A 57,671-nucleotide genomic window follows, 5' to 3' on the forward strand; every position below is an offset into this window, starting at 1 on the left:
CCGGTCGCGCAGGGATTACTTGTCCGGCGATATCGGCATCTGGATATCGCCCTTGATGTGCTTGATCGGACCTGCCGAGGACGGCATCACGTCGAAGTCGAAGATTTCCGTCGGCAGCCATAATGTGGCACAGGCATTGGGCACGTCGACGACGCCGGAGATGTGCCCCTGAACCGGTGCCGTACCAAGGATCGAATAGGCCTGGGCGCCGGAGTAGCCGAACTTCTTCAGATATTCGATCGCATTCAGGCAGGCCTGGCGGTAGGCGATGGTGACGTCGAGATAGTGCTGCTTGCCGGCCTCGTCGACCGAGATGCCTTCGAAGATCAGATAGTCCTTGTAGTTCGGTGTGATCGGCGACGGCTTGAAGATCGGATTCTTGACGCCGTACTTCGCCATGCCGTCCTTGATCACCTCGACCTTCAGATGCAGCCAGCCGGCCATCTCGATCGCACCGCAGAAGGTGATCTCGCCGTCGCCCTGACTGAAGTGGAGATCGCCCATCGAGAGACCGGCGCCGGGCACGTAGACCGGGAAGTAGATCTTCGAGCCGCGCGAAAGGTCCTTGATGTCGCAATTGCCGCCATGCTCCCGCGGCGGCACGGTGCGCGCGCCTTCGGCTCCGATCTTGTCCTTGACCTCGCCCTTGGCGCGGCCGCCATGAGCGGTCGGCGCGAACGGCGGATTGGCGAGGCCGGGCACACGGGTCGGATTGGTTGCGATCAGCTCGGCCTCGCGCTTGTTCCAGGTGTCCAGCATCTTCGGATCGGGGAGACAGCCGATCAGGCCGGGATGGATCAGGCCGGCGAAGTTGACGCCCGGAATATGCCGCGACGAGGTGTAGAGACCCTTGATGTCCCAGATCGACTTCTGCGCCAGCGGGAAATGATCCGTAAGAAATCCGCCGCCGTTCTGCTTGGAGAAGAAGCCGTTGAAGCCCCACATGCTCTCCTTCATCGGGCCAACGTCGAGCAGGTCGACGACGAGGAGGTCACCGGGCTCGGCGCCCTTGACGCCGATCGGGCCGGAGAGGAAGTGCACGATCGACAGATCGATGTCGCGCACGTCGTCGGCGGAATCGTTGTTCTTGATGAAACCGCCGGTCCAGTCATAAGTCTCGATGATGAAGTCGTCGCCGGGATTGACCCAGGCCACGATCGGAATGTCGGGGTGCCAGCGGTTATGCACCATGTCATTTTCATAGGCCGACTTGGTGAGATCGACCTTGATCAGTGTCTCTGGCATCGAGAGGCTCCCCTTTTACACGGTTGGTTAGACGGACAGATATTTCGAGACCTGTGCGGCATCGACGGCGCCGCGCGGATCATCACGGACGATCTCGCCGTTCTCGATCACCAGCACACGGTCGGCGATATCGAGCGCGAAGCTCAGGACCTGCTCGGACACGACGATTGAAAGCCCCTTCTCGTCGCGGATGTGCTTGAGCGTGCGCGCCATCTCCTTGATGATCGACGGCTGGATACCTTCGGTCGGCTCGTCGAGCAGCAGCACTTTTGGCTTGGTCGCCAGCGCACGAGCGATCGCGAGTTGTTGCTGCTGGCCGCCGGAGAGATTGCCGCCACGGCGGTCCTTCATCTCCAGCAGCACCGGAAACAGTTCGTAGATGTCACCGGGCACTTCGGTTCCGCCGGAGACCACGAGGCCGGTCTCGATGTTCTCCTTCACCGTCATGGTAGAAAAGATCATGCGGCCTTGCGGCACATAGGCGAGCCCCTTGGCCACCCGCTCGTAGCTCGGCAGGCTGCCGAGCTCGGCGCCGTCCATGGTCACCGAGCCACTCTTGGCCGGCAGGATCCCCATCAGCGATTTCATCAGCGTGGTCTTGCCCATGCCGTTGCGACCCATGATCGCCACGATCTCGTTGGGCGCGACTTTGACGTTGAGCCCGTGCAGCACCTCGCTCTGGCCGTAGGCGACGTGAAGATCAGAAATAGCCAGCATCGTCGCGCTCCTTAGTGACCGAGATAAACTTCGACGACCTTGGGATCGTTCTTCACCTTTTCCATGGTGCCTTCCGAGAGGATCTGGCCCTGGTGAAGCACGGTGACCTTGTGCGCGATGTCCTCGACGAACTTCATGTCGTGCTCGATCACGAGCACCGAGCGGTTTTTGATGATGCGGTTGAGCAGCTCGGCGGTCTTGGTGCGTTCGGACACGCTCATGCCGGCGACGGGCTCGTCCAGCATGAGCAGGTCAGGATCCTGAATCAGCAGCATGCCGATCTCGAGCCATTGCTTCTGGCCATGACTGAGCTCGGAGGCATAGGTGTTGAGCTTGTCCTTGAGGAAGATCATCTCGGCAACCTCTCCGACGCGTGACCTCACCAGCTGGTCACGCTGGAACGTGAGTGAGCCGAATACGGTGCGGCCGCGCGGAAACGAGATCTCGAGATTCTCGAACACGGTGAGGTCTTCGAACACCGACGGCGTCTGGAACTTGCGGCCGACGCCGGCCTTGACGATCTCGTTCTCCTTCAGCTTGGTCAGCTCGGTCCCGCGAAACTGGATCGAGCCTTCGGTCGCCTTGGTCTTGCCGCAGATCAGGTCAAGCACCGTGGTCTTGCCGGCCCCATTGGGGCCGATGATGACGCGGATCTCGTTCTCCTCGACGTAAAACGAGAGATCGTTGACGGCCTTGAAGCCGTCGAAGGAAACCGTCAGCCCGGAGACCGCGAGCAGGAATTCCTTGGGCTGATGACCGACGAGCATGATCTATCTCCTCACTGCCAGCGTGGCATCGGCATCGCGATGACCGACGAGCATGACCTATCTCCTCACTGCCAGCATGGCATCGGCATCGTGATGACCGACGAGCATGATGGTCTCCTCACTCTGCTGGTGCGCCGTCGGCAACCGAATTGTCGCTCCAGCCCGGCTTCTTGCGCGAGGCGAAAAGGCGGTCGACGCGCGGCTGCACATAGTCGGCCCAGAGCCCCGACAGGCCGTTCGGGAAAGCGAGCACGACCGCGATGAACAGCGCGCCGAGACCAAACAGCCAGAGTTGCGGAAAGGATTCCGACAGGCTGGTCTTGGCGAAGTTCACCAGAATGGCCCCCCATATCGCGCCAAAGATCGACATCCGTCCGCCGACCGCGGTGTAGATCACCATCTCGATCGACGGCACGATGCCGACAAAGGACGGCGACATGAAACCGACATTGAGCGCGAACATGGCCCCGCCGATCGCGGCGAAAACCGCGGCCATACAGAACGCAAAGATCTTGAAGTTGGCGACGCTGTAGCCGGAGAAGCGGACGCGGTCCTCCTGTTCGCGCATAGCCACCAGGATGCGGCCGAGCTTGGTCAGGCGGATGAACTGCGCGATGCCGATGCAGGCGAACAGCAGCACCACTTCGACGAAGTACAAGATGACCTTGGCGTGGTCGGGCCGGATGTCCCATCCCTTGAGGGTGCGCAGGTCGGTCATGCCGTTGATGCCGCCGGTGTAGCCCTGCTGGCCCACGATCAGGATGGTGAGGATGGCCGCCACCGCCTGGGTGATGATGGCAAAGTAGGTGCCGCCCACGCGCCGCTTGAACATCGCAGTGCCGATGATCAGCGCGAAGATGCCGGGGACCAAGATGATGGCGAGGATGGTGAAGGCGAGACTGTGAAACGGCTGCCAGAACAGTGGCAGTGACGTGATCTGATTCCAGTCCATGAAGTCCGGGATGCCTGGCGTCGACTGGATTTTGGTATTTTCGACGCTGGAGGCCTCCAGCTTGAGGAACATCGCCATGCAATAGCCGCCGAGGCCGAAGAACACGCCCTGCCCCAGACTGAGAATGCCGCCGTAGCCCCAGCACAGCACGAGACCGAGCGCGACGAAGGCGTAGGTCAGATACTTCGCGACGAGGTTGAGACGGAACACATCCAGCGAGAGCGGCAGGATCACGAACAGCACGGCGGCCAGCACGAGGAAGCCCATGAGCTCGGATCGATTGAAGAAGCGTGAGTTGATGACCATGACTTGCCTGCTTCTTGTTATTTGCGGACCTTGAGGGCGAAGAGACCCTGCGGCCGCAGCATCAGGATTCCGACAACGGCAAGCAGCGTCAGCACCTTAGCCATCGAGCCCGACAGGAAGAACTCGAGGGTGGATTGGGTCTGCGAGATTGAGAAGGCCGATGCGATGGTGCCGAGCAGGCTTGCCGCGCCGCCGAACACGACCACCAGGAACGTATCGACGATGTAGAGCTGTCCGGAGGTCGGCCCGGTCGAGCCGATCATGGTGAAGGCGCTCCCAGCGACACCGGCAATGCCGCAGCCGAGGCCGAAAGTGTAGCGATCCACCTTTTCGGTGTTGATGCCGACGGCACCGGCCATGATGCGGTTCTGCACGACGGCGCGCACCTGTCGACCCCAGCGCGATTTGTACATCACGTAGGCGACGCCGACAGTGATCAGGACGGTGAGGCACATCACGAAGACGCCGTTGATCGGCACTTCGATGCTGTCGGTCACGTGCAGCGAGCCGAGCATCCATTGCGGCAGCTCGACGCCGACCTCGCGCGCGCCGAACACGGAGCGATAGGCCTGTTGCAGGATCAGGCTGAGGCCCCAAGTCGCGAGCAGCGTGTCGAGCGGGCGCTTGTAGAGATGCCGTATCAGCACCCATTCCACCAGCATCCCCAACGCACCGGATGCGACAAAGGCCAGGATCATCGCGAGGAAGAAATAGCCGCTGAACAGGCTCGGCAAATAGGATTGGAAGAAGCTCGAGGTCATCCAGGTGACGTAGGCCCCAAGGATCATGAACTCGCCATGGGCCATGTTGATGACGCCCATCTGGCCGAAGATGATCGCAAGACCCAGCGCCATCAGGACGTAGACGGAGAACAGGATCAGTCCTGCAAAGCCCTGCATGACGAAGATGGAGCCAAGGTCACCAAGCGAGTAGTCGCCGAACATCGATGTCCTCCGTCGGGAAAGGGTCCCGCGTCGCGAGCAGGTTCGCGACGCGGGGGTCTTGGGCGTGGATTTGCGGTCCACGCCAGGGAGAGGTTTTGCCTGAGAGGGAAACGGCGACGAACGCCGTGACTAACTGATAGATCTCGTCTTACTGGTAGCCCTTGGGGAACGGATCCGGCTCGACCAGATCGGCGGTCTCGTAGATCAGTTCGAACTGGCCATCGAGCTTGGCGCGTCCCACCCGGGTCTTCGACCAGAGGTGATGATTTTCGTGGATGCGCACATAGCCTTCCGGAGCGCCCTTGAACTCGATGCCCGGCGACGCCGCGGCGATCTTGTCGATGTCGAAGGAGCCCGCCTTCTCCACCGTCAACTTCCACAACCACGGTCCGAGATAGGCAGCCTGGGTGACGTCTCCGATCACGGTCTTCTCGCCCCACATCTTCTTGAACGCAGGAACGAAGGTCTTGTTGTTCGGATTGTCGAGCGACTGGAAGTACTTCATGCAGGCATAGGCGCCCGCGATGTTCTCGCCGCCAATGCCGTCGATCTCGTCTTCGGTCACCGAGATCGTGAGCAGCGCCTGCTTGGAGAGGTCGATGCCGGCCGCCTTGAGCTGCTTGTAGAACGCGACGTTCGAGCCGCCGACGACGTCGGTGAAGATCACGTCGGGCTTGGTCAGCTTGATCTTGTTGATGACCGAATTGAACTGCGTATTGCCGAGCGGATAATACTCTTCGCCGACCACCTTGCCCTTCAGCACGTTCTCGACATGCTTGCGCGCAATCTTGTTCGAGGTGCGCGGCCAGATGTAGTCGGAGCCGATGAAGAAGAACGACTTGGCGCCCTTCTCCTTGGCGATCCAGTTCAGGCCGGCGAGGATCTGCTGAGTGGCTTCCTGACCTGTGTAGATCACGTTCTTGGACTGCTCGAGACCTTCGTAGAAGGTCGGGTAATAGAGCATGCCGTTGTACTGCTCCATGACGGGCAGCACGGCCTTGCGGGACGCCGAGGTCCAGCAGCCCATGATCGCCGCGACCTTGTCGTTGACCAGCAGCTTCTTGGCCTTCTCGGCAAAGGTCGGCCAGTCGCTGGCGCCGTCTTCCTGGATGAACTTGATCTTGCGACCGAGCACGCCGCCCATGGCATTGATCTGCTCGATGGCAAGCTTTTCGGCTTCGATCGAGCCGGTCTCGGAGATGGCCATGGTGCCGGTCGCCGAATGCAGGATGCCGACCGTCACCTCGGTGTCGGTGACCGCGAGACCCGTGGTGTTGACTGCCGAGGTCGCTGGGGCCTGCGCAAAAGATGCTCGCGGTAGCATGGTGATGGCCGGCACGGCCGCCATTCCCATCAATAATTTGCGCCGGAGCGGCGATAACAGGCCCTTGTTCGCTTCGTCTGACATGAGCACCCCACTGTTGTTCGAGGACACGCGATTGGTGCCGTGAGGATGGCTCGAATTTGTGCACTGCAAGCATACGCAAGATCGCGTATACTGCACCGCAAAATGACGACGTAGGCTTTTGGTACGGATTTTGCGAGGGGGTCCGGCGCGTTCGGGAGTAGGAGTGGGGGCTGAAGTGGCAGGGCGGCAGCGAATAGATCGCGTCAGGCGCCAGTACAACCAATGGGTCGCCAACCAGACGCTGGAAGACTACGCGCTGCGCTTCACCGCCAAGAGCGCGCGCCGGTGGTCCGCTGCCCGCGTCGCCAACACTGCCCTGGGCGCCATCTCCTTTCTCGCGCTTGAGGCGATCGGCGGCACCATCACCCTGAATTACGGGGTTACCAACGCCACCGCCGCGATCCTCGTCGTCTCCATCATCATCTTCTGCTGCGGCGTCCCGATTGCCTATTATGCCGCCAAATGCGGCATCGACATTGACCTGCTCACCCGCGGCGCCGGCTTCGGTTATATCGGCTCGACCGTCACGTCGCTGATCTACGCCTCCTTCACCTTCATCTTCTTCGCGATCGAAGCGGTGATCCTGGCCACGGCGCTCGAGATGTGCTTCGGCATTCCGCGCCCGATCGGCTATCTCATCAGCGCGGTCGCGATCATCCCGCTTGTCACCTACGGCATCACGCTGATCAGCCGCTTCCAGCTCTGGACGCAGCCGATCTGGATCATCCTGCACATCCTGCCCTTCGCGGCGATCGCCTGGGCCAACCCTTACTCGTTCACGGAATGGCGCAAATTCGCCGGCGAGCACGGCGACCCCAGCGGACATTTCGATCTACTGCTGTTCGGCGTAGCATCCTCCGTGGTGTTTTCGCTGGTGGCTCAGATCGGCGAGCAGGTCGACTTCCTCAGGTTTCTGCCGCGCGACCGCCGCACCTCGCGAACGTCGTGGTGGGCCGCCCTGCTGATCGCGGGGCCCGGCTGGATCATCTTCGGCGCGCTGAAATTGCTGCTGGGCTCGTTTCTCGCCTTCTTCGCGCTGAGCCACGGCCTCTCCAGCGAGCTGGCGGCCGAGCCTGCGCACATGTATCTCGAGGCGTTTCGCTACGTGTTGTCGCAGCCGGACATGGCTCTGGCACTCACCGGCGCGTTCGTGATCCTGTCGCAGCTCAAGATCAACGTCACCAACGCCTATGCAGGCTCGATCGCCTGGTCGAACTTCTTCTCGCGTCTCACTCATAGCCATCCGGGCCGGGTCGTCTGGCTGGTGTTCAACGTGATGGTGGCCTTGCTGCTGATGGAGATCGGCGTCTACAAGGCGCTGGAGCAGACGCTCGCGCTCTACTCCAATGTCGCGATCGCCTGGGTCGGTGCGCTGGTCTCTGATCTCGTGGTCAACAAGCCCCTCGGCCTGCGCCCGCCGCAGATGGAGTTCAAGCGCGCCCATCTCTACGACATCAACCCGGTCGGCGTCGGCGCGATGACGATCGCGACCATCGTCTCGATCGCGGCATTCTACGGCCTGTTCGGCTCGACCATGAAAGCGCTCGCGGCCTTCGTCGCGCTGACGGTCGCCTTCGTCACCGCGCCCGTCATCGCCTGGCTCACCGACGGAAAATATTACATCGCGCGCAAGCCGAAGAGGAGTTGGGCCAACATCGAATCGATCCAGTGCTGCATCTGCGAGCACCATTTCGAGCCGGAGGACATGACCTCCTGTCCTGCCTATGCCGGCCCGATCTGCTCGCTATGCTGCTCGCTCGATGCGCGCTGCCACGATTTGTGCAAACCGCATGCGCGCGCGCAGGTGCAGTTCGCCGACGCACTCGCCAGGATCTTGCCGCAGGCGATCTATCAGCGGATCAACTCGCAGTTCGGCCACTACATCGGTGTGTTCGTGGTCTCCGCGGGCCTCGTCGCGCTGGTGCTGGGGCTGATTTACCTCCAGAGCTCGGTCAGCGTGCCTGGCGAGAACATGCTCGTCTCCAACGTGCTCTGGAAGGTGTTCTTCTCGCTCAGCATCATCATCGGCGTGGTGGCCTGGCTGTTCGTGCTGGCGCAGCAGAGCCGACGGGCCGCCGAGGCCGAGACCCGACGCCAGACCACGCTGCTGATTCAGGAGATCGACGCCCACAAGCGCACCGATGCCGAGCTCCAGCGCGCCAAGGAAATCGCAGAATCCGCCAACCTCGCCAAGAGCCGCTACGTGGTGGGCCTGAGCCACGAGCTGCGCTCGCCGCTGAATGCGATCAGCGGCTATGCCCAACTCCTGGAGCAGGACACCACGCTCAACACCAAGCCGCGCGACCAGGTCCGCGTCGTCCGCCGCAGCGCCGATCACCTCTCCGGCCTGATCGACGGCATTCTGGACATCTCCAAGATCGAGGCGGGGCGGCTGTACCTGTCGCGCGACGAGGTGCGCCTGACCGAATTCCTCGACCAGCTCGTCGGCATGTTCCGCCTTCAGGCCGCGGCCAAGAGCATCGACTTCGTGTTCAGGCGGCCGGCGCATTTGCCGGTCGTGGTCTATGCCGACGAGAAGCGGCTGCGCCAGGTGCTGATCAATCTGCTGTCCAACGCGATCAAATTCACCCAGGTCGGCAGTGTGCAGTTCGTGGTGCACTATCGCAGCCCGGTCGCGGAGTTCGAGGTGATCGACACCGGCCCCGGCATCCAGGGCGACGATCTCGAACGCATCTTCGCACCTTTCGAACGTGGCGCGCTCGGTGTCTCGCAGCCGCAGACCGGCACGGGGCTGGGCCTCACCATCAGCCGGTTGCTCGCCGGCGTCATGGGCGGCGACATCAAGGTCTTGAGCACGGTCGGCAGCGGCAGCACGTTCAAGGTCAAGATGCTGCTATCCGAAGTCACCAATCCGCAGCGCATTGCGCCGGTGGAGGCCCCGATCTCGGGCTATCACGGCGCGCGCAAGACCATCCTCATCACCGACGACGATCCCGTGCATCGCGACCTCCTGCGCGAGGTGTTGACCCCACTCGGCTTCATCCTGCTCAGCGCGCCCGACGGGCCTGGCTGCCTGGCGCTAGCCCAGCACTGCCGGCCTGATCTGTTCCTGCTCGATATCTCCATGCCTGGCATGGACGGCTGGACGGTGGCGGAGACGCTGCGCGCCAGCGGCCACCATCAGGCGCGCATCCTGATGGTGTCTGCCAGCGCGCTCGAGGCGCACGGCACACCGCTGGCACAGCCTTTCCACGACGGCTACCTGATGAAGCCGATCGATATTCCCAGGCTTTTGGAAAGTATCCGCCAGCTTCTCAAGGTCGAATGGCAATACGGCTCGGAGGAGATCGCGGTGCCGCTGTGGCGGCCGGAGAGCGGCTCGCGGCCGCCTGTACGACACATCGAGGCTCTGATCGGGCTCGGTCAGATCGGCTACGTCAAGGCTATCCAGTTGAAGCTGGACGAGATCGGCAGTGAGCACCCTGAACATGCCGACTTCGTCGCGGAAATGCGGTCGCTGATCGACCGCTTCGATCTCGGCCAGTACATGGCCACATTGAAGACGTTGCATGCGTATGAGCACTGAGTCGAAAAAGCGCGACGTCGCGCTCGTTGTTGACGACTCCCCGGAGACGCTGCGGCTGCTCACCGACGCGCTCGACAGCGCCGGGATGACGGTGATGGTGGCGCTCGATGGCGCGGCCGCGATGCGTATCGTCGACCAAATCACGCCTGACATCGTGCTGCTCGACGCTGTGATGCCGGGCATGGACGGGTTCGAGACCTGCCGCCGCCTCAAGCGCGATGCGGGCCTTGCCAATGTCCCGGTGATATTCATGACGGGGCTCGCCGAGACCGAGCACATCGTGCGCGGGCTGGAGGCCGGCGGCGTCGACTACGTGACCAAGCCGATCGTGATCGAGGAGATGCTGGCGCGGATCCGCGTTCATCTCGGCAATGCGCGGCTGACGCAAAGCGCACGCGCCGCGCTCGATGTCTCCGGCCGATTCCTGTTCGCGGTCAACCGCCAGGGCAAATTGTTGTGGGCGACCCCGCAGGCGCAGAAGCTGCTGGCGGACCACCACGGCGCGCAGGCCGACGACGATTTCGTCCTGCCGGTATCATTGCTGCAATGGCTGGAGCAGGCGAAGGGCAAGGGCAGCTCGAAGTCTCAGGCGGCTTCCTTGCCCGACAATCCTCAGCTCCGGCTGTACTACATGGGCGAGACCGCACCGAACGAGTTCCTGCTGCGGCTCTCCAGGGAATCCGGCACCGCGCCGCCACCCGAGTTCACCAGCGAGCTCGGCCTCACTACCCGCGAAGGCGAGGTGCTGGCCTGGCTCAGCAAGGGCAAAACCAACCGCGACATCGCGCAGATTTTGGGCTTGAGCCCGCGCACGGTCGACAAGCATCTCGAGCAGATCTACTCCAAGCTTGGAGTCGAGAACCGGACCGCGGCTGCGGCGATTGCAACGAATGCGACAAGAAGGAATTCGTAGTCTTGCTCCGAGTGAGTTGGGATGTGACTCAGCACACCGTGTCGTCCCGGCGAAGGCCGGGACCCATAACCCCAGGGAGTGATTTGGCGAAGACTAGTCGTTCGGACTAGCACCGTCCGCAATCGATAGGCCTCGCTGTATGGGTCCCGGCCCCCGTGCGCAATTGCGCACTAGGCCGGGACGACGTTGCAATGCTTGGTTAGCGCCTAGTCCTCACCCGTACACAAACTCCCCGCCATCCAGATTCGTCTTCGGGATCTCGTCCTTTTCGGTCCAGTAATCCTGGCTGTGCTGCCATTCCGGCTTGTCGCCGCGCTTGGGCAGCAGGTCCATGTTGCGCATCATGTAGCCGGGATTGAAGTTTTCCGGATCGATCCAGGGCAGGATCGGCATGTTGTGGTCTTCGGCGCGTAACTTGACCTCGACCTTCTTCTTGCCTTTGGCCTTCATGTGACCGAGCAGGCGGCAGACGAAGTCAGCGACGAGATCGACGCGCAGCGTCCAGCTGGCGCGGAAATAGCCGAAGACCCAGACCATGTTCGGCACGCCCGTGAACATCATGCCGCGATAGGTGACGGTGTCGCCGAAAGCGAGCGGCTTGCCGTCGACCTCGAAGGCGATGTCGCCGAGCGCCGCGAGATTGAAGCCGGTTGCGGTGACGATGACGTCGGCCTCAAGCAGCTTGCCGGATTTGAGCTGGATGCCGTTCTCAACGAAGAACTCGATCTCGTCGGTGACGACGGACGCCTTGCCGCTGGCGATGCCCTTGAACAGATCGGCATCGGGCACGAAGGCGATGCGCTGCCGCCACGGCCGGTAGCTCGGCGTGAAATGCGTGTCGACATCGTACTCCGGACCGAGCACTGCGCTGATCTGCCCGATCAGCTCCTTTTTCACCTGCTCGGGTTTTGACAAGCAAAGCTTGGTGAACGCGTCCTGCTCGAACAGGATCTTGCGGCGAACGATCTCGTGGATCCAGGCCTCGTCGACCTGCAGCCGGCGCAGCTCCTCCGCGATCTCGATGGCGTTGCGGCCGAGACGGAAATAGGTCGGCGAACGCTGCAGCATCGTGACATGCGCGCATTTGTCGGCAATGTTCGGCACCAGCGTCGCCGCCGTCGCGCCGGAGCCGATCACGACGACTTTCTTGTTCGCGAGGTCGATATCATCAGGCCAGGTCTGCGGATGAACGATGCGGCCCTTGAAGCGATCGGTACCTTTCCATTCCGGCGTATAGCCTTCCGAATGGCGGTAATAGCCCTGGCACATCCAGAGGAAGTTCGCAGTGAATGTTTTCGCTTCGCCGGTGTCGGTCGTCACCGCCTCGATAGTCCAGAGGTTTTGCTCGCTCGACCAGCTCGCCGAATTGATCTTGTGCTTGTAGCGGATATGCCGCGCGATATCGTTTTCGTCGATCACCTCGTTCATGTAGGCGAGGATTTCCTCCGCGGTCGCGATCGGCGGCCCGACCCAGGGCTTGAAGCTATAACCGAAGGTGTGGAGATCGCTGTCGGAGCGGATGCCGGGATAGCGATGCGTGGTCCACGTGCCGCCGAACGTCGCCTGCGTTTCCAGGATGACGAAGCTCGCACCCGGAAGCTGCTTGGTCATGTGATAGGCGCTGCCGATGCCCGAGATGCCGGCGCCGACGATCAGCACGTCGAAATGTTCAGAAGCCTGTTTGGCCGTGGCGTGACTGCGAACAGCGACATTCATTGTTGCTTCTATGCCTTGCTTGTTTTTGTGGCCGCCCTTGGTTGGGCGGCGCGTTTCCTCCGCGACGGACATGGTCGCCCATCGCGCTTCCGCTTCAAGATGACATAGATCGGGTCGCGGTCAAATCACAGCGCCGCACCCCAGCTCCGCGCGGTCTGCAAGATCCAGTCGCGATAGAGCGTGAGCGGCGTAACACCGGTCAGCCCGCCGCAGCCGGCGGCTCCGTTCGGCCCCGTGGACCAGCTGATGACGCCGACGAGCACGGATCCGGTCGGCTTGTCCTCGAACACGGGACCGCCGGAATCGCCGGTGCAGGCGCCAATTCCGTCGCGAACACCGTTGGTTACGGGGTCGACCAGCCGGATCTGGAGCGTGCCGGGCTGACCCGTCGCGACGAGGCCGGCAACACGCGTCGCGCCGCCACTCTTGCCCTCGCCACGCACGGTGACGCCGATACCGGCGACGACGAAGCGGCTGCCGACTTGGATCGGAATATTCGGCGCGCCGACGGGCACCGTCGATTTTCCCTTGAGTGGAATTTCCAGCTGCAGCAGCGCCACGTCGGCGGTAGCGCGATGCGCTTGCATTGCCTGCATGTTGAAATTCGGATGGATCGCGACGGTGCGGACATTCAGCAGTTGCGGCTGCCCGTCGGTGCCGCGATCGACGATCTTGTAGTCCGCGCCGGGTTGCACGCAGTGGGCGACGGTAAGCACCAGCTTTGGCGCAACGAGGGTGCCGGTACAGAAATTGCCGCGCGAGCCGACGATCGTGACGACGGCGCGCGCGACGCCATCGGCCTGGGGCGTGCCGCCACCAACGATGGCATAAGCGGGCGTGGCGAGCGGCAGCGCGATCGCAATGAGGGTTACGAGCTTCTTCATGGGAACACGCTTTGGTGTTGGCGTCGGTGACAGCATTAGGATGGCTTCGGACTGGCCCTTGCCGATAGCGCATGCTAGCGCTCTTGGAAAGGAATTGACGAGGGCGGGATCTTGACGATCGAGGCTGTGATCTTTGATTTTGGTGGCGTGCTGACGAGTTCGCCGTTTGAAGCGTTCACGCGGTTCGAGACAGAGCGTGGCCTGCCCATCGACATCATCCGGCGCACCAATGCCGCCAATCATCTGGAAAATGCCTGGGCCAAGTTCGAGCGCGCCGAGGTCGATATCGACACGTTCGACAGACTGTTCGCGACGGAATCGCTGGCGCTCGGCGCGGAGGTGCGCGGCCGCGACGTGCTGCCGCTGCTTCAGGGCGATCTGCGCCCCGAGATGGTCGAAGCGTTGAAGCGCATCAAGGCGCAATTCAAGACCGGCTGCATTACCAACAATCTGCCGGCCAATGCGATCGGCAGCATGACCGGGCGCTCACTCTATGTCGCCGAGGTGATGGTGCTGTTCGACCATGTCATCGAGTCCGCCAAAATCGGCCTGCGCAAGCCCGACCCGCGCATCTATCAGCTGATGGTCGAAACGCTGAAGGTCGATCCGAAGAATTGCGTCTATCTCGACGATCTCGGCGTCAATCTGAAGCCGGCACGCGAGATGGGCATGACGACGATCAAGGTCACCAGCGGCGCCCAGGCGATCGCCGGGCTCGAGGCCGCGACGGGATTGAAGCTGAGCTAGAGCGTCATTCTCCGTCATTGCGAGCTATCGCCGAGCCAGAACTACTCCGCCGCAGCTGCGATCCGCTCCGGAAACGCCGCGGCAAGTGAGGCGCGATCGGGCTTCAGCACGCCGCGCTCGGTGATGAGGCCGGTGATGAGCCGTGCCGGGGTCACGTCGAAGGCATAGTTCGCGACCGGCGAGCCCTCCGGCACGATGCGCACGGTCTCAAGCCTTCCGTCCGCGGTGCGGCCGGTCATGTCGGTGACTTCCGTGCCGCTGCGCTGCTCGATCGGGATGTCGCGGATGCCGTCATCAACGGCGAAATCGATCGTCGGCGACGGCAGCGCGACATAGAACGGCACATTATTGTCGTGAGCGGCGAGCGCCTTCAAATATGTGCCGATCTTGTTGCAGACATCGCCATTGGCGGCAACGCGATCGGTGCCGACGATGGCGAGATCGACCATGCCGTGCTGCATCAGATGCCCGCCGGTGTTGTCCGGAATCACCGTATGCGCCACGCCGTGATGGCCAAGCTCCCAGGCCGTGAGCGAGGCGCCCTGGTTGCGCGGCCGCGTCTCGTCGACCCAGACGTGGATCTTGATGCCGCGCTCGTGCGCCAGATAGATCGGCGCCGTCGCCGTGCCCCAGTCGACGGTCGCAAGCCAGCCGGCATTGCAATGGGTCAGCACATTGACGGTCTCGCCCGGCTTCTTCCTTGCGACGATCGCCTCGATGAGTTTCAGGCCGTTGCCGGCGATGCCGCGGTTGATCTCGACGTCCTGCTCGACGATCTCGTCGGCGCGCGCATAGGCGGCCTCCGCGCGCTCCAGTGCATCGATCGGCGCGAGGCTCGCGCGCATCTCGTCCAGGGCCCATTTCAGATTGATCGCGGTCGGCCGCGCCACCACGAGCGTGTCGTAGGCGCGCTTCAGGCCGGCGTCGGAAGCGTCCTCGCGCATCGCCAGCGCCATGCCGTAAGCTGCGGTCGCGCCGATCAGTGGCGCACCGCGCACCAGCATGTCGCGGATGGCGAGGGCCGCGTCCTCGCATGAGGTCAGCTTCGCAACGATGAACTCATGCGGCAGCCGGCGCTGGTCGATCGCTCCGACCGACCAGCCGTCGCGCTCACGCCAGATGCTGCGGAAATGCTTGCCGTCGACCTTCATGGGATTCTGCCTTTCGTATCACGTTCGCAGGATGCGCCCGGCCACCGCGTCGAGCTTCTTCAAGAGCTCGGGATCGCGCGCCTCGGGCGCGGTGATCAGCGCGGTATCGAGCGCGCGGTCCGAGCCGATCGGGCACGGCTCATGCTCGCGCGGGAAGTCTTTCGCCAGCCGCGCCACCAGCGCTTTTGCCTTGTCGGCGTTCGAGCTCAGAACGCGGATGATGTCCTGCACGGTGACGGCGTCGTGATCAGGATGCCAGCAATCGAAATCCGTCACCATCGCGACGGTGGCGTAGCAAAGCTCCGCCTCACGCGCGAGTTTCGCCTCGGGCATGTTGGTCATGCCGATTACGGAATAGCCAAGCGTCTTGTAGGTCATGCTTTCCGCATAGGTCGAGAATTGCGGTCCCTCCATGCAGACATAGGTGCCGCCGCGCGCAAACGCGATGCCCTCGGCTTCGGCCGCCGTGGCAAGGTGGATGCGCAGCCGCGGCGAGACCGGGTGCGCCATCGACACATGCGCGACGCATCCCCTCCCGAAGAACGAGCTCTCGCGTTTGTGGGTACGATCGACGAACTGGTCGACGAGAACGAAGGTTCCCGGCGGCAGTTCCTCCCTGAACGAGCCGCAGGCCGACAGCGAGATCAGGTCTGTGACCCCTGCGCGCTTGAGGACGTCGATATTGGCGCGATAATTGATGTCGGAGGGCGACAGCCGGTGGCCCTTGTCGTGGCGCGGCAGGAACACGATCGGCAGGCCGGCAATCGAGCCGCGCCGCAGGGGTGCCGACGGTTCACCCCAGGGACTCCTGATCACCTCTTCGCGAGCGTCCTCCAGCCCCGGCAGATCGTAGATGCCGGAGCCGCCGATGATGCCCAATACCGCCTGCGTCATGCCTGCTCCACCCCGTTCGCGCCATCGCGATTCCGTGGAGAAGCTATGCCAGTTTTACGTCGGTTTTGGAACGGGTGATGGGGTCAAGAGGTGCCGTCAGGAGAACGCGCGCCAGCACTCCCGGCTATGCCGCGGCCGCCGACCGCAGCTGGGTCGCGACCATGCGCTCCAGCGTCTCGACGGACTGGAAGTTCTCCGGTGTGATCTCGACCTGGGGAATCGTGAAGTCGAATTCGGCTTCGACGCCGAGCATCAGATTGACCATGTCCATCGAGGTCAGGCCGACGTCGACGAGCTTGGCCTGCGGCGTGACCTCAGCGGAGAGCGAGTTCTGCGCGAGGATGCCCTTCACCAGCTTGATGATGCGATTGCGCAACTCGGTATCGAAAGCCTGCATCGGTAAATTCCCATCTGTCGACAAAGGTCGGACCGGTTGCCGGCTACGATGGGCACGGCGGGCCGATCCCGCAATGGACGCCACCATTACTTCGCGTTTCTTAGTAAACGATGACTCAGATTGTTGGATTTCCGGCTTCTTACAGATCCCTAACGCGATCGCGGAAATCCGGACGAGGCAAACAACCCGAACTTAACTGTTCGTTCGGAATTGGGCTTTGTTTACCCTCTATTTCATCGACGAATTTGAATTAAATCCGTAGCCTCATCTCATAAGCAAAGATGGTCGAAGGAATCGCTCAAGCGGCATCGCGAATGATGCCGGCGATCCTGAACGGCAAACCGGAGGCGGACGATATGAACGTGCGTGAAGCAGTCCTCACTGTCGACGAGACGCAGACGAGCTTTCTCGAGCATGGTCCCTCTCTCATTGAGCGCGCCGCCCGCACCGCCACCGTGGCGGCTGCCGACGCAGACGGGGTCGATCGCGATGCCCGCTTCCCCCACAAGGCTTTCGAGGTTGCGCGTGAGCAGAAGCTGCTCGGCGTCATGATCCCGGCCGAGTTCGGCGGCTTCGGTGCCTCGATCCACGACGCCACCGACGTCTGCTACACGCTCGGACGCGCCTGCGCCTCCACGGCGATGATCTACGCCATGCACACCACGAAGGTCGCCTGCGTCGTCAGGCACGGCCACGGCATCCCCTGGATGGAAACCATGATGCGCCGGGTCGCACGCGACCAGTGGCTGCTCGCCTCCTCCACCACCGAAGGTCAGAACGGCGGCAACATCCGCGCTAGCGCCGCCGCCGTCGACGTCGCCGGCGACACTGTCTCGCTGCTGCGCGACGCCACCGTGATCTCCTACGGTGCCGAGGCCGACGGCCTCGTGACCATCGCCCGCCGCGCCACAGACGCTTCTGCGTCCGACCAGGTGCTGTTGGCGCTCGCCAGGGACGATTATTCGCTGAAGCGGACGCTGGGCTGGGAAACGCTCGGCATGCGCGGCACCTGCTCGACCGGTTTCGAGCTGAAGGTCGACTGCCCCACCGACCGCGTCTTCCCGGAATCCTACGACAAGATCCACGCCCAGACCATGACGCCGTTCGCGCATCTGTGCTGGTCCTCGGCCTGGGCTGGTATCGCTGCAGCCGCCGTTACCCGTGCGCAGGCCTTCGTCCGCAAGGCGGCCCGCACCTCGGGCGGACAGATGCCTCCGGCAGCCGCACATTTCACCGCCGCCAAGATGTCGCTGGCCAAGCTGCGGGCGCTGATATCGGCCAATATCGACGCCTTTGCTCTCGCCGAGCACGATGAACGCGCGCTCGGCTCGCTCGACTTCCAGTCTTCGATCACGCTTCTGAAGGTGCAGGCCTCGGAGCTCGCGGTCGAGACCGTGATGCATGCGATGCGCACCGCAGGCCTTTCCGGCTACCGCAATGACGGCGAGTTCACGATGGGCCGCCACCTGCGCGACGTGCTGTCGTCGCCGATCATGATCAACAACGACCGCATTCTGGCCAATGCCGCAACATCGACCCTGATGAGCGGCGTGCCGACAAGCCTTCGGGACTGACGAGCTTTCGAGACCGACGTGCCTTCGTTCAATAAGAATAATTTCAGATAGCAGGAAGCCGACAATGAACATTGCTGTTCTCCCCAACTCGCCTGAGACCGCGCCGCAGATCGCGGATCCGCTCGATCATCTCGCCGATAAGCTCTTTCATCCGATGGGCTCGGACGGCGTCTACGCCCGCACCGCGCTTTATGAGGGCATCGTCGAGCGGCTCGCCGCGCTGATCACGAGCCATCGCGAGGCCGGCACTGAGGTGATGCGCTTCCCGCCGGTGATGAGCCGATCTCAGCTTGAGAAGTCCGGCTACCTGAAGAGCTTTCCGAACCTGCTCGGCTGCGTCTGCAGCCTGCACGGCACCGAGCGCGAGATCAACGCCGCGGTAAGCCGCTTCGACGCCGGCGGTGACTGGACCAGCTCGCTCTCGCCGGCAGACCTCGTGCTGTCGCCGGCGGCCTGCTATCCCGTCTATCCGATCGCGGCGAGCCGCGGCCAGTTGCCGAAGGGTGGCCTGCGCTTCGACGTCGCCGCCGACTGCTTCCGCCGTGAACCGTCAAAACATCTCGACCGGCTGCAATCGTTCCGGATGCGGGAATATGTCTGCATCGGAAGCCCCGATGACGTGGCCGATTTCCGCGAGCGCTGGATGGTGCGCGCGCAGGCGATTGCGACCGATCTCGGTCTCACCTTCCGCGTCGACTATGCCAGCGATCCGTTCTTCGGCCGCGTCGGTCAGATGAAGGCCGTGAGCCAGAAGCAGCAGCAGCTCAAGTTCGAACTGCTGATCCCGCTGCGCTCGGAAGAGCAGCCGACCGCCTGCATGAGCTTCAATTATCACCGCGAGCATTTCGGCACGACGTGGGACATCAAGGACGCCAATGGCGAGCCGGCCCACACCGGCTGCGTCGCTTTCGGCATGGACCGGCTGGCGGTCGCCATGTTCCACACCCACGGCACCGACCCTTCCGCCTGGCCCGCCAAGGTGCGGGAGATCATGGGCCTGCAGCCGCAGATCGCGGCCGATGCCCACGGCGAAGGCTGGCGCTAACGGAACGAGGCCGGTCATTTCCACGGGAAAGACGAGCGTGATCCACACCAAGGTCCGATGCCGCGAGATCACCGAGTCCGACGTCGATGCGGTCGCGGACTTGCTGACGCGCGGCTTCGTCGGGCGCTCGCGCGGCTATTGGATCCAAGGCCTGCGCCGGCAAGCCTTCCGACCGGTACCGGATGGCTACCCGCGCTTCGGCTACATGCTCGACAATGACGGCACGCCGGTCGGCGTGCTGCTGCTGATCTACACGGCGCGGAGGGACGGCGATGAGACCGCCATCCAGTGCAATTTGTCGAGCTGGTACGTCGATCCGGCCTACCGCAACTACGCCCCGCTCCTGACCAAGATCGCGCAGCGGCACAAGGACGTCACCTATCTCAACATCAGCCCGGCGCCGTGGACCTGGCCGATTATCGAGACGCAGGGCTTTCGCGCCTATTGCAGGGGTATATTCTTCTCCGTGCCTGCGCTGGCGCGCGTCCCACGCTGGAGCAAGATCGAGGTCATCTCGCAGCACGCCAAAACGATCGACGGGCTTTCCGATGCCGAGACCGAGCTCTTGACGCGGCATGCGCGCTACAATTGCCTCAGCCTCGTCTGCCGCACGCCGAAGGGAGCGTTCCCCTTCATCCTGCAACCGGTGCGCATCCGCCGTGGCATCATTGCGCCGCCCGCGATGAAGCTGATCTACTGCCGCAACGCGGCCGAGTACACCGAATGCGCGGGCCGCATCGGCCGGCTGCTGCTGCGGCTCGGCAAGATCGCGGTCGCCGTCGATTCCAACGGCTCCGTTCCCGGCCTCGTCGGCATCTACACCGAGCGTCGCGGCCGCAAATATTTCAAGGGCCCGCACCGGCCGCAGCTCGCCGATCTCACGGATACGGAACTCGTGCTGTACGGGCCGTAGGCCCGTTTGGACCAGACATTCGATGTCCATCCGGGCCTAAGGCGCAATTGCGCAGGCCGACCGGCGCGACGCTACCTTGCACCCCCCTCCACATTGGCAGCATCTCTGCATCACGGTCACCCTCCGTAAACTACGGCGCTTAAGGGAATTTTCCCGCCTGTTCGCTAGCCTCGGCGGCTGAATTGCCCTGCGTTAAGTCTATTGCCCGCCGAGACCCCGCCGCCCCATGACGTCGATCCGCGACAACGAGCTTGATGCACGCCGCGAGCAGGGCCCGAAGGCCCTGGTCGGGCTGAGCCAGCTTGCACTCGACCACATGGAACAGGGTGTCTGCGTCTACGATGCCGGCAACCGGATCGTGCTGGTCAATCAGCGCTATCTCAGCCTGTTCAACATGTCGGCCGAAATCGTGCGGGTCGGCACGAGCTACCGCGACGTGCTCGCCCACAGTGTGGCCCTCGGCAACATCCCCGCGGGGGAAGTCGACGCACTCTATGCCGCGCGCCTGGCGCGGATCGCAGCCGGCCAGCCGTTCCGGACTCAACAGACACTCGCGAGCGGCCTCGTCATGGCGCTCGAGCTGAAGCCGCTTCCCGGCGGCGGCTGGATGACGATCTGCGACGACGTCAGCCGCCTCGCCCGGCTCGAGGCGGAGCTGCGCGTGCAGACCGAGCGCAGCCAGCACGCGCTCGCCAACATGGCGCACGGCTTGATCATGTACGATGCCGACAGCCGCGTCGTCGTCTGCAACGAACGTTTCCTGAATCTCTATAACCTCGACCCGGAAATCGTGAAGCCGGGCGTCTCGCATTGTACGGTCATCGAGCATTGGATGTCGCGCGGCAACCTGCCGGGCATGCCGGGCGAGGAATTCCACGACACCAGGCTGGAGGACGTGCGCACCAGGAAGGAGAAAACCCTGCTGGTGATGCGCTATGACGGAAGGATGGTGCAGGTGGTTTCCCGTTTTCTGCCCGACGGCGGCTGGGTGACGGTGCACGAAGACGTCACCGAGCGGCTGCAATACGAGGAGATGCTGAGGCACCAGAACTTCATGCTCGATGCGGCGTTGGAGAACATGGCGCACGGACTCGCCTTCTACGACAGCGAGATGCGCCTGCGCGTCTGCAACACCACCTACCGGAAGATCTATCGGCTCTCGCCGGAGGAAGCCAAGCCGGGCACGCATCTCGGCGAACTGATCGAACGCTCGATGGCAAACGGCGCGTTCTCTTCCGAGTATAGCCCGCGACACCTCCTGGAGGCCGCCAGCGCAAGGATCGCCGACCGCAACTCCTCGCCGATACGCCGACGGATGTCGAACGGCACCACGATCTCGGTGCGCTATTGCGCCCTGGCCGAGGGTGGTTTTGTGGCCACCTACGAGGACATCACCGAGCGCGAGCACGCAGTCGAGCAGTTGAGCGAGCAGTATCGGCGGTTCGACGCGGCCCTGAACAACATGAGCCAGGGCCTGTGCATGCTCGATTCGAGCTTGCGCGTCATCGTCTGCAATCGGCGCTACATCGAGATGTACGGACTGTCGCCCGAATTGGTGAAGCCGGGTGTGTCGATGCGCGAGATCATGGAGCACAGCTGCGAGCTCGGCATCCATCCAAACACCACCGCCGCGCGGCTCTATGCCGACTATGTCGAGAGGCTGCGCGAGGGCGAGCACACACTGCACCGCTATTTGGGCGACGGCCGCATCATCAAGCTCAATCACAAGCGAATGGAGCATGGCGGCTGGGTCGTCACCTATGAGGACGTTACCGAGCGCCACAAGGCCCAGGCCCGCGTTGCGCATATGGCGCGGCACGATTCGCTCACCGACCTGCCCAACCGCACGCTGTTCCGCGAGAAGATGGGCGAGGGGCTGAACCAGGTCGCAATCGCAGGTGGCGCGATGGCCGTGCTGTGCTTCGACCTCGATAATTTCAAGACCGTCAACGACCGCCTCGGACACGCGGCCGGCGACCGGCTGTTGCGCTGGGTCGCGGCGCGGCTGCAGGAGAATGTCGGCGAGCACGACACCGTCGCGCGGCTCGGTGGCGACGAGTTCGCGGTTCTCCAGCGCGGACCGCAGCCGCAATCGGCGGAAAGGCTCGCACGCCGCCTGGTGGAGATCATCGGTCACCCGCCGCCGCTGGAGAACCAGTCGATCCATGTCGGCGTCTCCGTCGGCATCGCAATCGCTCCCGATCACGGGCTCGATGCCGACGAGCTGATGAAATGCGCCGACCTCGCGCTGTACCAGGCCAAGGCCAAGGGGCGCGGCGCCTATCAGCTGTTCGAGCCCAAAATGGAGGAAGAGGCGCGCAGCCGGCACGCGCTCGAGCACGATCTGCGCGGCGCGCTGGAGGCCCGTGAATTCCACCTGGCGTTCCAACCGCAGGTGCGGCTCGACACCACCGAACTTACCGGCTTCGAGGCGCTGCTGCGCTGGAAACATCCCTCGCGCGGCCTCGTCCCGCCGGCCGAATTCATTCCGATTGCGGAAGAGAACGGGCTGATCGTTCCGATCGGAGAGTGGGTGCTGCGCACAGCCTGCGCGACCGCCGCGACCTGGCCCGATCTCACGGTCGCGGTGAACCTGTCCCCGGTGCAATTCCGCTCGCGCGGGCTGGTGACGATGGTGACGAGCGCGCTTGCGGAGGCCGGCTTGCCGCCGCATCGGCTCGAGCTCGAGGTCACCGAGACGGCTCTGCTCGACGACAGCGAGGCCACGATCGAGATCCTGCACCAGCTCCGCGCGTTGGGAGTGCGCGTCAGCCTCGACGATTTCGGCGTCGGTTATTCTTCGCTGAGCTATTTGCGCAAGTTTCCGTTCGACCGCATCAAGATCGACCGCTCCTTTGTCGGCACGCTCGGCGAAAGTCCGGAGAGTGTGGCGATCGTCCGCACCATCGCCAGCCTCGGCTCGGTGCTCGGCGTCGAGACCACGGCGGAAGGCGTGGAGACGATTGAACAACTCGACTTCGTTCGCGAATGCGGCTGCACCGCCGTTCAGGGATATTATTTCGGCAAGCCCTGCCCGGCCGCGGAAGTCGGACGCATGATCGAGACGCTGAGCGCAGTCCGCCGCGTGGCGTAAGGGCTCAGCCGAAGCCAATTCCGTATCTCGGTACGCCTCCAAACGACCAATTGTCGCACGTGCGCTTTTCGGCGAGATCACCGTATCGCGCCCGCGCAATGCGCTTTTCTTCTCCCATGATTTCGGGGACAATCCCGTCATAACAATGAGAAACGGCGGCCCGAACGAGGCCACCGCGAGGGAGGAGTTTCGATGTCTCGATACGGGCTGAAGACCTTTGCCATTGCCGCCATGCATGCCGTCGTGAGCGCGCTGCTCGCAACCGCCGCGGGTGCACAGGATTATCCCATCAAACCGGTAACGCTGATCGTTCCATGGCCGGCCGGCGGATCGACCGACATCTCGATGCGCGCGATCGCCGACAGCGCGTCCAAGGTCCTGGGGCAGCCCATCGTGATCGACAACAAAGCCGGTGGCGGCGGCACGGTTGGACCAGCCACCATGGCCGCGGCTGCGAAGCCGGACGGCTACACCATCTCACAGCTTCCGATCACCGTCTTCCGCCTGCCCCTGATGCAGGAGGTCTCGTGGGATCCGGCAAAGGATTTTACCTACATCATACATCTCACCGGCTACACCTTTGGCGTAACCACCAGCGCGGAGTCGCAATTCAAGTCCTGGAAAGACGTGGTCGAGTTCGCGAAGGCAAATCCGGGCAAGGTGACCTACGCGACGCCCGGCACCGGCACCTCGCTTCATATCGGCATGGAGCAGATCGCCGCGATGTCCGGCATCAAGCTCACGCAGGTGCCGTTCAAGGGCGGGGCAGAGACCAACGCCGCGGTACTCGGCCAGCACACCATGCTGCAGGCCGACTCCACAGGTTGGCGACCCTTGGTCGACGCCGGAAAGCTGAAGCTTCTCATGGTGTGGACCGGCGCGCGATCACCGAACTATCCTGACGTGCCGACGCTGAAGGAACTCGGCTATCCCATGGTCTATGATTCCCCGTTCGGCATCGCCGGCCCCAAGGGCATGGATCCCAAGATCGTCGCCAAGCTGCACGACGCCTTCAAGAAGGCAGTCGAGGATCCCGCAGTGATTGCCACGCTCGCCAAATACGACATGGTGCCGAGCTACAAGAATACCGAGGACTACAAGAAGTTCGTCGTCGAGGTTACGGAATCGGAGCGCAAGGTGATCGATACGCTCGGGCTTGCGAAGAAGTAGTATTGAGCCACTTTCGTGTTCCGGGCGTGGTGCAGCGCTTCTCCAGCGCTGCACCACAGAGCCGGGATCTACCTTTGCCACGCATCTATCGATCCCGGATCTGCAGCGCACCGCTTCGCGCCGCATAGCGTCCCGGCACGGCCGAGAGGTATTGATGAACGACCAAACCACCGTCAAACTCCGCCTCAACAACTCCGAACTCTGGGGTGGGTTGATCGGGCTCGCACTCGGCGGCTTCGTGATCTGGCAAGGCTTAAAGCTCAAGCTCGGCACCATCAACGACCCTGGCTCCGGCTACGTGCTTTTCTACACGGGCATCCTGATGTGCGTGTTCGCGGCCAGCATTATCATCTCGGCCATCACCGAGGGCGGACCAACGCTGGCTTCGCGCTGGCAGAACGTGAGCTGGAGCAAGCCGTTACTCGTCATCGTCTGCCTTACCGCGTTTTCCTTTGCCCTTGAGCCGCTGGGATTCCTGCTGTCATCGATCCCGCTCATGCTGCTTTTGTTGCGCTTGATCGATCCCTTGCGGTGGACATTGGCGATGCCGATCGCCGCTCTGGCACCGCTCGGCATGTGGTGGATGCTCAAGCGACTGCTGCTGATCCAGTTACCCTCCGGCCTATTCGGGATCGGCTGATCGCATGGATACGCTTCTCAACGTCGCGCATGGGTTTGGCGTCGCTCTCCTGCCGATCAACCTGCTCTACTGCTTCATCGGCGTCTTCATCGGCACGCTGGTCGGCGTGCTGCCGGGCATCGGGCCGATCTCGGCGATGTCTCTGTTGCTTCCGGTGACACTGTCAGGAACGCCGGAATCCGGCATCATCATGATGGCGGGAATCTATTACGGCTCGATGTATGGCGGCTCGACGACCTCAATCCTGGTCAACATTCCCGGCGAGGCGGCTTCCGTCGTGACCTGTATTGACGGCCACCAGATGGCGAAGCAGGGTCGTGCCGGCCCCGCGCTGGGCATCTCAGCCTTCGGCTCGTTCATCGCCGGCACATTTTCACTCGTTGCACTGATGCTGGTGGCGCCTCGGCTCGCCAACATCGCCATCGCGTTCGGCCCTGCCGAATATTTCAGCCTGATGGTGCTCGGCCTCGTCGTGCTCACCTTCCTCACGCAGGGATCGATGCCGAAAGCGCTTCTGATGGCATGTATCGGCGTCGTGCTCGGACTGATCGGGCTCGACAGCATCACCGCGCAGCCGCGGCTGACATTCGGCCGCATGGAGCTGATCGACGGCATAGGACTGGTCCCCGTCGTGATGGGCCTGTTCGGCGTCGCCGAGGTGCTGCTCAATACCGAGCAGGTGATCAAACGCGACATCATCAACGCCAAAATCACGCAGCTGCTGCCCAACAAGGCCGATTGGCAGGCGAGCGCCGGCCCGGTGGCGCGCGGCACGTTACTTGGCTTGCTGCTCGGCATTCTCCCGGGCGGCGGCGCGGTGGTGGCCTCGTTCGCGTCCTATGCGCTGGAGAAGCGGCTGTCGAAGACGCCGGAGCGCTTCGGCCATGGCGCAATCGAGGGCGTAGCGGGTCCCGAATCCGCCAACAACGCGGCGGCCGGCGGCGCGTTCATTCCGCTGATGACCTTGGGCATCCCGCCGAATGTGGTGATGGCACTGCTGCTCGGCGCCTTCGTCATCCACGGCCTGCAACCGGGGCCGCTACTGATCACGCAAAACCCCGGCCTGTTCTGGGGCATCGTCGCCAGCATGTATATCGGCAACGTCATGCTGCTGATCCTCAATCTGCCGCTGATCGGCATGTGGGTGCAGCTGCTCAAGTTGCCCTACAACATCCTGTTCCCGCTGATTATCCTGTTCACGATCCTGGGCGTTTACTGCTCGAGCAACAATGTGTTCGACGTCTACGTGATGATCGCGTTCGGGATCATCGGCTATTTCATGCGCAAGCTCGGCTTCGAGCCCGCGCCGCTGGTGCTGGCGTTCGTGCTGGGACCGATGATGGAGAACAATCTGCGCAAGTCGCTGATCCTGTCGCAGGGCGACCTCTGGACCTTCGTGCAGCGGCCGATCTCGGCAGCGTGTCTTGCGCTCGCGCTGGTGCTGCTGATGGCGCCGCTATTACCCGCGCTGCGTAAGAAGCGCGAGCTCGTGGCGCTGGATGAGGGCGCGTGAGGGATTGGCAGGTGTCTCAGCCTGCCGCGGGCAGCACGTTATCCGGCGGCGCGCCCCAGGGGCGGTCGGCTGAGGCGAGCCCGATCAGGCGGCCCTGGATGTAGTCGCAGCCCCAGTCGCGCAGCATGTTCGCAGCTTCTTCGTCCTGCACCCATTCGGCCACCGTCTTGATGTCGAGGCGGCGGGCGAGGTCGATCAGGGTCTGCACGAAGGCGCGGTCGTCGGCGGAACGGGTGATGTTCTGCACGAAGGCACCGTCGATCTTCACGATGTCCACGCCCAGCTTGCGCAGATTGCGGAACGAGGTGTAGCCGGCGCCGAAATCGTCGATGGCGATGCGGCTGCCGAAATTCTTCAGCCGGGTGACGAAGCCGCGCACATCGTCGATGTCCTGGATCGCGACGGTTTCGGTGATCTCGACGATCAGCCGCTCGGCAACGCCGGGATGGGCACGCATCAGCGATTCGATTCCCGCCCACCAATCCGGATCCATGGTGGTGTCGGGCGAGATGTTGAGGCTGAGGCAGATGTCCGGCGCGGCCGCGAGCTCGGCGACCACGAGCTCGAGCACCCGGTGATCGACCAGGCGGATCAGGCCGAGGCGTTCCGCAACCGGCACGATGTCGGGCGCGAGCAGCACCTGGCCGTCGCCCTGGTCCATCCGCACCAGGCATTCGTGAAAGGCGCAGTCGCGCGAAAGGGCGGCAACTACCGGCTCATAGGCAAGCTTGATGCGGCGCTCATTCAGTGCGGTGACGATCTCGTCGGTGACGCGGATGTTGACGCGGCGCTGGGCGTCGCGCGCGGCATCCGGGCGCCAGGCTGCGAACGAGCCGACGCGGCGTTGTTTCGCGGTGTCCAGGGTCTCGTGGGCGCGATTGACGGCTTCATCGGCGTTGCGGGCATAGCGCGGCACGCTGACCGCGCCGATCGAGGCGGTGACCGACACCGGTCCGGATTTGGTCGGCACCACCTCGTCGCGAATGCCGGCGAGGAAACGTTCGGCAGCCACGTTCATGTCATCGACGGTGCAGTTCTTCAGGATCAGGCCGAACTTGTTGCCGGAGAAGCGGCCGAGCACGTCGCCGCCGCGCAAGCGCGCGCGAATGCGCGTGGCGACGTCGAGGATCACGGCGTCGGCAACGTCGAAGCCGAAGGCCTCGTTGACACGCGCGAGATGATCGATGCCGACCAGCATGAAGGCCGCGGTCGAGCGGAAACGGGTCGTCTCCTCGATGGCCTCGGCCAGCGCGGCGATCAGATGCGAGCGATTGAGCTCGCCGGTCAGCGGATCGAGCCGGGCCAGCTTCGTCAGTTCCTCGTCGCGGGCATGGCGTTCATTGTTGATGCGGACGGAGCCGATCGCACGCACCGGGCGACCGTCGGGGCCGGCGAACCAGCGGCCGGTCTCCTCGATCCAGACCATGGGATCGGCGGCGCTCATGCGCACGCCGTACTCGACCCGGTAGGGCGTGCCGTCGGCGCCATGCACGGCTGAGGTCTGCGCCAGCGCGGCGGTCCGCATTGATTGCGCGGGCTCGATCAGCCTGGCGAATTCGGCGCCGGTGGCCAGCCGTTCGGCGGGAATTCCGGGAAAGATGGCGCTGACCTGCTCACCCCAGACGATGGCATCGCTGGCGATGTCCCAGGCGAACACGGCCTGGCCGAGGGCAGCCAGGATGTCGGAGGCTTGCGGCAATGCGGGGGTCAAAATCGCCTCGTTTCGGGACAGCGGGGAGTCCTGAGCCGGCACAGGATAAAGCCAGATTCGCCATTGACCCTAGGCAAAGTTGATAAACAATTTGGAAACCACGTTTCCTCGCTCGCAGGAACCGAAGCGGCTCACCCGGCATAGGCCTTGCGAGTACATGACACGCACCGGCGCCAGCGTCTCGAAACGCGACAATCTAGGCCGGTCAACGGTGATTGCGATGTTGAGTACTGGTCAACTGGACGTGGCGGACAACGGCACAGGCTCGGCCCTGGTGCCGCTGATGCCAGTTTTGCAGTGGGTCCACAAGGCCCCGCTGCCACGCCCCGATCCCAGCTTCGTCGCCCAGCTCATCGCCAATGCCGAGCATCTGCCCCAGGCGAGCCGGCTCCGCCGCGCTTCTTCCGAGGATGCGCAGGTCGCCTATGGCAGCAAGCGCCCGCTTCCGAGCGTTAGCGCGCGCACGCGGCAGGTGGCTTGAATCAGCGCGGCGCGTCGGGAGACGGCTGGGTGCCGTTGCCCGGCTGCAAATGAGGCGAGGGAATTTCCGGCGAGGGCGCACTCACAGGCTTCGGCGCCGGGTGATCCATCAGCACGGATTCGGCGACCGATTGTGCCGTGGGCGCGGGCGGCTCCGCCGGAGCTGGTCGCGGAGCGGACACTGGCTCGAACTTGGGCTCGAACTCATCCGCCGGCGTCTCGGCCTGGCGCTTGGTCTTGCGGGGCGCCGGCACCGTCGTTTCGGCGACATAAGCGACGCGGCGGCGGGTGCGCTGGGCGATGCCGCCGAGGAAATCGGCCATCGCGAGCAGCACCAGAAGGAAATAGGTGGAGTTGCCGAATTTCGGCCACATCACGAATTCGGCCGCAGCCGCGCCGAACACGATCAGCGACAGCAGATGATCCATCAGGAATTTCGAGCCGGGCCGCGCGCCCTTGACCACTTCGAGCAGCAGCAGCACGATACCTAGCGCGAGCATCACGTCGGCGAGCGTGACCGGCCAGGCCTCGCCCGTGATCATCGGCACTTTGAACAGCACGTCCGCAAAGGACACGCTCGGCATCAGGAATGCGATGATGTTGTAGACCGCGAGCGGGATCAGGAGCAGCGGGAAACCGACCATCGGCGAAATGCCTTCTCGATCAAGATATCCAGACAGGACAATGCGGCGGCGATGCATTCGCTCCGCCGCCGTCACTGTCATATCTCATGGGTGGGCCGAAATCAGGCAGGCCCGATCGTCCTGCCCACAGAAAGGTCCCGAACTCAGGACTCTTTCTTCTTCAGGACCTGACGGCCCTTGTACATGCCGGTCTTGAGGTCGAGATGGTGCGGACGACGCAGTTCGCCGGAATCCTTGTCTTCCACATAGGTCGGCTTCTTGATGGCGTCTGCCGAGCGGCGCATGCCACGACGGGACGGCGAGGTTTTTCTTCTCGGAACGGCCATTTCAATATCCTCTAGGGATTGGTGTTTTGGGGCATCGTCCGCGAGGGGACGGCTCAGCACCCGCAAACCGAGGCGAGCTGAATGCCGGTCAAGGCCGGGCTTATAGAGGAAGGCCTGCCTTAAATCTAGGGCTCTGGGCCGGAAAATGCGCCCGAAAAGGACCGGAAATCAGCGATTCTCCCGCCAGCAGGTCGAAAGTGAACTCGCCTGCGCTCGCGCCACATAGGTCCCGGCCAGCCGCCGGACACCCGGTCCCGGCGTCCTGGCGCTGCGTTTGACCGGATTCGGCAGGATAGAGGCTAGAAGCGCGGCCTCCCGGGGGGAGAGGTTCGCCGCCGACTTGCCGAAGGCATAGGCGCTGGCGGCCTCGGCCCCAAACTGGCTCTGCGGGCCGAGCTCGGCGATGTTGAGGTAAATCTCCAGGATCCGTGCCTTGGGCAGGACGAGATCGATCCACAGCGCCAACGGGAATTCCAGCGCCTTCCGGACGAAGTCCCGCCCCTGCCAGAGGAACAGGTTTTTCGCCACCTGCTGGGTGATGGTGGAAGCGCCCCGGAACGGGGTGCCGTCCTCCTTCGCATCGTCGATCGCCTCACGCAGCGCACCCCAGTCGATGCCGTGATGCTTGCAAAAATGGGCGTCCTCGGCCGCCACCACCGAGCGTGGCAGCGAGGGCGACATCGCCGCCAGATCGATCCATTCCCGCTGCATCGGCGCACCCCGCAGCGAGCGCCAGATCATCAGCGTCGAAACGGGATGGCCGGCACGGTAGAACGGCGCGACGACATAGGGCGCGAGAGCCGCGACCGCGAGCACCAGGAGAAGGGTTTTGACGACGCGCAAATCAACCTTTCCGGCGCAGAACGAAACGCGGCCACGGGCCCGGCATTAAGTCTGTGATAATTCGGGCCTTTTCCAGCACTTTTTAGGCCTTCCAAACGATTGACTGAGGCGGGCGCATAAAGGATTGTCCCGCCGAATTTTAGTTCTGGAGCCCTTCTTGATGACCGGCACGTCCCCGTCCGATTTCGCCAAACGTCTGGACAAGACCGCTGATGACACCGAGGCCCTGCTCGGGCGCCTGCTGTCGGACGACATCCTGCCCGATGAGATCGCCCGGCCCAAGCGACTGATGGACGCAATGCGCTATTCGAGCCTCAACGGCGGCAAGCGCCTCCGGCCCTTCCTGGTGGTCGAGAGCGCGGCCGTGTTCGGCGTGTCCCGCGAAGCCGCGCTGCTCGTCGGTGCGGCGCTCGAATGCATCCACTGCTATTCGCTGATCCATGACGATCTGCCGGCGATGGACAATTCGGACCTGCGCCGCGGCCGCCCGACCCTGCACAAGAAGACCGACGACGCGACCGCGATCCTCGCCGGCGACGGCCTCCTGACACTCGCCTTCGACATCATCACCCGCGACGAGATTCATCGCGACGCCAATGTGAGGCTTTTGCTGACCCGCGCACTCGCGCGCTGCGCCGGCATCGGCGGCATGGTCGGCGGCCAGATCCTCGACCTCGCCGGCGAAGGCCGCTTTGGCGGCAACGAGCCGATCGACGTCGCCCGCATTCAGCAGATGAAGACCGGCGCGCTGCTGCGCTACGGCTGCATCGCCGGCGCGATCCTCGGCCAGGCCTCGCAAAAGGAATATCAGGCGCTCGACGATTACGGCCGCGCGCTCGGCGAAGCCTTCCAGATCGCCGACGACCTGCTCGACGTCGAAGGCGATGCCGCCGCGCTCGGCAAGCCTGCCGGCGCTGATGCAGCGCTCGGCAAGACCACCTTCGTCACCCAGCTCGGCATCGAAGGCGCCAAGCAGCGCGTGCGCGATCTGCTCGCGCGCGCCGACAGCGCCGTGTCGATCTTCGGCGAACGGGCCGCCGTGCTGCAAGCGGCTGCGCGGTTCGTGGCCGAACGGAAGAGCTGATAGCGCGATGGCGGGCGGCAGCAAGGAAGACCCCGCCCTCGCCCGCTTTCGCAAGATGTCGCGGCCGATGCGGCTGATTTATGCGCGTCCGCGGACGTTCATGTCGCTTGCCGTTGGTATTCTCGTCTGCCTGCTCATCCCGGGTTCGCACCGGCTGGTCACGCGGCTTGTGTTCGGCTGGGATGCGTTGATCGCCGTTTATCTGGTGCTGGTCTACGCGATGATGCTGTGCAACGACCACCAGCACATCCGCCGCGCCGCAGCGATGCAGGACGACGGTCGCTTCGTGATCCTGCTGGTGACGGCGATCGGCGCCTTCGCCAGCATCGCCGCGATCGTCTCCGAGCTTGGAACGCCGCATCGCGGCGGCCTGGAGCTGAGCATCGCAATCACCACCATCGTATTGTCATGGGCCGCCGTGCACACAATCTTCGCTCTGCATTACGCGCATGATTATTACCGGCACGCCACGCCGGGCGGCCTTCAGTTTCCCAGCGGCGACAAGGAAGACCACGCAGATTACTGGGACTTCGTCTATTTCTCGTTCGTGATCGGCATGACCGCGCAGGTCTCCGATGTCGGCATCTCCGACAAGACCATCCGCCGCACCGCCACCGCGCACGGCATCGTCTCATTCATCTACAACACGGCCTTGCTGGCGCTGACGGTCAACATCGCGGCGAGCGCGATCTCGACCTGAACTCATTTCCGCAATCCTAGTTACAGACCTCGGCATTGCCATCGTTGCCCGGGCCGCCGCCGCCGCGATATTCGAGATGGCAGCCGCGGTTGACCGCACGACAGCCACTGTTGTTGCAGAATAGCTGTCCGCCACTCGAGCGGCGGCTGGCGCCAGCGGCAGCAGCGATGCCCGCAGCGCCACCAAAGCCGCCGGCCGCTCCGGCAGCCTCACCGCCGGCCTGACGACGCTGCCGTGCGGGACGCTCGTCGCCGTCGTCCCGCTTGGCGGTCGCAGGCTTGGCGGTCGCAGGCTTGGCGGCACGCTGCTTCTCGCACTCGTTGTCGTCGTTGAGCGCATAGCCATCACGGCAGACGATCTTGGTGCATTTGTCGCCGTCGGTCTTGAAGCCGTGCTCGCAAACCAGCGGACAGACGCGCGACTGTTTCGACTTGACCGTGTCGAGTGCATCGGTGCTCGCCACCTTCACGTCGAGCTTGGTGCCGGCATAACGGTTGAACTGCGATAACGACCGCTGCGCGGATGTCGTCCAGTTGCCGTCGGCGGCGCCGGAGAAGCAGCCGACGCGGCCGAGCTCGGTCTGTACCGAGCGGCTGAGATCGGCCGGCGCGATGGCCGGCGTCAGCGAGGCGACGTTGGTGCCGGCAGGGCCCGCCGTGCTGGCGGGCGCTGCACTCGGCGCCGCGGCGGCGAGATTGACGCGCTGCTGCTCGGCAGCGGCCGCCTGCTGCTGCGCCTGCTCCTTGGCCTTTTGCGCCGCAAGCTGTATCTGCTCGGCGGCCTCCGCATCGGCGGCTGCCTTGGCCTGCGTATCCTTCTGCGCGCCAAGTGCGGCAAGACGATCGCGCTCGGCCTCGGCCTGTTTCGCCTTCTCGGTGGCCGCCGCATGAGCCTGCTCGGCGCCGATTTTCTCGAGTTGCAGCTTGGCAAGGCTCGCATAGAAGCCGTCGGGATGCTGGGCGAGAAAGGCCTCCCACGCCGGCCGGTTGCCGACCTGGAGCGCGAGCTCGTAATCGCGGCGGATGTCGGCCTGAGGGTTGGGCGCAGCGGCAGCCGCAGCGGTCACCTTGACCGGCACCAGCGGCACGTCCTCGCCGCCGAGCGAGCCATAGACGAACGGCTCCTGCTTATTACCTGTCGACTTGAGCACGTCGTCGCGCACGAAGCCGAAGGCACGGCGGACGTCTAGGCCGGGCCTCGTCAGATGCTTCGACAGCGCCACCGTAAAGGGGCTGTTCGCACCGTCGCCATCCTGCGCCGTGAAACCGGCCTTGGCCGAATAGGCGATCAGCGTGTTCGAGCTGGTCGGCTCGACCTGGGCGAGGCCGCGGCCGACGCCGCGCGAGGCGATCGTGCGCTTCATGGTCTTGCCGAACGGATTGTCACGGCAGGCATCCAGGATCACCAGGCGAAGCTGCTTAGCCGGTTCGACCGCGACCAGGACGCGGTCGAGGGAGAGCGCCTCGTCAAAGACGTCGGTGTCACGCTCCAGCTTGGCGTCGACAGGGATCAGATAGTTCGAGCCTTCGACCTCGAGGCCGTGGCCGGCATAATAGACCACGGCGATATCGGCATCGCGGGTCCGGTCGGCGAATTCGCGCAGCACACGCCGGGTTTCCTGCGCCGTCAGGTCGTGCCGGGAATCGACGATGCCGAACCCGGCCTCCTTCAGCGTCCGGGCCATCACCGAACCGTCATTGACGGGGTTCGTCAGCGACGGCGCATGCTGATAGGCGGAGTTGGCGATCACGAGCGCGACGCGCTTTCCGGCGAAAGCAGGCCCGGCGCCGAATAGCAGCGCGACGGCGAGGAGGACTGGGCAAAGTCTGAGCAATTTGCGCATGACACGACTTCCGATTTCGGGGCGATTCGCGCCCTTTGGGACGGCTTTAGCAGGGTCCGTCGCGGACGCTTGTAACGGAGGTCACGAAGATGGCGCCGGCGGCAAGCCGAAAGGTCCCCTTGTTCGTCGCGCCAGTCCGGCCGCGGTTCGCCGCCAAACAGGTGCGCAGCAGGTTCCCTCAGACATCCCCGATGTGGCCCCGATATTGCGGCAGATTATCCGTAATCTCGTGCCAGGGCGCCTTCGACCCCACGAAAATGTGGGCGCTCGGTCGGATCGAGGGGGCATCGACCAGGGTTCCCATGGCGACGTGGACCCATTTTCCGTCGCGCACCCGGGAATAAAGCAACGAGCCGCAGCGGGCGCAGTGGGCGTCGTGGGTGGTTTCGTCACCGTAGATGGTGAGCTGGTTCTCGCCTCTGACGATGCGGAGCTTGCCCTGCTCGATGCCGGCGAACGGCTTGAAGGCAGCGCCGGTGGTGCGGCGGCAATTCGAGCAATGGCAGTTCATCGCATAGGAGAACGCGTCCGCTACCTCGTAGCGCACGGCGCGGCAGCAGCATTCGCCGATCAGGAAGGGAGCGTTCGAATTCTCTGATCCGGTCATCACAGCGTCCCAGCAAATGGTACGGACACCATAGCGCATTTTGACGTGTACGACTAAGTTCGCCCTGAGCCATCATTCAAAGGGATGACCCATGAGCCAGAACCGTTCGAGCGTCGAAGCCGTCGTGCAATCTTACTTCGACGGACTTTACGAGGGTGATGCCGAAAAGCTCGGCGCCATCTTCCATCCCTCCGCCGATTTGCGCTGGGTCGAGAAGGGCGAGCTGCAGGTGCTGACCGTGCCGGACTGGCTCGACCGCGTGCGCAAGCGCCCCTCCGGCAAGGCCGAAGGCAAGCCGCGCGAGGATTTCATCGTCACGATTGACCGTTCGGACGACAAGACCGCCTTCATCAAGGTCCGATGCCAACTGCCGCCGCGTTTTTTCACGGACTATCTGGTGGCTATGAAGCTCGCCGATGGCTGGCAGATCGTATCGAAGTCTTACCGGTATGATCTGCGAGAGTGAGGGGCCTAATCTTCCGCTGCCCGAAATCGGGCACACTCCTCCCACATCCTCCGTCATTGCGAGCGCAGCGAAGCTAGCCAGAGTCTTTCCGCGGAGGAAGACCGGATTGCTTCGCTGCGCTCGCAATGACGATGCGGATGGAGTGCATGCCGCATCTCTCCTCCGCCCCCGTCTCGCTCAAAAGGTCCACCATGCTTCTCGACCGCCGTTCGCTGCTCGCCTCGCTGTACTGGATCGCCGCCTCCCCCGCGCTCGCCGCAGACGCGCAGCCTGAGCTCGAAACCTATGAGCGCGAGAGTGGCGGCCGGATCGGGGTCTATGCCGAGAACCTCGCGACCGGCGCAAGGCTCGCCTGGCGCGCCGACGAACGGTTCGTCATGTGCTCGACATTCAAGGCTTCGCTGGCGGCATGCGTCCTGGCGCGGGTCGATCGTGGCGAGGATCAGCTTGCGGCCATGATCCCGTACGGCAAGGCCGACCTGCTGGAGTACGCACCGGTCGCCAAGCAGAACATTGCCGCCGGCGCAATGTCGGTCACCGAGATGTGCAAGGCGATCGTCGAGCTCAGCGACAACACCTGCGCCAATTTATTGCTGGCGCGGATCGGCGGTCCCGCCGCACTCACCGCGTTCTGGCGGTCGCTCGGCGACACCGCCTCGCGGCTCGACCACAACGAGCCCGAGCTCAACCGCTCACCGCCCGGCGATCCCCGCGACACCACGACGCCGGCGGCGATGGCAGGCAATCTGCGCCGGCTGCTCACGGGCGAGGCGCTGTCGGCCACCTCGCGCGCGCAGCTCACGGAGTGGCTAGTGGGCTGCAAGACCGGTGCGAACCGGCTGCGTGGCGGGCTCCCCGCAAGCTGGAAGATCGGCGACAAGACCGGCAACAACGGCAAGGACGCATCCGGCGACATCGCGGTGGCCTGGCCCAAGCCCGATACGAAGCCCGATGCACCGATCCTGATCGCGGCCTATACCCAGGGCGGCACGCCGAGCGCGGCGCAGATCGAAACCGTGTTCGCACGCATCGGCCGCATGGTGGCCGAACGGCTGGCGTAAAGCCGCACGCATTGACGTTGCGACCGCTTCCGGGTGAAGACAGACCATCATGGAAGCGAAATTTCAGACCTTTCTCATCCTGCTCGCCGTGCTGGCGGGCACCGCGCTTGTCGCGCGCCGCTTCAACATCGCGCCCGCCATTCTGCTGATGCTCTCAGGTGTCGGCCTTGCCTTCGTGCCGGGCATGCCAGCGGTCGAACTGCCGCCGGAACTGGTGCTGCTGATGGTGCTGCCGCCGCTGATCTACTCGGCGAGCGTCGCGATGAGCTGGCGCGAGTTCAAAAAGAATCTTCGCCCGATCGTGCTGCTGGCGGTCGGTGCGGTGATCTTCACCGCGGCGTTGGTCGCAACCGCCACGCATTATTTCATCGGCCTGCCCTGGACGATCGGCTTCCTGCTCGGCGCCATCGTCGCGCCGCCCGACGTGGTGGCGCCGCTCGCGATCGCGCGCCGGCTGCATCTGCCGCGCAGGCTGATGGTCATCCTCGAAGGCGAAGGGCTCGCGAATGATGCCACCGCTCTGATCCTCTACCGCTTCGCGCTCGCCGCAATCATGGTCGGGCAATTCTCGCTGCCTCTGGCAGGCGGCGAGTTCTTGCTCATCGTCGCCGGCGAGATCGCCTTCGGCATCGGCGTCGGTTGGCTCTCCCTGCGGTTCCGCAAATGGTCGGGAGACCCGCAGGTCGAGCTGACACTGTCGCTGATCACGCCCTACGTGTCCTACTGGCTGCCCGAGCATCTCGGCGGCTCCGGCGTGATCGCCACCGTCGCCTGTGGCCTCTATGTGAGCTGGAATGGCCCGCTGCTGATCTCGGCATCGACGCGCCTGCAAGGCATCTTCTTCTGGGACCTCGTGATCTATCTGATCGAGGGCTTGCTGTTCCTGCTCACCGGATTCCAGATGCGCGCACTCTACGAGAAATCGAAGGCGTTCCCGCTCGACGACATCATGATTGCGACTGCCGTGGTGCTGGCGGTGGTCGTGATCGCGCGCTTCGCCTGGCTCTATCCCGCGACCTATCTGCCACGAATGCTCAGCAAGTCGCTGCGTGCGCGCGATCCGTCACCACCATGGCAATGGCCGTTCGTGCTTGCGCTCACCGGCGTGCGCGGCGCGGTGTCGCTGGCGGCAGCACTGGCGCTGCCGTTCACGCTGCCGGGCGGCGAGGCCTTCCCGTTTCGCGACCTGATCCTGTTCGTCGCGTTCGGCGTCATCTTCATCACACTGATCGGCGTCGGCCTCACGCTGCCCCCCGTGGTTCGTTGGCTCGGTGTCGCGGAAGCCGGTCGCAACGAGCATGCCGCCGAGCACGAGGCCGAGATCGCGGCACGGCGCCAGGCCCTCGACGCGGCGCTAAAGTCGCTCGACGCGCTGACCGAGGAAAAGGACGTGTCCGACGAGGTGATGCGGCTCCTGCGCGCCCGCCACGAGATCCGGGTCAACCAGCTGCCGGACTCGCTCGATCCCACCCACCACGACGTCTCCGCCGCCGGCACCGCCCTGACCCGCCGTCTGATCGCCACCGAGCGCAAGTTCATCCACGAGCTGCTGCGCGAGGGCCAGATCACCGACGAGACGCGGCGGCGGATCGAGCGCGATCTGGACCTGGAGGAGGCAAGCTTGGCAAACCGGGAGTACCGGGGAGGGCCGCTATAGATTCCCGTCATTGCTAGGGGCGCGAACTACCGCCTCTCGCAAAATTCCCTCATCGCCACCGCCACGGCGCCCGCAATGATCTCCTGCCGCTCCGGGGAGTTCATCGCCATCTCCTCGTCGCGGTTGATGATGGAGCCCGCTTCGAGCAGCACTGCGGCGCTGCGGGTCTGCGAGAGCACAACGAGCCCGTCATAGCGGTAGACGCCGACATCCTTGTCGAGCAATTGGCGCCGGTAGCGGCCCATCACCGGCAGGGTGTACTGGCTGGCATAGTGCAGGTCCTGCTGCTTCAGCTGCCTGCCGATCATCCGGGCCAGCATCAGGCTGGCGGCGAAGTGCGGATTCCGCTGCGACACGAACAGAGAGTGGCCCGAAAAGCGGTCGCTGAAATAGCTGTTCGCGCCGTCGAACTCCCAGCTCCCGAGCAGCTTGTCCGGCACCGAATCGTGATGGATCGACAGGAAGAGATCGGCCCGGGCGTCATTCGCGGTGCTGACGCGCTTGAACAGGCTCGGCCGCGCCTTGCCGTCCGTGACGAGCAACCGGGTCGCGGCAAAGCCTTCGGCCTTGAGCCTCGCCGTAATCAGACTTGCAAGCCGGAAGTTGAAGCCGAACTCCGTGTCGTTGCGCGCGCTCAACGCGCCGTAGGAGTCCGGGGTGTGCCCGACATCCACGAGGATCCGGAATTTCGACAGCTCACACTTGACCGGCGCGTGCGGCGGCTTGGGTTTCGCGATTTTCCGCGCGATAGCAGCATGACCAGAGTCTGCAGGCGCCAGCGACCATAGCAAGATCGACGCGACCAGCGTCGAGACGAGACTTGCGATGATGCTGCGCGGCTGTCCCAAGTACTACTCCGCTGCCGCTGTTCGCGGCCGGCCGACAAAGCCTGTGACGTCACCGAAACGCTCCAGCATCACCGCGGAAAGGTCCTTGGCCTTGCTGGTGACGCAGGCGCCCGAGCGCACGGCATGGCGATCCTGATGCGCGGCCTGCGGCGGCGGCTCGCCCTGCTGAAGCGCCCGCGCCAGCTCCATCACGACTTTCCGGAAATGCATGATACCGAGATCGGTCGGACCGAGATGCTCGCGGGTGCGGTCGGCGATCGGGCCCTGGCTGTCCTGCACGGCCGCATCCTGTTCGGAGACGCCCTTGATGCCGGTGTAGCTCCTGGTCTTCTGCATCTTGCGGTCGATCAGATAGTCGTTGCCCTTGTGGCGCAGCGGCACGTAATTGTCGCCAACCTCCGCGATCACGCCGTTGCCGCGGTCAAAGACGTCGCGCTCGGCTTGCGTCAGCGGCCGTTCCGGATTCCAGGCATAGGTGTAGATCCAGCAATTGGTGTCGGTGACGGGCACGAAAGTCTGCCCAAAGATGTTCTCACCCGGCATCGCGCTCGGGGCATAGGCGTGGAACGGCATCAGAAATTGCGCAATGCGCCAGTAGATGTTGTCGCCGCCGGTGAGCCGCCCGCCGGCGATGGTGAGGCCCGCTGCGTGCGCGGCGATCTTGATCACAGGGCGCGGATCCTCCGCGATCCAGCGCATGTGATCGCTCGACATCCGCGCGATCGGATTCACGAAATGCTTCTTGATGTCCAGGATCTCGTTCTCCTCCTTGTCGAAGGAGAGATGGGCGAAGGTGAAATGCGCGGTGTCGATCGAGCCTTCCAGCGCCTGCACCCAGTTGCAGTCCTGCCATTTCTTGCTGACATAGCGGTGCGAGGCCGGCAGCAGTGCCATTTCGAGATCGGGCAGCTCGGGCATCGCATCCGCGGGACCCATATAGGCCCAGATCATCTCGCCCCATTCGCGCGCCGGATAGGATTTGATGCGGATGAGATCCTTGGCGTTGAGGTCGGGATAGGAGGTCGGCATGTCGACGCAGCGGCCGTCGGTGTCGAACTTCCAGCCGTGATAGACACAGCGGATGCCGCATTCCTCGTTGCGCCCGAGCCAGAGATTGGCGCCGCGATGCGGGCAGTATTGATCGATGATTCCGACAACGCCGCGCGTATCGCGGAAGGCGAGCAGCTCCTCGCCGAGAACGATGATCTTCTTCGGCTCGCCGTCGGGTTCAGGGAGTTCTTCGGACAGCAGCACAGGAATCCAGAACCGGCGCAACAATTCGCCCATGCCCGTACCAGAGCCCGACTCGGTCAGGAATTTGTTGTCCTCGGCGCGGAGCATGGAAAATCCTCCCGACGGTCGTTGTTGCCGGCAAGATTGGCGCGGACGCGGGAAGACGTCAACGCGGAACGCGGCGCGCAGGCCGGTTAAACCGGCCGCTCCCCCTTCACCGTCACGCGCGTGCCGGAGCGCGTGTGCGGCCAATAATCCCACATCGCGCGGTGCTGGGTGCAGCGGTTGTCCCAGAAGGCGATGGCATTCTCTGTCCAGCGAAAGCGGCACTGGAACAGCGGATTCTCGGCGTGCTGGTAGAGATAGGCAAGCATCGCCTCGCTCTCGTCGCGCGGGATGCCGTTGATGTGGCGGGTGAAGCCGCGGTTGACGTAGAGCGCCTTCTTGCCGGTGACCGGATGCGTGCGCACCACGGGATGCTCGGCACTCGGATAGGACGGGCGGTCGGCGACGCCGTAATTGGCGTAGAGCCCGCGATAGATCGGCTCGCCGTCATGCAACGCAGTCAGCCCGTCGAGATAGGCCTTCATCCGGTCCGACAGCGCCTCGTAGGCCGCATACATGTTGGCGAACAGCGTGTCGCCGCCGCGCGGCGGGCACTGCTTGATGTAGAGGATCGAGCCCATCGGCGGCTCGTGATCGCAGGACACGTCGGAATGCCAGCCCTCGCCATTGGCCCGCGGCGAATTCGCATCCGCATAGATCTTCATCAGGGCCGGGTCTTCATCCTCATGCGGCGCGGCGGGATGGAAATGCAGCTCACCGAACTTGCGGCCGAAGGCGAGATGCTGTTGTGGCGTGATGTGCTGGTCGCGGAAGAAGATGACGAGGTTTTCGGCAAGCGCGCGGTGGACCTCGTCCATCTGCCGGTTGGAGCGCGCATCGTCGGAGACGAGCTTGCCGATGTCGACGCCCGAGATTTCCGCGCCGATGATCGGGGTCAGCTTTTCGACCGCGATGGTCTCGTAAGGCGCGCCGTCGTCCGTCGCGTGGCGATAGCGCGGGCCCTGCTTGCCGGCGAGTGAGCTCATGGCGTGTCTCCCGATGCATTCTTGCTTGGGAGCATCGTAGCAATGTAGGGCGGCTTAGCGAAGCGTAACCCGCCACTTCGCGCCTGCAAAAATAAGGCGGGTTACGCTTTCGCTAACCCGCCCTACGATTCCTGATCTGGAGCAGAACTATTCCGCCGCGGTCACCGGCACCTTGGCGCCCTGGCCGTAGCGCTGCTCGATGTAGTCGATCACGAGTGCTTTGAAGTCGGCGGAGATGGTCGGGCCGCGCAGGGTGCGGAACTTCTTGCCGTCGACGAACACCGGGGCAGCCGGCGCCTCGCCCGTACCCGGCAGCGAGATGCCGATATTGGCGTGCTTGGATTCGCCGGGGCCGTTGACGATGCAGCCCATCACCGCGACGTTGAGCTCTTCCACGCCGGGATATTTCGTCTTCCAGGTCGGCATCTCGTCGCGGATGAAACCTTGGATCGAGCTGGCCAGTTCCTGGAATGTGGTCGAGGTGGTGCGGCCACAGCCGGGGCACGCCGCAACCAGCGGCACGAATGTGCGGAAACCCATGGTCTGCAAGAGCTCCTGGCCGACCTGCACCTCGCGGGTGCGGTCGCCGCCGGGCTCCGGCGTCAGCGAGATGCGGATGGTGTCGCCGATGCCCTGCTGCAACAGGATGCCGAGCGCGGCCGAGGACGCCACGATGCCCTTGGTGCCCATGCCGGCCTCGGTCAGGCCGAGATGGATCGCGTAGTCGGAACGGCTGGCGAGATCCTGATAGACCGCGATCAGATCCTGCACGGCCGAGACTTTGGCCGAGAGGATGATGCGATTCTTCGGCATGCCGAGTTCCTCGGCGCGCGCGGCCGAGAGCAGCGCGGATTGCACCATGGCCTCGCGCGTCACCGCGCGCACGTCGCGCGGATCGGGGGAGGCGGCGTTCTCGTCCATCAGCTTGGTCAAGAGCTCCTGGTCGAGCGAGCCCCAATTGGCGCCGATGCGCACCGGCTTGTTGTTCTTGTTGGCGATCTCGATGATGTCGGCGAACTGGGTGTCGCGCTTGTCCTTGAAGCCGACATTGCCGGGATTGATGCGATATTTGGCGAGCGCCTCGGCGCAGGCCGGATAGGCGGCGAGCAGCTTGTGGCCGATATAGTGAAAGTCGCCGATCAGCGGCGTGGTGATGCCGCGCTTGAGCAGGCCGTCGCGGATGTGCGGGACGGCAGCGGCGGCCTCCTCGCGGTCCACGGTGATGCGGACCATTTCGGAGCCCGCGCGGGCGAGCGCTGCGACCTGGGCAATGGTGCCGTCGATATCGGCGGTGTCGGTGTTGGTCATTGACTGCACGACGATCGGGGCACCGCCGCCGACGGCAACGTCGCCGACCTTGACCTGGGTGGTCTTGTGCCGGGGCGCGGGGCCCGCGACGTCGGAATCGATGGTTTTTTCGAGCTTGTTCATGGCGTCCAAATATCAGGTTTTGGTGACGTTCAGCAATGCATCGCGCGGCGCCGCAGCGGATTGACTGGGACGGTTAACCAGAAAAAGCCCAGCAATGACAAGGAGGGCGGCAGCCCCGAATGTCAGGTTCAGCGTGTCGTGCATGATGAAATAGCTACCCACCACGCCAAACAAAGGGGTGATGAAGGTAAAAGCCGACAATTTGCTGGCCGAATAGGTCTTCACCAGCGCGAACCAAAGCGTGAACGTGGTTCCCACGACCCAGATCGCCTGGAAGGCCATCAGGCCCAGCGACAGCGGCGACGGCGTGTGGGGGATGGTCTCCCCGAACAGCCAGGCGGCCAGCCCCAGGATCGGGATCGAGGTCGCGACCTGATAGCCCAGAGCCTTCTCGGGCGCCGCGAAGCGCAGCCGCGTGCCCTTGGCAACTAGCGTGGTCGCCGCCCACAGCGCGGCGCCGCCGACGATCATGAGATCGCCGAGCAGGACATGCGAATCGACGTTGGGCTGCGGCACGCCGATCGCGAGCGCGACACCGGCAAAGCTGATGGCGAGCCCCAGCCATTGCGTCCCGCCAAGTCGCTCGCCGAGCACCTGGTAGGAGCCGAGCGCGACGAAGAACGGCGCGGTGTAGAGGAACACGACCGCCCGCGATGCTGGTGTGAACCGCAGGCCCTGGAAGATCAGCACGAACTCGATGCCGAACATCAGTCCGGCGATGACGCCGGGCTTCCAGGTGCCGTCGCGCTCGAAGAATTTAACGCCGCGCAAGCTGCCGATGATGAACAGCACCGGCAGCGCGCCCATCGAGCGGAACGTGGCCTGAAGCATCGGCGGAATGTCCGGCAGCACCAGCTTCACGGCGATCTGGTTGAACCCCCAGGTCAGGCACAGCATGAGCATCAGGGCGATGGCGCCGGCACTGAGGGGACGACCGGCGGACGGTATGGCTTGAGGTGAGGACATTTCTTCCTAAAAACCGGCTTTGCGCCGTTGTTGCTCTATGCGGCTTTCTGACAATGCGCACAAACGCCCGTGATTTCCACCACCGACAATTTGGGAGCGAAGCCTGAGCTGCGCGCGGCGGCGTTGAGGTCCTTGGCGAAGGATGCCGACGGAATCTCACCGACCAGGCCGCAGCGCTCGCAGATCAGGAACGTCACCGCCGAGATCGCGTCGTGGTCGTGAGCGGCGCAGGCGAGATAGGCGTTGCGGCTTTCGATCCGGTGCACGAGGCCGTTGGCCATCAGGAAATCGAGAGCACGATAGACCGTGATCGGCGCCGGCCGCGACATCGACTTCGCCAGTTCGTCGATGACCTCATAGGCGCCGAGCGGCCGGTGGCTCGAGAGCAGCGCCCCCAATACATGGCGGCGTATAGGCGTGAATTTCTGCGCGCGCTCTCCGCAAACGGCCTCGGCATGCGCCAGCGCATCCGCGGTGCAGCGGCCGTGATCGTGATCGGGCGCGGGAAATGCCGGTTTTGCGAGGGTCATGCGACCGGCGTTCTAGCATTTCGAAAGGGGAACCCAAAGCAGGACCGGCGATGCGGCCAGCAGCCATGCTCGGCCTGCGGGACAGCGTCCCGCAAACCCGCCATGAAATAATCATAAGCTTGCTTATTATATTGCAAGCTTATTGGAGACCAAGCTCATGAGCCCAGGGCCCGTGGACCAGAACTTCCTGTTTACGCTCGCCGAGCTCTATCGCCTGCTCCGGGTCTATGCCGACAAGGAAGCCTCGCGCTTCGGCATCACCCGCGCGCAATGGGCGGTGCTGGCCAAGGTCGAGCGCAGCGAAGGCATGAAGCAGTCGGAACTCGCCGAGCTTCTCGAGGTGCAGCCGATCACGCTGACGCGCCTGATCGACAAACTCTGTGACAGCGACTGGATCGAGCGACGCAACGATCCTTCGGATCGCCGCGTCAAGCGGCTGTACCTGAAGAAGGCCGGGCGGCAGTTGCTCGGGCGGATGAGCGGGCTGAAGTCCGAGCTCACGGCCAACGCGCTCGACGGCATCACTCCGGCGGACGCCCATCGCCTCCTCACCCAACTCGAAACAATCAAGGAAAACGTGCGGTCCGCGATCCAGAGCAGCGGAGCGGAACAAGCGCGTAAGGAGCAACGCTATGGCTGATCAGGTTCTCAAGTTCCAGCCCGAGCAGAAAATCGACGGCGGCAAGCCCACCAAGAAAGCCGGCACCGATCCGCGCCGCCGCCTGGTGGCGGGCCTGCGCCGCTATCGCCGCGTGCTGCTCCTGGTTGTGCTGCCGCTCGTCGTCGCGGTTGCCGGCTTCACCTTCTATCTCAATGGCGGCCGTTACGTCGGCACTGATGACGCCTATGTCGGCGCGCAGAAAGTGCTGGTGACCCCTGATATCTCCGGCAAAATCCAGAAGGTCGTCGTCAAGGAAGGTCAGGTCGTCAAGCACGGCGACGAGTTGTTCGAGATCGACCCCGCTCCGTTCCGTCATGCGTTGGAAGAAGCCAAAGCGCAACTCGCCCAAGCCCGCATCACCTATGACAATCTTGTTGCCAACATCAAGATCTACGGTGACATGCTCAATCTTGCCCAGCAGGGCATGGACCTGAAGCAGCGCGACGTCGAACGCAAGCAGTCGCTGGTGAAGAACAATTACGGCTCGCAGCTCGATCTCGACAACGCGTCCAATGCACTGGTTACCGCCGGCGCGCAGGCGCAATACATCAAGCAGCAACTCTCCAATGCCAAGACCCAATTGCTGGGGAATCCCGAGTTGCCGCTGGAGCAATTCCCCGCCTACGCGCAAGCGAAAGCCAAGCTGGACGATGCCCAGCGCAACCTCGACCACACCGTGCTGCGCGCGCCGATGGATGGCGTGGCAACACAGGTCGAACAGATCCAGCTCGGCCGCTACGTCGCCGCCGGCACGCCGGTGTTCTCCATCATCGACGTGGCCCATCCCTGGGTCGACGCCAATCCGAAGGAGAGCGACCTCACCTACGTCACCGAAGGACAGCCGGTCACGCTCGAGGTCGACGCGTTCCCGAACCATACCTTCAAGGGCAAGATCGGCTCGCTCTCGCCCGGCACCGGCGCGCAATTCGCGATCCTGCCGCCGCAGAACGCCAGCGGCAATTTCGTCAAGGTGGTGCAGCGCGTGCCGATCCGCATCTATTTCGACGAGACCGACAAATACGTACGCAAGCTGAAGGCCGGCATGAGCGTTTACGCCACCATCGACACCGGCCACCAGCGCTCGCTCGCCGGTCTGCTCGGCCTGTCGGCGACCGCGAGCCAAGACAAAGATCAGGACAAGGACTAATCCTATGGCGGAGTCCAATCCCGCCCTTATGGTCCCCGGCCTGCGCCGGAACATGGTGACGATCTGCGCCATGACGGCAACCATCATGCAGGCGCTGGACACCACCATCGCCAACGTCGCCCTGCCCTACATGCAGGGCACGCTGTCGGCTTCGCAGGACCAGATCAACTGGGTGCTGACCTCCTACATCGTCGCCGCCGCGATCATGACGGCACCGGTGGGCTGGATCGCCAACCGCTTCGGCCGCAAGCGCATCTTCATCATCTGCTCGGCCGGCTTCACCATGGCATCGGTGCTGTGCGGGCTTGCGCAGGACATCAACCAGATGGTGATTTTCCGCCTGCTGCAGGGCGTGTTCGGCGCGGCCCTGGTGCCGTTGTCGCAATCGGTGATGCTCGACTATTACACGCTCCAGGAACGCGCCAAGGCGATGTCGATCTGGGGCATGGGCGTAATGATGGGGCCGATCATGGGTCCCTCGCTCGGCGCCTGGCTGACCGAGACTTATTCCTGGCACTGGGTGTTCTTCGTCAATTTGCCGTTCGGCGCCATCACCGTGATCGGGCTGATCATCTTCATGGACGAGACCCGGAAGGATCTCAGTCTCAAGTTCGACTGGTTCGGCTTCGCGGCGCTGGCGGTCGCGATCGGGTCGCTTCAGCTCGCGCTCGACCGCGGCGAGCAATTGGGCTGGCTCGAATCGGGTGAGATCCTTGCGGAGTTCATCGTCTCGGCCGTCGCCTTCTACTTCTTCATCGCGCATTCCTTCACGACCTCGACACCGTTCATCCGCTTCGGGCTCTTCAAGGACCGCAATTTCGTCACCGGCTGCGTGTTCATGGTCGTGATGGGCCTCGTGCTGTTCTCGACCATGGCGCTGGCCTCCCCCTATATGCAGAACGTGATCGGCTATCCCATCATCACCGCGGGCCTGCTGCTGGCGAGCCGCGGCTTCGGCACCTTCTTCGCCATGATGCTGGTCGGCCGCATGATGCGTTACATCGAAGCCCGCACACTGATCATCACCGGCCTGACGCTGACCGCGGGCTCGCTGTTCCAGATGACCGGCTGGACCGATTTGACCCAGGTGCCGGAGATCGTGACCGTCAGCGTGATCCAGGGCTTCGGCTTCGGCCTCGTCTTCGTGCCGCTTTCGACGGTGGCATTCCTGACCTTGTCGAATGAGCTGCGCACCGACGGCACCGCGATGTTGACCCTGATGCGCAACGTCGCGAGCTCGGTGGGCATTTCCGTCGTCATCGCCCAGCTGACACAAGGCACGCGGCGGACCTACGCGATCCTGTCCGAACACATCAACCCGTTCAACCATGCGCTCCAGATGCCCAGCGTCAGCGGCATGATCAATCTCTCCACCGACGCCGGTCGCGCCATGGCCGATCGCATGGTCAGCGTGCAGGCGCAGATCATCGCCTTCGCGCACGACTACGAGCTGGTGATGTTCTTCATCCTCTGCACCATCCCGCTCGCCCTGCTGATCGGCTCGACCAAGGCCACCCTGCGCAAGCAGGCGGCGGGGCCGGAACATGCGGTGATGGAGTGATGCCTTCGCCGGGACGACACCGATGATGTTGCGCGCCTCTACCCCAAAATCTCCTCGCAGCCCAGATCCTCGACCGCCATCATCACCCGCTCCAGATTATTCCACCAGATCACCGGTGGGATGTTGATGCTCCACTGCCAGACTGGCTTGGTGATGTGCCACAGCACCGACCGCCGATAGTCCTGGTCGAGCGCGCCGCGCGTATAGCCGCTGACACCGTGCGCCATCAGCATCTCGTGATAGCGATTGAGCAGCGGGCGTTCGAGCGCCTGCCGGCGCTCTGGATACCATTGCGTCGCCATCATATAGGCAAGGTCGTGGGTAGGAACGTTGATGCGCCAATGATCGAAATCGAAAATGCGCACAGCGTCAGCGATGCCCGCGCGTGGCAGCAGGAAATTCCAGGTATGGGCATCGCCGTGAGCGATGGTCACATGGCGATGCGAATGGTAGCGTTGCAACAGTTGCTCGGCCTTGTCGATGAAGCGCCGATACAGGGTCCGCCGCTCCTCACTGAGGCGATCACCAAGCAAATCGGCGAAGCGGTCGTAATGGCCGGCGAATGTCTCTATCAGACTCGCCGTATCATCAAGGCTCATCCAGGTGCCGATGGTGTCGCCGAGACCCGCATGGTCCCACCAAGATGCATGCCAGCGGGCGAGCGCCGTTACGATCGCCATCGCCTGATCGCGTGAGGGCGGCAATGGCCAGTCAGCTGCAACGTCATGGCTGTCGGTGAGATCTTCGAGCAGCAGATGCCAGTCCTGGCTCTCCTCGTCGAAATGCCCATCGTAGCAGCGCGGCACGATGTGCGACGGCATATTTGGCGCAAGGCGGGTGTAGAAGGCCACTTCCTGCCGACCAGAATTTGCCAGCGACTTGGCGTAGGCCGGATTCGGGATCTTCAGGATGACAGAGTGCGGGGACCCGGCTGCTTCCCCGACATAGCGCAGCCCAAGTCGGATAACGTGCGACACCATGGCGGGGTATTGGTGCAGCACCTTCACCTCGCGCACGGCGCCCGCATCCAGCACGCCGCCCCTGCGTAGCGCAGCGGTCAGTCGAGCCCGCTCAACGACCGCCGGCAGTTGTGGAGGTGTCATGGACGCCACGATGCCCTCGTCCCGGACCATACTGCACAATCACACCCCCCGGCACCAGCAATAGGCATCGCGCCGGGCTCAGGCCGCCGCTGTGGAGTCGCGCACCGTCCGGACCACGACCGACCGAAGCTGCTCGAGATTGGCCGCCATGCCGGCGATCGCCTGCCTGACCTCCGCGGCGCGCTCGTTCACGGAGGCGGCGTCGCGGCTGACATCACCGATCTTGGCCGAGACCTCCTTCGCCGCGGAAGTCGATTCGGAAATCGACCGCGTGATCTCGCGGGTCGCGGCGTCCTGCTCTTCCATCGCGGCGGCAACCGAGGTGGCGACGCCGTCGATCTCGACGATGTGGCCTCCCATGGTTTCGACGGCGTCGACGGCGGCTTGCGTCGAGGCCTGGATCTCGGCGATCAGCCGCGCGATCTCCTCGGTGGATTTGGCGGTCTGGTCGGAGAGGGATTTCACTTCGGCGGCGACCACCGCGAAGCCACGGCCGGCCTCCCCGGCGCGCGCCGCCTCGATCGTGGCGTTGAGTGCCAGCAGATTGGTCTGGCCGGCGATGCCGCCGATGAGGTCGGAGACCTCGGCGATCTTCTTCACCGATCCAGCCAGCGTCTGGATGGTCGAGCGCGCCTGTTCCCGACCGGCGACCGCCGATTTTGTAACCGTGCTGGTCCGCGCGACCTGGGTTGCGATCTCGCGGATCGAAGCACTGAGTTCTTCAGCTGCGGCCGAGACGGTCTGCGAGCTGCCGAGGGCCTGGGTGGAGGCGGCTGCGACCGCCTGCGATTGTGTCGAGAGCGACCTTGCGATCTCGGACAGACTGGAGGCGGCACGCTCCACGCCTTGCGTCGCCGCGCTCGCGGTGTCGACCGAGCGGCCGGTCTCGCGCTCGACGGTTTCGGCCATCTGATGCAGGGCCTCACGCTTGGCGAGCGCCGCCTCCTGCTCCTTCTGCAACTGCTCCTCGCGCAGGCGGAAATTCTCGACCGCGGACTGCTTGAACACCAAGAGCGCACCCGCCATCGAGCCGACCTCGTCCTGCCGGTGCGCGAAAGGAATGTCGGCGGCGAGATCGCCGGTCGCGAGCTTTTGCATCGCGCTGGTCATGCGCACGATCGGGCGCATCACGCCGAAGGCGACGCCGAGCAGGCCCGCCGCAATGAAGGCGAGGACGGCGGCGGAGACGCCGAGGAGGATGTAAAGCATCGAGCTGTCGCGGTCCGCGGCCAGCTTCTCCATGTCGGCATTCTGCTTGTTGGCGCTCTCGACGATGCTGTCGATGACGGCGCGATGCGCGGTATAGGCCTCCTTGAGCTGCGCGTAGGCCCGCTCGGAGACGGCCGTATCCTTGGCCTTGAGGGCGGGGAGGAGCTGGTCGGACAACAGCTTCCAGAACTTCTGCACCTCGGCGTCGGATTTCGACACCAGGGTCGTCTTCAGGTCGGCCGAGAGGCTGGAGGTGACCCAGAATGCCTTGCGCTCGTCGTAATCCTTGCGGAGCTGGGCCAGGCGTTCGGCATGGGCCGCCAGCTGGTCGGGCTCGCGCATGGCGAGCGTGGCCTCGAGGTAGGCCTCGATCACATATTCCGGCGGCGGCAGGATGTCGGCGATGAGATCGTTTCCGAGCTTGATATCAGAATAGAGCGGACCGCCGACCTTGAGCTCTTTCAAGGCGTAGAGGCTGGTCGAGACCACGGCGGTAAAGCCGATGGCCAGAACGATGCCGAAAGCAATGATTGCGGAAGAAAGCGAAAGACGAATTTTCATGGAAAAATCCAATGGGCCGCGCTGAATCCCACGGACCCTAAAGGATTACGGTAAACACGGGATTGCATCGCGCGGAAATTGCATCGCGCGAACTCCGGAAAAATACGGGAAATGGCGTCAGGTCAACAGTTTCGGGCAGCGAAGCTTGGGCCCGTCCTCCGCTGTCGTCCCGGATCGGCGCTCCGCCTGTCCGGGACGGCGCTGGGGGTCACACGTCGAAAAATACCGTTTCGTTGTCGCCCTGGAGCCGCAGGTCGAGCCGGTACACCGGCTTGCCGGCCTCGCGCACGGCCGTCAGCGTGGCGCGACGGTCGGCAGGCACCACCGCCAGCACGGGATCGGCGGCATTGCCGGCCTCGTCACTGAAATAGATGCGGGTATAGAGATGCCGCAGCATGCCGCGACCAAACACCGCAAGCAGGACATGCGGTGCCTGCGGCTTGCCGTCGGGATCGGGCACCACGCCCGGCTTGATGGTTTCAAAGGAATAATTGCCGTCCTTGTCGGTGCCGCAACGGGCAAAGCCGCGGAAGCTCGCATTCGGCAGCGCGCGCTTGTCCTGCGGATCCGCGAAGCGCCCCTGCGCGTCGGCCTGCCAGATCTCCAGCATGGCATCGGGCACAACGACTCCGTCGCCGTCGAACACGCGGCCCTCGATCCGGACGCGATCGCCGGTGACGTCGGGCGTCAGCGTCGAGTTGGTGAACGCATCATTCCAGGCATACTCGCCGGTCGGCGTCAGGCCGTATTTGAAGAACGGGCCGACGGTCTGCGACGGCGTGATCCCATTGTCCTGCACTTAATGGTTCTCCATAGGGGTGGCGTTCTTGCCGCGCAGCACGATGTCAAAGCGGTAACACAGCGCCCATTCGGGCTGGGTGTTCTCGAGATCAAATGACGACACCATCCGCGCCCGCGCCTTCTCGTCCGGCACCGAATTGAAGATCGGATCGAACGGGAACAGCGGATCGGCCGGGAAGTACATCTGCGTCACGAGACGCGTGACGAAGGAATGGCCGAACACAGAGAGATGGATGTGTGCGGGACGCCAGGCGTTATGATGGTTGCCCCAGGGATAGGCGCCAGGCTTGATGGTGACAAAGCGGTAGTAACCGGAGACGTCGCTCACGGTGCGGCCGGCGCCCGTAAAGTTCGGATCGAGCGGAGCCGGATGCTGGTCGCGGACGTGAACGTAACGGCCGCAGGAATTGGCCTGCCAGATCTCGACCAGCGAGTTCGGCACGCCGCGGCCGTCCTCGTCGCGCACATGGCCGTGCACAATAATGCGTTCCCCGAGCGGCTCGCCGGTGTGTTGGGTGGTGAGATCATTGTCGCCCTCGCGAACGGTCTCGTGGCCGTAGACCGGGCCGGTCAGCTCCGACAGCGTATGGCGCATCGGGATCAAGGGTTTGTTCGGCGCACGCTTGACCGAGCTTTTGTACTCGGGCGACAGCGGCAGCGGATGCGCCGTGTTGCTGTCGACGGGATAGATGAATGTCATTGGCGAACTCCTCCCCGGCCCTTTTCCGACCGGTCAACGCTTCCGCCAATCATTATAGGATATAACTAATTGGGGGAAGCGGCTTTGAGCCCTATTTGATCGGCGGACGCGGCAGGACGGCCTCGCCGGCTTCGAGCCGATAGACATGGTCCAGCGAATACCAGGGCGTCGCGACGTCGCGCTCGGTCGGATGTGGCGTGTCATGGCGCAGGAACTTGCCCATCAGCGCTTTGGTCACGCCGAACTGCACGTCACTATCGATATGCGGGTCGGCGGGGTCGTAGACCTGCGAGATCAGCACCTTGAATCCGGGCTTGAAGACCAACGCGTGCAGGTGCGCGGGACGATAGGGATGCCGCTTCTGCGCCTCCAGGAGGCGGCCGACCACGCCGTCGGTCGGAATGGGATAGCCGACCATCATCACGGAGCGGAACGAGAAGGCTCCGTCCTGGTCGGTCGTAAACTTGCCGCGCAGGTTCATGTCGGCCTGCTCGGGGTCCTGGTTTTCATAGAGACCAACCGGCGACGCGTGCCAGACGTCGACCTCGGCGCCGGCGACGGGACGGCCGTCCTTGTCCACGACGCGGCCGTTGACGAACAGCGGCGCGCCTGGGGTCTCGGAGCGGACGATCGATCCGCCATTTTCCACCCGCGGCGAGTTCAGCCGCCAGAATGGTCCGAGCAGCGACTGGTCGGTCTCCGTGTTGCCCTCATCGCCATTATTCAGCAGGCACACCAGCGGCGAGACGCCGAGCGAGCCTGCCATCAGCACGACCTCATTATGCGTGTCGGTCGAGAGCTTGCCGAGTTCGGCGATAACAGCCGTGGCGTCGCGGAATTCCTTCTCGGTCAGGCGAACGTCGCGAACAAAACCGTGCAGATGCTTGACCAGGGAGACCATGATCTGGCGTAGCCGTGGATCGGATGTCTGCTCCATCACCGCCAAGGCCGCGGCCGTGACGTCCTGCTCGCGCGCGATGATCATGGGATGCTCCCTCACCTTGCGTCATGGCCGGGCTTGTCCCGGCCATCCACGACCTTCTTCTCGCGGCACCAAGAACGTGGATGCCCGGGCCTTCGCCTCGCCGAAGAGGCTTCGGCCTCGCAGGCGGGACAAGCCCGGGCATGACGAGTCTGGGGCACCCGGCTCCGGGATGACGGCACGCTGCGCGTCCCGTCAGTTCAGCTTCTCGATGGCGACCGCAACGCCCTGGCCAACGCCGACGCACATGGTGGCGAGCGCGAGCTTGCCGCCGCGCTTCTCCATGCCGTGCACCGCGGTGAGCGCGAGGCGCGCGCCACTCATGCCGAGGGGATGACCGAGCGCAATCGCGCCGCCATGCGGATTGACGAAATCGGCATCGTCGGCAACGCCGAGCTGGCGCATGCAGGCGATACCCTGCGAGGCAAAGGCTTCGTTGAGCTCGATCAGGTCGAAATCGCCGATTTTCTTGCCGAGACGTTCCATCAGCTTGCGGGTGGCCGGCGCCGGGCCGATGCCCATGATGCGCGGCGGCACGCCGGCGGAGGCGAGGCCGAGGATGCGCGCGCGCGGCGTCAGGCCGTGCTTCTTCACCGCAGCCTCGGACGCCAGGATCATCGCGGCGGCGCCGTCATTGACGCCGGAGGCGTTGCCCGCGGTCACCGTGCCGGGATTGCGCACGATCGGCCTGAGCTTCGTCAGGGCTTCCAGCGTGGTCTCGGGACGCGGATGCTCGTCCTTGTCGACGGTGACAGGGCCGGCCTTGCCGCCGGGAATGGTGATCGGGGTGATTTCTTCGGCGAAATAGCCGGCCGCAATCGCGGCGCCCGCGCGCTGCTGCGAGCGGATCGCGAAGGCGTCCTGATCCGCGCGCGAGACCTGGAATTCCTCGGCGACGTTCTCGCCGGTCTCGGGCATCGCGTCGACGCCATACTGCGCCTTCAGCAGCGGATTGATGAAGCGCCAGCCGATCGTGGTGTCGAAGATCTCAGCCGAGCGCGAGAACGCTTCCTGCGCCTTGCCCATCACGAAGGGCGCGCGCGTCATGGATTCGACGCCGCCGGCAATCGCAAGCTCGATCTCGCCGGAACGGATAGCGCGGCCGGCCGCACCGACCGCATCGAGACCGGAGGCACAGAGCCGGTTCAGGGTCTGGCCTGGAACGGAATCCGGCAGGCCCGCAAGCAGGAGCGCCATGCGTGCCACGTTGCGGTTGTCCTCGCCGGCCTGGTTGGCACAGCCGAAGAAGACCTCGTCAACCTGTGCCCAATCGAGATTGGGGTGCTTGGCCATCAGCGCCTTGATCGGGGCCGCCGCCAGGTCGTCGGCACGCACCTTGGCGAGCGACCCGCCAAAACGGCCGATCGGGGTCCGCACGGCATCGCAGATAAAGACGTCACGCATGGTTGTTCTCCCTGAATGCCGCGATCCGGCCTAAATTCTTCAATGTCGACGGAGTTTTAGGAGGGCGCCCGCGGCAGGTCAATTGACCGATACGCGCGTGTTCCGACGGGTGTGCACGCGAGTTGCGCATGCCGCGGTGCGGACAACGTGGAAAACCTCCCCTCTCCGCCCAAAGCGATAGGAGCGCGGGGCGAAATTTTGTAGGTTGCGCCGCCCATGACAATGCAACAACCGATCCCTGCACCGCCTCCCGACGATACGCCCGCGCCGCAGGCGGAAGCTGCCGCGCGCGTCACGCCGATGATGGAACAGTACCTTGAAATCAAGGCGGCACATCAGGGCCTTCTGCTGTTCTACCGGATGGGCGACTTTTACGAGCTGTTCTTTGAGGACGCCGAGATCGCCTCCAGGACACTCGGCATCGTCCTGACCAAGCGCGGCAAGCATCAAGGCGCCGATATCCCGATGTGCGGCGTGCCAGTCGAGCGCTCCGAGGACTATTTGCACCGGCTGATCACCGCCGGGCACCGGGTCGCGGTGTGCGAGCAGACCGAGGATCCCGCGGCGGCGAAAGCACGCGGCAACAAGAGCGTCGTGCGCCGCGGCGTGGTGCGCCTGGTCACGCCGGGCACGCTGACCGAGGACACGCTGCTCGACGCGCGCGCCAACAATTACCTGCTGGCGCTCGCGCGCGCGCGCTCATCGGCGGGCGGTGACCGCTTTGGCCTCGCCTGGATCGACATCTCGACCGCCGAATTCACGGTGACGGAATGTTCGGGCGGCGAACTCGCCGCCACGCTGGCGCGGATCAATCCGAACGAGGTGATCGTCACCGACGCGCTCTATAACGACAGCGAGCTCGGACAGACCCTGCGCGAGCTGCCGGCGGTGACGCCGCTGACCCGCGACGTCTTCGACGGCGCCACTGCCGAGAAGCGGCTGTGCGACTATTTTGCCGTCGCGACCATGGACGGACTGTCCCAGCTCACGCGGCTGGAAGCCACTGCCGCCGCCGCCGCCGTCACCTATGTTGACCGCACCCAGGTCGGCAAACATCCGCCGCTGTCGCCGCCCGCGCGCGAAGCCTCGGGCGCGACCATGGCGATCGATCCCGCCACCCGCGCCAATCTCGAACTGACGCGGACACTCGCCGGCGAACGCCGCGGCTCGCTGCTCGACGCGATCGACTGCACGGTGACCTCGGCCGGCTCGCGCCTGCTGGCGCAGCGGCTTGCCGCGCCGCTGACCGATGCGGCGGCGATTGCGCGGCGGCTCGATGCCGTCGGCAGCTTCGTTGCCGACTCGGCCGCGCGCGAGGACATCCGCAGCATCCTGCGCGGCGCCCCGGACATGTCGCGGGCGCTGGCCCGTATATCCGTCGGCCGCGGCGGTCCGCGTGACCTCGCCGGCCTGCGCGATGGCATCATCGCCGCCGACCAGGTGCTGACGCGGCTTGACGAACTCGACCAGCCGCCGCAGGAGATCGCCGTCGTGATGGCGGCGCTGCAAAAGCCATCGCGCGAGCTCGCGGCGGAATTCGCCAGGGCGCTCGACGATCAACTGCCGCTGATCAAGCGCGACGGCGGGTTCGTTCGCCAGGGCTATGAGCCTGCGCTGGACGAAACGCGAAATCTGCGCGACGCCTCGCGCCTGGTGGTGGCCTCGATGCAGGCGCGCTACGCCGACAACACGGGTGTGAAGGGGCTCAAGATCCGGCACAACAACGTGCTCGGCTATTTCGTCGAGGTCACCGCGCAGCACGGCGACAAGCTGATGTCGGCGCCGCTAAACGCAACCTTCATCCACCGCCAGACGCTGGCCGGCCAGGTCCGCTTCACCACCTCCGAGCTCGGGGAGATCGAAGCCAAGATCGCCAATGCCGGCGACCGCGCACTCGGGCTCGAGCTCGAGATTTTCGAGCGGCTCTGCGCCAAGGCTTTGGCCATCAGCGAGGAACTGCGCGCCGCCGCTCACGCCTTTGCGCTGCTCGACGTCGCGACGTCGCTTGCCAAGCTGGCGATCGACCAGAACTATGTGCGGCCCGAGGTGGACTCGTCTCTCGGCTTTGCGATCGAGGCGGGCCGCCATCCCGTGGTCGAGCAGGCCTTGAAGCGCAATGGCCAGCCGTTCATCGCCAATGCCTGCGATCTCTCGCCGGGCCCTGCGCAAAAATCCGGCCAGCTCTGGTTGCTGACCGGTCCGAACATGGCGGGTAAGTCGACCTTCCTGCGCCAGAACGCGCTGATTGCGTTGCTCGCCCAGATCGGAAGTTTCGTGCCGGCGACACGCGCGCGGATCGGCATCATCGACCGCCTGTTCTCGCGTGTCGGCGCCGCCGACGATCTCGCCCGCGGCCGTTCCACCTTCATGGTCGAGATGGTCGAGACCGCTGCCATCCTCAACCAGGCCGGCGAGCGCGCGCTCGTGATCCTTGATGAAATCGGCCGCGGCACCGCGACCTTCGACGGCCTCTCGATCGCCTGGGCCGCAATCGAGCACCTGCACGAGAGCAACCGCTGCCGCACGCTGTTCGCGACGCATTACCACGAGCTGACGGCGCTCTCCGCCAAGCTGCCGCGGATGTTCAACGCGACCGTGCGGGTGAAGGAATGGCAGGGCAATGTCGTGTTCCTGCACGAGGTGTTGCCGGGTTCGGCCGATCGCTCTTACGGAATCCAGGTCGCCAAGCTCGCGGGCCTGCCGCCGGCCGTGATCACGCGCGCCAAATCGGTACTGGCGAAGCTGGAAGCCCAGGACCGCGGCCAGACCGCGCGCGCGCTTGCTGACGATCTGCCGCTGTTCGCAGTGCCCTCGCGCGCCGCCGCAGAAGTCACACCGCCGAGCGAGGCCGAACTGCTGATGGACGCGGTGAAGGCGCTGCATCCGGACGAGATGTCGCCACGCGAAGCGCTCGATGCGCTGTATGCGTTGAAGGCCAAGCTGCCGAAGCAGTGACGGTGCCGCAGGGTGGGTGAGCCGAAGGCGTAACCCACCACCTTTGTCAGCGCGCGAGAAGTGGTGGGTTACGCTTCGCTAACCCACCCTATGCTTCTGAACGCTACGCCCTCGCCGCGATCGCCGCCACTTCCGCTGCGGCGCGCTGCATGCTGGTCGACATCTCGTTGGTCACCGTGCTCTGCTCTTCGATTGCCGCGGCCGTCGACGTCACATATTCGCTGACGTTGCTGATGGCCGTCTTGATCGAAGCCAGGGCGGTGACGACGTCTCCAGAGATGCCGTTGAGGCTACCGATCTCAGCGCCGATCTTGTCAGTGGCCTGCTTGGCTTGGTTGGCGAGGCTCTTGACCTCCGAGGCCACCACCGCAAAACCCCGACCGGCTTCACCGGCGCGGGCGGATTCGATGGTGGCGTTGAGTGCCAGGAGGTTGATCTGCCCGGTGATGTTGTTGATGAGCTCGACGATCCCGCTCATCGCCAGCGCCGCTTCAGTGAGGCGCTGGGCCTGGGCATCAGCGGACGCGAC

At 64.1% G+C, this 57,671-nt stretch carries 50 protein-coding genes (1 of these 50 running past the window's edge); 20 read left to right on the forward strand and 30 right to left on the reverse strand.

Annotation, left to right across the window (positions count from 1 at the left end):
- Positions 1–15: 15 nt before the first annotated feature.
- From fmdA to urtA, 6 genes are all read right to left on the reverse strand, one after another.
- A complete protein-coding gene (gene fmdA, locus IVB19_RS35485; protein WP_007598072.1) occupies positions 16–1,245 on the reverse strand; it encodes a formamidase in 1,230 nt (409 codons plus the stop codon).
- A gap of 27 nt (positions 1,246–1,272) precedes the next feature.
- The gene (urtE, locus tag IVB19_RS35490) at positions 1,273–1,962 is read right to left on the reverse strand and encodes an urea ABC transporter ATP-binding subunit UrtE (protein ID WP_018455945.1); all 690 of its coding nucleotides are present in this window, start codon (positions 1,960–1,962) and stop codon (positions 1,273–1,275) included.
- An 11-nt stretch (positions 1,963–1,973) separates the two neighbouring features.
- Complete coding sequence (gene urtD / locus IVB19_RS35495; protein WP_018455944.1) at positions 1,974–2,729, reverse strand: urea ABC transporter ATP-binding protein UrtD; 756 nt, start codon at positions 2,727–2,729, stop codon at positions 1,974–1,976.
- Between the two features lie 118 nt (positions 2,730–2,847).
- Positions 2,848–3,987, reverse strand: a complete 1,140-nt coding sequence (gene urtC, locus IVB19_RS35500) for an urea ABC transporter permease subunit UrtC (RefSeq protein ID WP_018455943.1) — start codon at positions 3,985–3,987, stop codon at positions 2,848–2,850.
- A 17-nt stretch (positions 3,988–4,004) separates the two neighbouring features.
- Complete coding sequence (gene urtB / locus IVB19_RS35505) at positions 4,005–4,931, reverse strand: urea ABC transporter permease subunit UrtB (RefSeq protein WP_018455942.1); 927 nt, start codon at positions 4,929–4,931, stop codon at positions 4,005–4,007.
- Positions 4,932–5,079: 148 nt separating this feature from the next.
- Complete coding sequence (urtA, locus tag IVB19_RS35510) at positions 5,080–6,339, reverse strand: urea ABC transporter substrate-binding protein (protein ID WP_018455941.1); 1,260 nt, start codon at positions 6,337–6,339, stop codon at positions 5,080–5,082.
- Between the two features lie 175 nt (positions 6,340–6,514).
- Here urtA and IVB19_RS35515 point away from each other — a divergent pair, with 175 nt between their 5' ends.
- Positions 6,515–9,886, forward strand: coding sequence for a hybrid sensor histidine kinase/response regulator (locus IVB19_RS35515; protein WP_018455940.1), 3,372 nt, complete (start codon positions 6,515–6,517; stop codon positions 9,884–9,886).
- On the forward strand, positions 9,870–10,799 hold the full coding sequence (locus IVB19_RS35520; RefSeq protein ID WP_007598081.1) for a response regulator: 930 nt from the start codon (positions 9,870–9,872) through the stop codon (positions 10,797–10,799). Before IVB19_RS35515 ends, IVB19_RS35520 begins: the two co-directional genes overlap by 17 nt.
- A 213-nt stretch (positions 10,800–11,012) precedes the next feature.
- Here IVB19_RS35520 and IVB19_RS35525 read toward each other — a convergent pair whose 3' ends face one another.
- A complete protein-coding gene (locus IVB19_RS35525; RefSeq protein WP_204513110.1) occupies positions 11,013–12,515 on the reverse strand; it encodes a flavin-containing monooxygenase in 1,503 nt (500 codons plus the stop codon).
- Positions 12,516–12,640: 125 nt separating this feature from the next.
- Positions 12,641–13,399 (reverse strand): S1 family peptidase, encoded by a 759-nt coding sequence (locus IVB19_RS35530; protein ID WP_018455937.1) that lies wholly within the window; start codon positions 13,397–13,399, stop codon positions 12,641–12,643.
- A 111-nt stretch (positions 13,400–13,510) separates the two neighbouring features.
- On the opposite strand from IVB19_RS35530, the gene IVB19_RS35535 reads away from it, so the two are divergent.
- Positions 13,511–14,146: an HAD-IA family hydrolase gene (locus tag IVB19_RS35535; RefSeq protein WP_018455936.1), complete on the forward strand. Its 636-nt coding sequence runs from the start codon at positions 13,511–13,513 to the stop codon at positions 14,144–14,146.
- 41 nt (positions 14,147–14,187) lie between these two features.
- Here IVB19_RS35535 and mtnA read toward each other — a convergent pair whose 3' ends face one another.
- The 3 genes from mtnA to IVB19_RS35550 all read right to left on the reverse strand — a co-directional run bounded on the left by mtnA (position 14,188) and on the right by IVB19_RS35550 (position 16,588).
- Complete coding sequence (gene mtnA / locus IVB19_RS35540) at positions 14,188–15,297, reverse strand: S-methyl-5-thioribose-1-phosphate isomerase (protein ID WP_018455935.1); 1,110 nt, start codon at positions 15,295–15,297, stop codon at positions 14,188–14,190.
- An 18-nt stretch (positions 15,298–15,315) separates the two neighbouring features.
- A complete protein-coding gene (locus tag IVB19_RS35545) occupies positions 15,316–16,191 on the reverse strand; it encodes an S-methyl-5'-thioadenosine phosphorylase (RefSeq protein ID WP_018455934.1) in 876 nt (291 codons plus the stop codon).
- 124 nt (positions 16,192–16,315) lie between these two features.
- The gene (locus tag IVB19_RS35550; protein ID WP_018455933.1) at positions 16,316–16,588 is read right to left on the reverse strand and encodes a phosphopantetheine-binding protein; all 273 of its coding nucleotides are present in this window, start codon (positions 16,586–16,588) and stop codon (positions 16,316–16,318) included.
- Positions 16,589–16,944: 356 nt separating this feature from the next.
- On the opposite strand from IVB19_RS35550, the gene IVB19_RS35555 reads away from it, so the two are divergent.
- The 7 genes from IVB19_RS35555 to IVB19_RS35585 all read left to right on the forward strand — a co-directional run bounded on the left by IVB19_RS35555 (position 16,945) and on the right by IVB19_RS35585 (position 26,537).
- Positions 16,945–18,162, forward strand: a complete 1,218-nt coding sequence (locus IVB19_RS35555) for an acyl-CoA dehydrogenase family protein (RefSeq protein WP_026233057.1) — start codon at positions 16,945–16,947, stop codon at positions 18,160–18,162.
- Between the two features lie 64 nt (positions 18,163–18,226).
- Complete coding sequence (locus IVB19_RS35560) at positions 18,227–19,207, forward strand: amino acid--[acyl-carrier-protein] ligase (protein WP_018455931.1); 981 nt, start codon at positions 18,227–18,229, stop codon at positions 19,205–19,207.
- Positions 19,208–19,244: 37 nt separating this feature from the next.
- The gene (locus tag IVB19_RS35565; protein ID WP_026233056.1) at positions 19,245–20,120 is read left to right on the forward strand and encodes a hypothetical protein; all 876 of its coding nucleotides are present in this window, start codon (positions 19,245–19,247) and stop codon (positions 20,118–20,120) included.
- Between the two features lie 226 nt (positions 20,121–20,346).
- Complete coding sequence (locus tag IVB19_RS35570; protein ID WP_018455929.1) at positions 20,347–23,214, forward strand: PAS-domain containing protein; 2,868 nt, start codon at positions 20,347–20,349, stop codon at positions 23,212–23,214.
- Between the two features lie 192 nt (positions 23,215–23,406).
- Positions 23,407–24,384 carry a tripartite tricarboxylate transporter substrate binding protein gene (locus tag IVB19_RS35575; protein WP_018455928.1) on the forward strand — a complete coding sequence of 326 codons (978 nt, stop codon included), beginning with the start codon at positions 23,407–23,409 and terminating at the stop codon, positions 24,382–24,384.
- Between the two features lie 154 nt (positions 24,385–24,538).
- Positions 24,539–25,024: a tripartite tricarboxylate transporter TctB family protein gene (locus IVB19_RS35580; protein ID WP_085349786.1), complete on the forward strand. Its 486-nt coding sequence runs from the start codon at positions 24,539–24,541 to the stop codon at positions 25,022–25,024.
- 4 nt (positions 25,025–25,028) lie between these two features.
- Positions 25,029–26,537: a tripartite tricarboxylate transporter permease gene (locus tag IVB19_RS35585; RefSeq protein WP_018455927.1), complete on the forward strand. Its 1,509-nt coding sequence runs from the start codon at positions 25,029–25,031 to the stop codon at positions 26,535–26,537.
- Between the two features lie 16 nt (positions 26,538–26,553).
- Here the strand turns inward: IVB19_RS35585 and IVB19_RS35590 are convergent, their stop codons facing one another.
- Positions 26,554–28,248, reverse strand: a complete 1,695-nt coding sequence (locus IVB19_RS35590; RefSeq protein WP_026233055.1) for a bifunctional diguanylate cyclase/phosphodiesterase — start codon at positions 28,246–28,248, stop codon at positions 26,554–26,556.
- 220 nt (positions 28,249–28,468) lie between these two features.
- Here IVB19_RS35590 and IVB19_RS35595 point away from each other — a divergent pair, with 220 nt between their 5' ends.
- Positions 28,469–28,729 (forward strand): hypothetical protein, encoded by a 261-nt coding sequence (locus IVB19_RS35595; RefSeq protein WP_026233054.1) that lies wholly within the window; start codon positions 28,469–28,471, stop codon positions 28,727–28,729.
- Position 28,730: 1 nt separating this feature from the next.
- Here the strand turns inward: IVB19_RS35595 and IVB19_RS35600 are convergent, their stop codons facing one another.
- The 3 genes from IVB19_RS35600 to mtgA form a co-directional block, all read right to left on the reverse strand.
- On the reverse strand, positions 28,731–29,372 hold the full coding sequence (locus tag IVB19_RS35600; protein ID WP_026233053.1) for a hypothetical protein: 642 nt from the start codon (positions 29,370–29,372) through the stop codon (positions 28,731–28,733).
- A 143-nt stretch (positions 29,373–29,515) separates the two neighbouring features.
- Positions 29,516–29,698: a 50S ribosomal protein L32 gene (gene rpmF / locus IVB19_RS35605; protein ID WP_007598106.1), complete on the reverse strand. Its 183-nt coding sequence runs from the start codon at positions 29,696–29,698 to the stop codon at positions 29,516–29,518.
- Between the two features lie 168 nt (positions 29,699–29,866).
- Positions 29,867–30,541 (reverse strand): monofunctional biosynthetic peptidoglycan transglycosylase, encoded by a 675-nt coding sequence (gene mtgA / locus IVB19_RS35610; RefSeq protein WP_018455922.1) that lies wholly within the window; start codon positions 30,539–30,541, stop codon positions 29,867–29,869.
- A 160-nt stretch (positions 30,542–30,701) separates the two neighbouring features.
- Here mtgA and IVB19_RS35615 point away from each other — a divergent pair, with 160 nt between their 5' ends.
- Together IVB19_RS35615 and IVB19_RS35620 are read left to right on the forward strand one after the other, a co-directional pair.
- Positions 30,702–31,625, forward strand: a complete 924-nt coding sequence (locus IVB19_RS35615; protein ID WP_085361935.1) for a polyprenyl synthetase family protein — start codon at positions 30,702–30,704, stop codon at positions 31,623–31,625.
- 7 nt (positions 31,626–31,632) lie between these two features.
- Complete coding sequence (locus tag IVB19_RS35620) at positions 31,633–32,325, forward strand: DUF1345 domain-containing protein (protein ID WP_018455920.1); 693 nt, start codon at positions 31,633–31,635, stop codon at positions 32,323–32,325.
- Between the two features lie 16 nt (positions 32,326–32,341).
- Here IVB19_RS35620 and IVB19_RS35625 read toward each other — a convergent pair whose 3' ends face one another.
- Together IVB19_RS35625 and IVB19_RS35630 are read right to left on the reverse strand one after the other, a co-directional pair.
- Positions 32,342–34,168, reverse strand: a complete 1,827-nt coding sequence (locus tag IVB19_RS35625; protein WP_247820806.1) for a caspase family protein — start codon at positions 34,166–34,168, stop codon at positions 32,342–32,344.
- Positions 34,169–34,346: 178 nt separating this feature from the next.
- Positions 34,347–34,775 carry a GFA family protein gene (locus IVB19_RS35630; protein ID WP_018455918.1) on the reverse strand — a complete coding sequence of 143 codons (429 nt, stop codon included), beginning with the start codon at positions 34,773–34,775 and terminating at the stop codon, positions 34,347–34,349.
- Between the two features lie 91 nt (positions 34,776–34,866).
- On the opposite strand from IVB19_RS35630, the gene IVB19_RS35635 reads away from it, so the two are divergent.
- The 3 genes from IVB19_RS35635 to IVB19_RS35645 all read left to right on the forward strand — a co-directional run bounded on the left by IVB19_RS35635 (position 34,867) and on the right by IVB19_RS35645 (position 37,959).
- Positions 34,867–35,241 carry a nuclear transport factor 2 family protein gene (locus IVB19_RS35635; RefSeq protein ID WP_007598116.1) on the forward strand — a complete coding sequence of 125 codons (375 nt, stop codon included), beginning with the start codon at positions 34,867–34,869 and terminating at the stop codon, positions 35,239–35,241.
- A 191-nt stretch (positions 35,242–35,432) separates the two neighbouring features.
- Positions 35,433–36,302 (forward strand): class A beta-lactamase, encoded by an 870-nt coding sequence (gene bla, locus IVB19_RS35640; protein WP_026233052.1) that lies wholly within the window; start codon positions 35,433–35,435, stop codon positions 36,300–36,302.
- 49 nt (positions 36,303–36,351) lie between these two features.
- Positions 36,352–37,959, forward strand: coding sequence for a Na+/H+ antiporter (locus IVB19_RS35645; protein ID WP_018455916.1), 1,608 nt, complete (start codon positions 36,352–36,354; stop codon positions 37,957–37,959).
- Between the two features lie 26 nt (positions 37,960–37,985).
- Here the strand turns inward: IVB19_RS35645 and IVB19_RS35650 are convergent, their stop codons facing one another.
- The 6 genes from IVB19_RS35650 to IVB19_RS35675 all read right to left on the reverse strand — a co-directional run bounded on the left by IVB19_RS35650 (position 37,986) and on the right by IVB19_RS35675 (position 44,058).
- Complete coding sequence (locus tag IVB19_RS35650; protein ID WP_018455915.1) at positions 37,986–38,807, reverse strand: N-acetylmuramoyl-L-alanine amidase; 822 nt, start codon at positions 38,805–38,807, stop codon at positions 37,986–37,988.
- A gap of 3 nt (positions 38,808–38,810) precedes the next feature.
- Positions 38,811–40,148: a Rieske 2Fe-2S domain-containing protein gene (locus IVB19_RS35655; RefSeq protein WP_018455914.1), complete on the reverse strand. Its 1,338-nt coding sequence runs from the start codon at positions 40,146–40,148 to the stop codon at positions 38,811–38,813.
- Between the two features lie 86 nt (positions 40,149–40,234).
- Positions 40,235–41,131 (reverse strand): TauD/TfdA dioxygenase family protein, encoded by an 897-nt coding sequence (locus tag IVB19_RS35660; RefSeq protein WP_204513101.1) that lies wholly within the window; start codon positions 41,129–41,131, stop codon positions 40,235–40,237.
- 147 nt (positions 41,132–41,278) lie between these two features.
- Positions 41,279–42,562 carry a flavodoxin-dependent (E)-4-hydroxy-3-methylbut-2-enyl-diphosphate synthase gene (gene ispG / locus IVB19_RS35665; protein ID WP_018455912.1) on the reverse strand — a complete coding sequence of 428 codons (1,284 nt, stop codon included), beginning with the start codon at positions 42,560–42,562 and terminating at the stop codon, positions 41,279–41,281.
- Between the two features lie 12 nt (positions 42,563–42,574).
- Complete coding sequence (locus IVB19_RS35670) at positions 42,575–43,528, reverse strand: DMT family transporter (protein WP_026233051.1); 954 nt, start codon at positions 43,526–43,528, stop codon at positions 42,575–42,577.
- Positions 43,529–43,563: 35 nt separating this feature from the next.
- Positions 43,564–44,058 (reverse strand): Fur family transcriptional regulator, encoded by a 495-nt coding sequence (locus IVB19_RS35675; RefSeq protein WP_018455910.1) that lies wholly within the window; start codon positions 44,056–44,058, stop codon positions 43,564–43,566.
- Between the two features lie 157 nt (positions 44,059–44,215).
- Between IVB19_RS35675 and IVB19_RS35680 the strand changes: the two genes are divergently transcribed.
- Genes IVB19_RS35680 through IVB19_RS35690 form a run of 3 tightly spaced genes read left to right on the forward strand, consistent with a single transcriptional unit; the run spans position 44,216 to position 47,427 of the window.
- A complete protein-coding gene (locus IVB19_RS35680; protein WP_026233050.1) occupies positions 44,216–44,698 on the forward strand; it encodes a MarR family winged helix-turn-helix transcriptional regulator in 483 nt (160 codons plus the stop codon).
- Positions 44,691–45,866 carry an HlyD family secretion protein gene (locus IVB19_RS35685; protein ID WP_018455908.1) on the forward strand — a complete coding sequence of 392 codons (1,176 nt, stop codon included), beginning with the start codon at positions 44,691–44,693 and terminating at the stop codon, positions 45,864–45,866. Before IVB19_RS35680 ends, IVB19_RS35685 begins: the two co-directional genes overlap by 8 nt.
- Before the next feature lie 4 nt (positions 45,867–45,870).
- Positions 45,871–47,427 carry an MDR family MFS transporter gene (locus IVB19_RS35690; RefSeq protein ID WP_018455907.1) on the forward strand — a complete coding sequence of 519 codons (1,557 nt, stop codon included), beginning with the start codon at positions 45,871–45,873 and terminating at the stop codon, positions 47,425–47,427.
- A gap of 38 nt (positions 47,428–47,465) precedes the next feature.
- On the opposite strand, the gene IVB19_RS35695 is transcribed toward IVB19_RS35690, so the two are convergent.
- From IVB19_RS35695 to pcaF, 6 genes are all read right to left on the reverse strand, one after another.
- Positions 47,466–48,560: a phosphotransferase gene (locus IVB19_RS35695; RefSeq protein WP_018455906.1), complete on the reverse strand. Its 1,095-nt coding sequence runs from the start codon at positions 48,558–48,560 to the stop codon at positions 47,466–47,468.
- A gap of 48 nt (positions 48,561–48,608) precedes the next feature.
- Complete coding sequence (locus IVB19_RS35700) at positions 48,609–50,300, reverse strand: methyl-accepting chemotaxis protein (RefSeq protein ID WP_018455905.1); 1,692 nt, start codon at positions 50,298–50,300, stop codon at positions 48,609–48,611.
- A gap of 208 nt (positions 50,301–50,508) precedes the next feature.
- Entirely contained in the window at positions 50,509–51,099 is a 591-nt protein-coding gene (pcaG, locus tag IVB19_RS35705; protein WP_018455904.1) for a protocatechuate 3,4-dioxygenase subunit alpha, read from the reverse strand.
- Positions 51,100–51,801 (reverse strand): protocatechuate 3,4-dioxygenase subunit beta, encoded by a 702-nt coding sequence (pcaH, locus tag IVB19_RS35710; protein WP_018455903.1) that lies wholly within the window; start codon positions 51,799–51,801, stop codon positions 51,100–51,102.
- 91 nt (positions 51,802–51,892) lie between these two features.
- Positions 51,893–52,786 (reverse strand): dioxygenase family protein, encoded by an 894-nt coding sequence (locus IVB19_RS35715; protein WP_018455902.1) that lies wholly within the window; start codon positions 52,784–52,786, stop codon positions 51,893–51,895.
- Positions 52,787–52,978: 192 nt separating this feature from the next.
- Positions 52,979–54,187, reverse strand: coding sequence for a 3-oxoadipyl-CoA thiolase (gene pcaF / locus IVB19_RS35720; RefSeq protein WP_247820807.1), 1,209 nt, complete (start codon positions 54,185–54,187; stop codon positions 52,979–52,981).
- A 216-nt stretch (positions 54,188–54,403) separates the two neighbouring features.
- On the opposite strand from pcaF, the gene mutS reads away from it, so the two are divergent.
- A complete protein-coding gene (gene mutS, locus IVB19_RS35725; protein ID WP_026233049.1) occupies positions 54,404–57,142 on the forward strand; it encodes a DNA mismatch repair protein MutS in 2,739 nt (912 codons plus the stop codon).
- Between the two features lie 103 nt (positions 57,143–57,245).
- On the opposite strand, the gene IVB19_RS35730 is transcribed toward mutS, so the two are convergent.
- Positions 57,246–57,671, reverse strand: the 3' portion of a protein-coding gene (locus tag IVB19_RS35730) for a methyl-accepting chemotaxis protein (RefSeq protein WP_204514044.1). It continues 1,251 nt past the right edge of the window; 426 of the gene's 1,677 nt are visible here — the last part of the coding sequence; the start codon falls outside the window, past its right edge — the gene reads right to left on this strand; the stop codon is at positions 57,246–57,248.

Source organism: Bradyrhizobium sp. 187, from assembly GCF_023101005.1.
GTDB classification, from domain to species: Bacteria; Pseudomonadota; Alphaproteobacteria; order Rhizobiales; family Xanthobacteraceae; genus Bradyrhizobium; species Bradyrhizobium canariense_D.

Coding starts and splice junctions, on each gene's coding strand:
- IVB19_RS35630 (WP_018455918.1), bottom strand. CDS start 34,775: ATGACCGGATCAGAGAATTCGAACGCTCCCTTCCTGATCGGCGAATGC.
- IVB19_RS35660 (WP_204513101.1), bottom strand. CDS start 41,131: ATGAGCTCACTCGCCGGCAAGCAGGGCCCGCGCTATCGCCACGCGACG.
- IVB19_RS35635 (WP_007598116.1), top strand. CDS start 34,867: ATGAGCCAGAACCGTTCGAGCGTCGAAGCCGTCGTGCAATCTTACTTC.
- IVB19_RS35615 (WP_085361935.1), top strand. CDS start 30,702: ATGACCGGCACGTCCCCGTCCGATTTCGCCAAACGTCTGGACAAGACC.
- IVB19_RS35555 (WP_026233057.1), top strand. CDS start 16,945: ATGAACGTGCGTGAAGCAGTCCTCACTGTCGACGAGACGCAGACGAGC.
- urtA (WP_018455941.1), bottom strand. CDS start 6,339: ATGTCAGACGAAGCGAACAAGGGCCTGTTATCGCCGCTCCGGCGCAAA.
- IVB19_RS35550 (WP_018455933.1), bottom strand. CDS start 16,588: ATGCAGGCTTTCGATACCGAGTTGCGCAATCGCATCATCAAGCTGGTG.
- IVB19_RS35715 (WP_018455902.1), bottom strand. CDS start 52,786: ATGATCATCGCGCGCGAGCAGGACGTCACGGCCGCGGCCTTGGCGGTG.
- fmdA (WP_007598072.1), bottom strand. CDS start 1,245: ATGCCAGAGACACTGATCAAGGTCGATCTCACCAAGTCGGCCTATGAA.
- IVB19_RS35685 (WP_018455908.1), top strand. CDS start 44,691: ATGGCTGATCAGGTTCTCAAGTTCCAGCCCGAGCAGAAAATCGACGGC.
- IVB19_RS35600 (WP_026233053.1), bottom strand. CDS start 29,372: ATGGTCGGTTTCCCGCTGCTCCTGATCCCGCTCGCGGTCTACAACATC.
- bla (WP_026233052.1), top strand. CDS start 35,433: ATGCTTCTCGACCGCCGTTCGCTGCTCGCCTCGCTGTACTGGATCGCC.
- IVB19_RS35560 (WP_018455931.1), top strand. CDS start 18,227: ATGAACATTGCTGTTCTCCCCAACTCGCCTGAGACCGCGCCGCAGATC.
- pcaF (WP_247820807.1), bottom strand. CDS start 54,187: ATGCGTGACGTCTTTATCTGCGATGCCGTGCGGACCCCGATCGGCCGT.
- mtnA (WP_018455935.1), bottom strand. CDS start 15,297: ATGAAGGTCGACGGCAAGCATTTCCGCAGCATCTGGCGTGAGCGCGAC.
- urtC (WP_018455943.1), bottom strand. CDS start 3,987: ATGGTCATCAACTCACGCTTCTTCAATCGATCCGAGCTCATGGGCTTC.
- rpmF (WP_007598106.1), bottom strand. CDS start 29,698: ATGGCCGTTCCGAGAAGAAAAACCTCGCCGTCCCGTCGTGGCATGCGC.
- IVB19_RS35670 (WP_026233051.1), bottom strand. CDS start 43,528: ATGTCCTCACCTCAAGCCATACCGTCCGCCGGTCGTCCCCTCAGTGCC.
- IVB19_RS35585 (WP_018455927.1), top strand. CDS start 25,029: ATGGATACGCTTCTCAACGTCGCGCATGGGTTTGGCGTCGCTCTCCTG.
- IVB19_RS35655 (WP_018455914.1), bottom strand. CDS start 40,148: ATGCTCCGCGCCGAGGACAACAAATTCCTGACCGAGTCGGGCTCTGGT.
- pcaH (WP_018455903.1), bottom strand. CDS start 51,801: ATGACATTCATCTATCCCGTCGACAGCAACACGGCGCATCCGCTGCCG.
- urtB (WP_018455942.1), bottom strand. CDS start 4,931: ATGTTCGGCGACTACTCGCTTGGTGACCTTGGCTCCATCTTCGTCATG.
- IVB19_RS35545 (WP_018455934.1), bottom strand. CDS start 16,191: ATGACGCAGGCGGTATTGGGCATCATCGGCGGCTCCGGCATCTACGAT.
- urtE (WP_018455945.1), bottom strand. CDS start 1,962: ATGCTGGCTATTTCTGATCTTCACGTCGCCTACGGCCAGAGCGAGGTG.
- IVB19_RS35570 (WP_018455929.1), top strand. CDS start 20,347: ATGACGTCGATCCGCGACAACGAGCTTGATGCACGCCGCGAGCAGGGC.
- IVB19_RS35625 (WP_247820806.1), bottom strand. CDS start 34,168: ATGCGCAAATTGCTCAGACTTTGCCCAGTCCTCCTCGCCGTCGCGCTG.
- IVB19_RS35675 (WP_018455910.1), bottom strand. CDS start 44,058: ATGACCCTCGCAAAACCGGCATTTCCCGCGCCCGATCACGATCACGGC.
- urtD (WP_018455944.1), bottom strand. CDS start 2,729: ATGCTCGTCGGTCATCAGCCCAAGGAATTCCTGCTCGCGGTCTCCGGG.
- IVB19_RS35520 (WP_007598081.1), top strand. CDS start 9,870: ATGCGTATGAGCACTGAGTCGAAAAAGCGCGACGTCGCGCTCGTTGTT.
- IVB19_RS35620 (WP_018455920.1), top strand. CDS start 31,633: ATGGCGGGCGGCAGCAAGGAAGACCCCGCCCTCGCCCGCTTTCGCAAG.
- IVB19_RS35595 (WP_026233054.1), top strand. CDS start 28,469: ATGTTGAGTACTGGTCAACTGGACGTGGCGGACAACGGCACAGGCTCG.
- IVB19_RS35575 (WP_018455928.1), top strand. CDS start 23,407: ATGTCTCGATACGGGCTGAAGACCTTTGCCATTGCCGCCATGCATGCC.
- IVB19_RS35525 (WP_204513110.1), bottom strand. CDS start 12,515: ATGAATGTCGCTGTTCGCAGTCACGCCACGGCCAAACAGGCTTCTGAA.
- IVB19_RS35580 (WP_085349786.1), top strand. CDS start 24,539: ATGAACGACCAAACCACCGTCAAACTCCGCCTCAACAACTCCGAACTC.
- mutS (WP_026233049.1), top strand. CDS start 54,404: ATGACAATGCAACAACCGATCCCTGCACCGCCTCCCGACGATACGCCC.
- IVB19_RS35700 (WP_018455905.1), bottom strand. CDS start 50,300: ATGAAAATTCGTCTTTCGCTTTCTTCCGCAATCATTGCTTTCGGCATC.
- IVB19_RS35690 (WP_018455907.1), top strand. CDS start 45,871: ATGGCGGAGTCCAATCCCGCCCTTATGGTCCCCGGCCTGCGCCGGAAC.
- ispG (WP_018455912.1), bottom strand. CDS start 42,562: ATGAACAAGCTCGAAAAAACCATCGATTCCGACGTCGCGGGCCCCGCG.
- IVB19_RS35645 (WP_018455916.1), top strand. CDS start 36,352: ATGGAAGCGAAATTTCAGACCTTTCTCATCCTGCTCGCCGTGCTGGCG.
- IVB19_RS35530 (WP_018455937.1), bottom strand. CDS start 13,399: ATGAAGAAGCTCGTAACCCTCATTGCGATCGCGCTGCCGCTCGCCACG.
- IVB19_RS35680 (WP_026233050.1), top strand. CDS start 44,216: ATGAGCCCAGGGCCCGTGGACCAGAACTTCCTGTTTACGCTCGCCGAG.
- IVB19_RS35695 (WP_018455906.1), bottom strand. CDS start 48,560: ATGGTCCGGGACGAGGGCATCGTGGCGTCCATGACACCTCCACAACTG.